Origin of the sequence: Clostridium ljungdahlii, assembly GCF_001636845.1 — a bacterium.
GTDB lineage: Bacteria > Bacillota > Clostridia > Clostridiales > Clostridiaceae > Clostridium_B > Clostridium_B ljungdahlii_A.
In genome coordinates this window covers 57,672-115,342 of the sequence record NZ_LITT01000062.1, presented here as the reverse complement: position 1 = coordinate 115,342, position 57,671 = coordinate 57,672, and the positions used below count along the sequence as shown (strand labels likewise).

At 30.8% G+C, this 57,671-nt stretch carries 55 protein-coding genes and 1 pseudogene (1 of these 56 only partly in view); 4 read left to right on the top strand and 52 right to left on the bottom strand.

From position 1 onward, the window contains the following. The 26 genes and pseudogenes from flhF to WY13_RS17215 all read right to left on the bottom strand — a co-directional run. Nucleotides 1–928 carry the 5' portion of a flagellar biosynthesis protein FlhF gene (gene flhF, locus WY13_RS17335; protein WP_063556832.1) on the bottom strand. The gene continues 266 nt to the left of window position 1, outside the view, so 928 of the gene's 1,194 nt are visible here — the first part of the coding sequence; its start codon is at nucleotides 926–928; its stop codon lies off the left edge, out of view. After that, on the bottom strand, nucleotides 928–2,943 hold the full coding sequence (flhA, locus tag WY13_RS17330; protein ID WP_431602471.1) for a flagellar biosynthesis protein FlhA: 2,016 nt from the start codon (nucleotides 2,941–2,943) through the stop codon (nucleotides 928–930). The genes flhF and flhA overlap by 1 nt, the downstream gene beginning before the upstream one ends. A gap of 55 nt (nucleotides 2,944–2,998) precedes the next feature. Then, a complete protein-coding gene (locus WY13_RS17325) occupies nucleotides 2,999–4,819 on the bottom strand; it encodes a fused FliR family export protein/FlhB family type III secretion system protein (protein ID WP_063556830.1) in 1,821 nt (606 codons plus the stop codon). 34 nt (nucleotides 4,820–4,853) lie between these two features. Next, nucleotides 4,854–5,123, bottom strand: coding sequence for a flagellar biosynthesis protein FliQ (gene fliQ, locus WY13_RS17320; RefSeq protein WP_063556829.1), 270 nt, complete (start codon nucleotides 5,121–5,123; stop codon nucleotides 4,854–4,856). A 10-nt stretch (nucleotides 5,124–5,133) separates the two neighbouring features. Next, on the bottom strand, nucleotides 5,134–5,931 hold the full coding sequence (gene fliP, locus WY13_RS17315) for a flagellar type III secretion system pore protein FliP (protein ID WP_063556828.1): 798 nt from the start codon (nucleotides 5,929–5,931) through the stop codon (nucleotides 5,134–5,136). Next, the gene (locus WY13_RS17310; RefSeq protein WP_063556827.1) at nucleotides 5,931–6,335 is read right to left on the bottom strand and encodes a flagellar biosynthetic protein FliO; all 405 of its coding nucleotides are present in this window, start codon (nucleotides 6,333–6,335) and stop codon (nucleotides 5,931–5,933) included. The genes fliP and WY13_RS17310 overlap by 1 nt, the downstream gene beginning before the upstream one ends. A gap of 159 nt (nucleotides 6,336–6,494) precedes the next feature. Further along, on the bottom strand, nucleotides 6,495–6,761 hold the full coding sequence (locus WY13_RS22150) for a flagellar basal body-associated FliL family protein (RefSeq protein ID WP_278321801.1): 267 nt from the start codon (nucleotides 6,759–6,761) through the stop codon (nucleotides 6,495–6,497). Between the two features lie 83 nt (nucleotides 6,762–6,844). Next, nucleotides 6,845–7,018 (bottom strand): hypothetical protein, encoded by a 174-nt coding sequence (locus WY13_RS22145; RefSeq protein ID WP_278321799.1) that lies wholly within the window; start codon nucleotides 7,016–7,018, stop codon nucleotides 6,845–6,847. A gap of 35 nt (nucleotides 7,019–7,053) precedes the next feature. Next, complete coding sequence (locus WY13_RS17300; protein WP_063556826.1) at nucleotides 7,054–7,248, bottom strand: flagellar FlbD family protein; 195 nt, start codon at nucleotides 7,246–7,248, stop codon at nucleotides 7,054–7,056. Between the two features lie 285 nt (nucleotides 7,249–7,533). Further along, entirely contained in the window at nucleotides 7,534–8,445 is a 912-nt protein-coding gene (locus tag WY13_RS17295; RefSeq protein ID WP_063556825.1) for a flagellar hook-basal body complex protein, read from the bottom strand. 87 nt (nucleotides 8,446–8,532) lie between these two features. Next, nucleotides 8,533–8,937: a TIGR02530 family flagellar biosynthesis protein gene (locus tag WY13_RS17290; RefSeq protein WP_063556824.1), complete on the bottom strand. Its 405-nt coding sequence runs from the start codon at nucleotides 8,935–8,937 to the stop codon at nucleotides 8,533–8,535. 19 nt (nucleotides 8,938–8,956) lie between these two features. After that, nucleotides 8,957–9,757, bottom strand: a complete 801-nt coding sequence (locus WY13_RS17285; RefSeq protein WP_063556823.1) for a flagellar hook capping FlgD N-terminal domain-containing protein — start codon at nucleotides 9,755–9,757, stop codon at nucleotides 8,957–8,959. A gap of 28 nt (nucleotides 9,758–9,785) precedes the next feature. Then, nucleotides 9,786–11,273 (bottom strand): flagellar hook-length control protein FliK, encoded by a 1,488-nt coding sequence (locus tag WY13_RS17280; RefSeq protein ID WP_063556822.1) that lies wholly within the window; start codon nucleotides 11,271–11,273, stop codon nucleotides 9,786–9,788. A gap of 28 nt (nucleotides 11,274–11,301) precedes the next feature. Next, nucleotides 11,302–11,739, bottom strand: coding sequence for a flagellar export protein FliJ (gene fliJ, locus WY13_RS17275; RefSeq protein ID WP_063556821.1), 438 nt, complete (start codon nucleotides 11,737–11,739; stop codon nucleotides 11,302–11,304). A gap of 35 nt (nucleotides 11,740–11,774) precedes the next feature. After that, nucleotides 11,775–13,081: pseudogene (gene fliI, locus WY13_RS17270) on the bottom strand (flagellar protein export ATPase FliI). Nucleotides 13,082–13,107: 26 nt separating this feature from the next. Next, a complete protein-coding gene (locus WY13_RS17265; protein ID WP_063556820.1) occupies nucleotides 13,108–13,881 on the bottom strand; it encodes a hypothetical protein in 774 nt (257 codons plus the stop codon). Beyond that, nucleotides 13,865–14,881 (bottom strand): flagellar motor switch protein FliG, encoded by a 1,017-nt coding sequence (gene fliG, locus WY13_RS17260; protein ID WP_063556819.1) that lies wholly within the window; start codon nucleotides 14,879–14,881, stop codon nucleotides 13,865–13,867. The genes WY13_RS17265 and fliG overlap by 17 nt, the downstream gene beginning before the upstream one ends. 4 nt (nucleotides 14,882–14,885) lie before the next feature. Beyond that, the gene (gene fliF, locus WY13_RS17255; protein ID WP_063556818.1) at nucleotides 14,886–16,484 is read right to left on the bottom strand and encodes a flagellar basal-body MS-ring/collar protein FliF; all 1,599 of its coding nucleotides are present in this window, start codon (nucleotides 16,482–16,484) and stop codon (nucleotides 14,886–14,888) included. A 17-nt stretch (nucleotides 16,485–16,501) separates the two neighbouring features. After that, a complete protein-coding gene (gene fliE, locus WY13_RS17250; RefSeq protein WP_063556817.1) occupies nucleotides 16,502–16,840 on the bottom strand; it encodes a flagellar hook-basal body complex protein FliE in 339 nt (112 codons plus the stop codon). A gap of 11 nt (nucleotides 16,841–16,851) precedes the next feature. Further along, the gene (flgC, locus tag WY13_RS17245) at nucleotides 16,852–17,283 is read right to left on the bottom strand and encodes a flagellar basal body rod protein FlgC (protein ID WP_013237685.1); all 432 of its coding nucleotides are present in this window, start codon (nucleotides 17,281–17,283) and stop codon (nucleotides 16,852–16,854) included. A gap of 12 nt (nucleotides 17,284–17,295) precedes the next feature. Further along, a complete protein-coding gene (gene flgB / locus WY13_RS17240; protein WP_063556973.1) occupies nucleotides 17,296–17,697 on the bottom strand; it encodes a flagellar basal body rod protein FlgB in 402 nt (133 codons plus the stop codon). A gap of 324 nt (nucleotides 17,698–18,021) precedes the next feature. Next, nucleotides 18,022–18,870 (bottom strand): flagellin, encoded by an 849-nt coding sequence (locus tag WY13_RS17235; RefSeq protein ID WP_063556816.1) that lies wholly within the window; start codon nucleotides 18,868–18,870, stop codon nucleotides 18,022–18,024. A 484-nt stretch (nucleotides 18,871–19,354) separates the two neighbouring features. Next, nucleotides 19,355–19,693 (bottom strand): hypothetical protein, encoded by a 339-nt coding sequence (locus tag WY13_RS17230; RefSeq protein ID WP_063556815.1) that lies wholly within the window; start codon nucleotides 19,691–19,693, stop codon nucleotides 19,355–19,357. A 141-nt stretch (nucleotides 19,694–19,834) separates the two neighbouring features. Further along, entirely contained in the window at nucleotides 19,835–21,844 is a 2,010-nt protein-coding gene (locus WY13_RS17225; RefSeq protein WP_063556814.1) for a methyl-accepting chemotaxis protein, read from the bottom strand. 275 nt (nucleotides 21,845–22,119) lie between these two features. Beyond that, the gene (locus tag WY13_RS17220) at nucleotides 22,120–22,452 is read right to left on the bottom strand and encodes a single-stranded DNA-binding protein (protein WP_063556813.1); all 333 of its coding nucleotides are present in this window, start codon (nucleotides 22,450–22,452) and stop codon (nucleotides 22,120–22,122) included. Nucleotides 22,453–22,518: 66 nt separating this feature from the next. After that, nucleotides 22,519–22,884, bottom strand: a complete 366-nt coding sequence (locus tag WY13_RS17215; protein WP_063556812.1) for a VOC family protein — start codon at nucleotides 22,882–22,884, stop codon at nucleotides 22,519–22,521. Between the two features lie 192 nt (nucleotides 22,885–23,076). Between WY13_RS17215 and WY13_RS17210 the strand changes: the two genes are divergently transcribed. After that, complete coding sequence (locus WY13_RS17210) at nucleotides 23,077–23,811, top strand: MBL fold metallo-hydrolase (protein WP_063556811.1); 735 nt, start codon at nucleotides 23,077–23,079, stop codon at nucleotides 23,809–23,811. Between the two features lie 181 nt (nucleotides 23,812–23,992). On the opposite strand, the gene dut is transcribed toward WY13_RS17210, so the two are convergent. The 4 genes from dut to WY13_RS17190 all read right to left on the bottom strand — a co-directional run bounded on the left by dut (nucleotide 23,993) and on the right by WY13_RS17190 (nucleotide 26,252). Further along, nucleotides 23,993–24,424, bottom strand: a complete 432-nt coding sequence (gene dut / locus WY13_RS17205; RefSeq protein ID WP_063556810.1) for a dUTP diphosphatase — start codon at nucleotides 24,422–24,424, stop codon at nucleotides 23,993–23,995. Nucleotides 24,425–24,741: 317 nt separating this feature from the next. Further along, nucleotides 24,742–25,122: a carbonic anhydrase gene (locus WY13_RS17200; protein WP_063556809.1), complete on the bottom strand. Its 381-nt coding sequence runs from the start codon at nucleotides 25,120–25,122 to the stop codon at nucleotides 24,742–24,744. A 129-nt stretch (nucleotides 25,123–25,251) separates the two neighbouring features. Continuing rightward, the gene (locus tag WY13_RS17195; protein WP_063556972.1) at nucleotides 25,252–25,614 is read right to left on the bottom strand and encodes a YopX family protein; all 363 of its coding nucleotides are present in this window, start codon (nucleotides 25,612–25,614) and stop codon (nucleotides 25,252–25,254) included. A gap of 74 nt (nucleotides 25,615–25,688) precedes the next feature. Continuing rightward, complete coding sequence (locus tag WY13_RS17190; RefSeq protein WP_063556808.1) at nucleotides 25,689–26,252, bottom strand: DUF3867 domain-containing protein; 564 nt, start codon at nucleotides 26,250–26,252, stop codon at nucleotides 25,689–25,691. Nucleotides 26,253–26,564: 312 nt separating this feature from the next. Between WY13_RS17190 and WY13_RS17185 the strand changes: the two genes are divergently transcribed. After that, nucleotides 26,565–27,029, top strand: a complete 465-nt coding sequence (locus tag WY13_RS17185) for a DUF441 domain-containing protein (protein ID WP_063556807.1) — start codon at nucleotides 26,565–26,567, stop codon at nucleotides 27,027–27,029. Nucleotides 27,030–27,293: 264 nt separating this feature from the next. Here the strand turns inward: WY13_RS17185 and WY13_RS17180 are convergent, their stop codons facing one another. The 13 genes from WY13_RS17180 to WY13_RS17120 all read right to left on the bottom strand — a co-directional run bounded on the left by WY13_RS17180 (nucleotide 27,294) and on the right by WY13_RS17120 (nucleotide 43,392). Continuing rightward, nucleotides 27,294–28,592 (bottom strand): homoserine dehydrogenase, encoded by a 1,299-nt coding sequence (locus WY13_RS17180; protein ID WP_063556806.1) that lies wholly within the window; start codon nucleotides 28,590–28,592, stop codon nucleotides 27,294–27,296. A gap of 164 nt (nucleotides 28,593–28,756) precedes the next feature. Then, nucleotides 28,757–30,202: a cell wall-binding repeat-containing protein gene (locus tag WY13_RS17175; protein ID WP_082848554.1), complete on the bottom strand. Its 1,446-nt coding sequence runs from the start codon at nucleotides 30,200–30,202 to the stop codon at nucleotides 28,757–28,759. A 23-nt stretch (nucleotides 30,203–30,225) separates the two neighbouring features. Beyond that, nucleotides 30,226–32,946, bottom strand: coding sequence for a cell wall-binding repeat-containing protein (locus WY13_RS17170; RefSeq protein WP_063556805.1), 2,721 nt, complete (start codon nucleotides 32,944–32,946; stop codon nucleotides 30,226–30,228). 198 nt (nucleotides 32,947–33,144) lie between these two features. Then, nucleotides 33,145–33,876, bottom strand: a complete 732-nt coding sequence (locus WY13_RS17160; RefSeq protein ID WP_063556803.1) for a FlxA-like family protein — start codon at nucleotides 33,874–33,876, stop codon at nucleotides 33,145–33,147. Between the two features lie 189 nt (nucleotides 33,877–34,065). Then, nucleotides 34,066–34,314 carry a hypothetical protein gene (locus WY13_RS17155; protein WP_063556971.1) on the bottom strand — a complete coding sequence of 83 codons (249 nt, stop codon included), beginning with the start codon at nucleotides 34,312–34,314 and terminating at the stop codon, nucleotides 34,066–34,068. 23 nt (nucleotides 34,315–34,337) lie between these two features. Beyond that, a complete protein-coding gene (locus tag WY13_RS17150; RefSeq protein ID WP_063556802.1) occupies nucleotides 34,338–34,517 on the bottom strand; it encodes a YjfB family protein in 180 nt (59 codons plus the stop codon). A 165-nt stretch (nucleotides 34,518–34,682) separates the two neighbouring features. Next, nucleotides 34,683–36,152, bottom strand: coding sequence for a zinc ribbon domain-containing protein (locus WY13_RS17145; protein ID WP_063556801.1), 1,470 nt, complete (start codon nucleotides 36,150–36,152; stop codon nucleotides 34,683–34,685). 154 nt (nucleotides 36,153–36,306) lie between these two features. Further along, nucleotides 36,307–37,272: a hypothetical protein gene (locus WY13_RS17140; RefSeq protein WP_063556800.1), complete on the bottom strand. Its 966-nt coding sequence runs from the start codon at nucleotides 37,270–37,272 to the stop codon at nucleotides 36,307–36,309. Then, nucleotides 37,269–37,994 carry a DEAD/DEAH box helicase gene (locus WY13_RS21585; protein WP_204377976.1) on the bottom strand — a complete coding sequence of 242 codons (726 nt, stop codon included), beginning with the start codon at nucleotides 37,992–37,994 and terminating at the stop codon, nucleotides 37,269–37,271. Before WY13_RS21585 ends, WY13_RS17140 begins: the two co-directional genes overlap by 4 nt. 18 nt (nucleotides 37,995–38,012) lie before the next feature. Next, complete coding sequence (locus WY13_RS21580) at nucleotides 38,013–39,326, bottom strand: DEAD/DEAH box helicase (RefSeq protein WP_204377975.1); 1,314 nt, start codon at nucleotides 39,324–39,326, stop codon at nucleotides 38,013–38,015. Nucleotides 39,327–39,498: 172 nt separating this feature from the next. After that, complete coding sequence (locus tag WY13_RS17130) at nucleotides 39,499–41,082, bottom strand: AAA-like domain-containing protein (RefSeq protein WP_063556799.1); 1,584 nt, start codon at nucleotides 41,080–41,082, stop codon at nucleotides 39,499–39,501. A gap of 112 nt (nucleotides 41,083–41,194) precedes the next feature. Beyond that, nucleotides 41,195–42,202: a dTDP-glucose 4,6-dehydratase gene (locus WY13_RS17125; protein ID WP_063556970.1), complete on the bottom strand. Its 1,008-nt coding sequence runs from the start codon at nucleotides 42,200–42,202 to the stop codon at nucleotides 41,195–41,197. A gap of 365 nt (nucleotides 42,203–42,567) precedes the next feature. Next, entirely contained in the window at nucleotides 42,568–43,392 is an 825-nt protein-coding gene (locus WY13_RS17120; RefSeq protein ID WP_063556798.1) for a hypothetical protein, read from the bottom strand. Nucleotides 43,393–43,775: 383 nt separating this feature from the next. On the opposite strand from WY13_RS17120, the gene WY13_RS17115 reads away from it, so the two are divergent. Then, a complete protein-coding gene (locus WY13_RS17115) occupies nucleotides 43,776–44,507 on the top strand; it encodes a hypothetical protein (RefSeq protein WP_063556797.1) in 732 nt (243 codons plus the stop codon). Between the two features lie 98 nt (nucleotides 44,508–44,605). Here the strand turns inward: WY13_RS17115 and WY13_RS17110 are convergent, their stop codons facing one another. Next, the gene (locus WY13_RS17110; protein ID WP_063556796.1) at nucleotides 44,606–46,198 is read right to left on the bottom strand and encodes an AAA-like domain-containing protein; all 1,593 of its coding nucleotides are present in this window, start codon (nucleotides 46,196–46,198) and stop codon (nucleotides 44,606–44,608) included. Nucleotides 46,199–46,357: 159 nt separating this feature from the next. Here WY13_RS17110 and WY13_RS17105 point away from each other — a divergent pair, with 159 nt between their 5' ends. Beyond that, entirely contained in the window at nucleotides 46,358–46,624 is a 267-nt protein-coding gene (locus WY13_RS17105) for a hypothetical protein (RefSeq protein ID WP_063556795.1), read from the top strand. 190 nt (nucleotides 46,625–46,814) lie between these two features. On the opposite strand, the gene WY13_RS17100 is transcribed toward WY13_RS17105, so the two are convergent. From WY13_RS17100 to WY13_RS17065, 8 genes are all read right to left on the bottom strand, one after another. Then, a complete protein-coding gene (locus WY13_RS17100; RefSeq protein ID WP_063556794.1) occupies nucleotides 46,815–48,314 on the bottom strand; it encodes a flagellin in 1,500 nt (499 codons plus the stop codon). Between the two features lie 241 nt (nucleotides 48,315–48,555). Continuing rightward, nucleotides 48,556–49,605, bottom strand: a complete 1,050-nt coding sequence (locus WY13_RS17095; RefSeq protein ID WP_063556793.1) for a glycosyltransferase — start codon at nucleotides 49,603–49,605, stop codon at nucleotides 48,556–48,558. Between the two features lie 68 nt (nucleotides 49,606–49,673). Further along, a complete protein-coding gene (gene fliB, locus WY13_RS17090) occupies nucleotides 49,674–50,921 on the bottom strand; it encodes a flagellin lysine-N-methylase (protein WP_063556792.1) in 1,248 nt (415 codons plus the stop codon). A gap of 11 nt (nucleotides 50,922–50,932) precedes the next feature. Then, on the bottom strand, nucleotides 50,933–51,817 hold the full coding sequence (locus WY13_RS17085) for a radical SAM/SPASM domain-containing protein (protein ID WP_063556791.1): 885 nt from the start codon (nucleotides 51,815–51,817) through the stop codon (nucleotides 50,933–50,935). A gap of 40 nt (nucleotides 51,818–51,857) precedes the next feature. Continuing rightward, a complete protein-coding gene (locus WY13_RS21955; protein ID WP_242866540.1) occupies nucleotides 51,858–53,384 on the bottom strand; it encodes a methyltransferase domain-containing protein in 1,527 nt (508 codons plus the stop codon). A 15-nt stretch (nucleotides 53,385–53,399) separates the two neighbouring features. Further along, the gene (locus WY13_RS17075; RefSeq protein ID WP_063556790.1) at nucleotides 53,400–55,286 is read right to left on the bottom strand and encodes a glycosyltransferase; all 1,887 of its coding nucleotides are present in this window, start codon (nucleotides 55,284–55,286) and stop codon (nucleotides 53,400–53,402) included. Nucleotides 55,287–55,444: 158 nt separating this feature from the next. Next, nucleotides 55,445–57,157, bottom strand: coding sequence for a flagellin (locus tag WY13_RS17070; RefSeq protein ID WP_063556789.1), 1,713 nt, complete (start codon nucleotides 57,155–57,157; stop codon nucleotides 55,445–55,447). Nucleotides 57,158–57,261: 104 nt separating this feature from the next. Then, on the bottom strand, nucleotides 57,262–57,423 hold the full coding sequence (locus tag WY13_RS17065) for a carbon storage regulator (protein ID WP_063556788.1): 162 nt from the start codon (nucleotides 57,421–57,423) through the stop codon (nucleotides 57,262–57,264). Between the last annotated feature and the right edge of the window lie 248 nt (nucleotides 57,424–57,671).

Sequence of the window (57,671 nt, the reverse complement as noted above, 5' to 3'; positions counted from 1 at the left end):
CCGTATTCACCTTATCTATAAATGCCCTAAGTTCTGATATCTGCATCCTATTTTTGCTGCTTCTTCCTGTAGTATCTATTAAAATCACATCACAATCTGACATATTCTCTATAGCTTTTCCCATGTCCTTTATGGTAAATACTACTTGAAATGGTATATTCATTATATCTGCATAAGTTTTAAGTTGTTCTACTGCACCTATTCTATAGGTATCTATAGTTATAAGTCCTACCTTTTTCTTTTCAATAAGAGAAAGCTTACCCGCAAGTTTAGCAATAGTAGTAGTTTTTCCAACACCTGTAGGTCCCACTAATACTACTATGTTTTCAAGTACTTTATCTTCTACTTTTATCATACTTGTAACTACTTCTTTTAACTTTTCCTCTTCATCCCTATCATCTTCTATTATATTTACTCTATTTAAAATTGTGTTCACTACTTTACTGTTGAAATCACTATTTTCAAGCTTTATCTGAAATGCACTTTTTCCTACATTGCCGTAAGAACCCTTCATCATTTCACTTAACATGCCTTTCATCTGCTGCATTTCTTTTATAATAGAGTCATTATTCTTATCCACTATATTATTTTCATAATTACACTCCGACGTATTGTAATTTTCTTTAGCATCATTATCTATAATTTTATCACCTTTTATGTCATTACATAAGGTGTTATTTTTCATTTTATCATTTACAAGTTTTTTTATTGCTGCAATACTATCTTGCATATCTTCTTCACGGCCGTTTTCCTTTTTCTTGTTGTCTACAGCTGCAGTTACCTCTAAAATTTTTCTAGAGAAAAAACCTAATATGCCAGGTTTTCTTATTTTTCTCTGACTTATTATTACGGCTTCCTTCCCAAGTTCGTACCTAATTCTCGTAATAGCTTCATTCATATTATTGACTTTGTATCTTTTAATGATCATTATATTGAAACCACTCCTTCGGTTTTTATCTCTACATCATTTGGTATTTCATTTAATGATAATACATTTACCGATGGAAATACCATTTCAATTAATCTCCTGAAAGGTGCCCTTATATTAGGTGAAACTAAAATTATAGGTTGATTTTCATAAAAATAGACTGATTCTAGTAAACTTTTAATTGAATTTAATATCTTACTCGTAGTATCTGGATCTACTGCTGGGAAAGAACCCTGCATCGACTTTTGAATATTGCTTCCTACCAAATCTTCTAGCTGTTTAGATATAGTAACTACTGTAATAACTCCATTTTCATCTATAAGTGAATTACATATACTTCTTCCTAATGCAAATCTAACATACTCTGTAAGTACTTCTATATCTTTCGTATTTCTTGAATTGTCCGCAAGAGACTCCATAATAGTTACCATATCCTTTATAGAAACTCTTTCTCTTAAAAGATTTTGCAGTACCTTTTGAAGTTCCCCTATAGTAAGAAGGTCAGGTATAAGTTCCTCCACTACAGTAGGATATTTTTCCTTCACAGAATCCACAATAAGCTTAACTTCCTGCCTTCCAAGTAATTCATAGGAATGATTTTTAATTGACTCTGTAAGATGGGTTACCATAACCGTAGTAGGATCCACTACGGTTAGTCCCTTTATTTCTGCTTCTTCTCTTTGATCTTTATTTATCCATATAGCAGGTAGTCCAAAAGATGGCTCTGTAGTGCTTATTCCTTGAATATCACTGTTTGAATTAGTAGGGTCCATACATAGAAGCATATTTGGCATAAGCTCTCCTTTTGCAATTACTGTACCTCTTATTTTTATTACATAACTATTAGTATTTAACTGCAAATTATCCCTAATTCTAATTGGTTGAACTACTATCCCCATTTCAATAGCACACTGCCTTCTCACAGAGGTTATCCTCTGAAGTAAATCTCCTCCTGAACTTTCATCTGCCAGTGGTATTAATCCATAACCTATTTCCACTTCCATAGGTTCCACAGATATTAAGTTCATTACATTTTCTGGTTCTTTATTTTCTATTTGAGTTATTTCCTGTTGTTTTATTTCCTGCTGCTGCATATTATGCTGCATTTCATCTTTGTAAAGCATATACGCGGCTATCATACAAGCTACTGCTAAAATTAAAAATGCTATATGCGGAAGACCAGGCACTATGGCTAGAAATAACAATACTGCACCTGCAATAGCTATTACTTTAGGGAATCCTGTCAACTGCTTAATAGCAAGAGTACCAAAACCTTCGGCACTTCCTGAACGGGTTACAAGTATACCTGAAGCTGTAGATATAAGCAGCGCTGGGACCTGAGATACAAGTCCATCACCTATACTAAGCTTTGTATAAGTTTGGGCAGCTTCAGAAGCCCCAAGTCCTTTAATTACTATACCTATTACAATACCTGCTATTACATTTATTACTACGATTAAAAGCGATGCCACAGCATCTCCTTTTACAAATTTAGATGCACCATCCATAGCTCCATAAAAGCTTGCTTCTTCTTGAAGTTTTTCTCTCTTATCTTTAGCACCTTTTTCATCAATTAAACCAGAGTTTAAATCTGCATCTATACTCATTTGTTTTCCTGGCATTGCATCTAAAGTAAATCTTGCAGAAACTTCAGCAACCCTGCCAGAACCATTTGTTATTACAACAAACTGTATGATAATTATAATCAAAAATATTATTATTCCTACTATATAATTGTCTCCTACTACAAAGCTTCCAAAAGCATTTATAACTTCCCCTGCATATCCATCCCTAAGTATAAGTCTTGTAGAAGATATATTTAAAGCCAATCTAAAAATTGTAGTTATTAAAAGTAAAGTAGGAAATATGGAAAATTGTAATACTTCCGTAGTAAACAAGGTTAAAAGTATAATTATTATAGACAGTGTTATATTAAATGAAATCAATACATCTAAAAGTTCTGCAGGCATTGGGATTATAATCATAAACACTACTGTAATAACTACTAATGCCATTATTATATCTAAGTTATCTTTTAGTCTAAACTTTTTTTTACTTCTTTCCAAAATATCACCTCATCTTGTAAACCAACGCAAGTATTTCCGCCACTGCCTGATACATCTCAGCTGGTATTTCCATGTCAATTTCAACTTCTTTATATATAAGCCTTGCAAGTGGCCTGTTTTCAATTATTGGCACATCATTGTCCTTTGCTATTTCTTTTATCTTAAGGGCTACAGCATCTAATCCCTTTGCTACAAGCACAGGTGCATTTTGCCCATCTTCATATTTTAAAGCTACAGCAACATGAGTAGGATTTGTAACTACTACAGTAGCCTTTGGAACTTCCTGCATCATCCTTCGCATAGCTAATTCTCTCTGTTTTTGTCTTCTCTTGCTCTTTATTTGTGGATCTCCTTCATCCTGTTTAAATTCTTCTTTGATTTCCTGCTTTGACATTCTAAGGTCCTTATTATATTGATATCTTTGAAACATATAATCAAGAATTGCAATTATAAGCATAATTAAAGTTATTCTAAAAAATATACCCACAGCTAAACTTCCTATAGCCCTTGCTACAGCCCTAGAATCCAACTGCCCTAAATTCAATATATACATATAATTATCTTTTATAAATTTGTAACCTACATATCCTACTATAGACACTATAGCAGTATCCTTCAAAAGTTCCATGACAGACCTAGCAGAAAACATTCTTTTAAATCCATTTATAGGATTTAATTTTGAAAAGTCTGGTTTTAAGGTTTCAAAAGTTATAAGCCCTCTTGTTTGAAGCATATTTGCCAGCACACCTATTGCAAGTATTGGAACCGCTATGGGTAAAAAGACTATGGCTATTCTCCATATGGTTATAAATAGTATTTTATTTACACTACTGTAATTAAGCGATGTATTTATATAGTCATTTAAAAAGGCTACCATTGTGGAACCAAGAGATGTTCCAACATATCCTCCTAAAACTGCTATAACTAAAGTTGATGCAAGCAGTGTCATAGTAAGTCCTATTTCTTTACTTCTAGCTATCTGGCCTTTTTTCCTAGAATCACTTTTCTTTTTAGGAGTAGCCTCTTCCGTCTTATCATCCTTTGCAAATATTAAAAGCACTGGTAATGCCTTATAAAAACCATCTATAGAATTAGGTATAGCTGTAAATAAATTTTCTATTAATTTAAGAAGAATTGGAAGTGCAAAACAAAATGATGCAAACCCTATCAGTATTTTAACAGGCAATCCCAATATCATTATATTTAATTGTGGAACTGTTCTTGCAATAAGCGACATTGTTAAATCTGTAAATAATAATATTAAAACTATAGGTATTCCTATTTGAATTGCTATGCTAAAATACTCTATGAAGGCTTTAAAAATTATATTAATTGAAGCTTGATTTAAAAAGAAACTTCCCAGTTTTATTACACTAAAACTTTGAATTAAGGATTTTATAAGCATATGGTGTCCATCTACTATAAAGAAGATAACCAAACTAAACCAATAAAGTAAATGTTCAATTAAAGTAGTATTACTATTTGAAGTAGGATCGAACATACTAACCATAGCAAATCCCATTTGCATATCCATAAGATTTCCCGCTATCCTCACCATAGAAAAACATAAGCTAGTTAGAAATCCAAGAGTAAGACCTGCTGCTACCTCATTCAAGCAATTCATTACAAAAAACATTGTATTATCTATACTGCTTATAGAAGAGTAATCTATACCTGGCATCAATATATATGCCATAACTACTGTTAGTCCCACTTTAACTACATTTGGAATTCCACTTGGAAAAAATATTGGAACCAATATGAAAAAAGAAAAAATTCTTATTGATACTAAAATTAAGGCGGTAAAATATAATGTATTTATCAATTTATTCCTCTCCAATTATACTTTGCAGCAATGTTCATTGTGTTATATGGGCTATATACGTAAAAATTCTCTCAGTAAAAGCTACAATCTGATGTAACATCCAGCTTCCTGTAATAAGTCCTATTACAGCTACTGCAATAAGCTTAGGGACAAAAGTAAGTGTTTGTTCCTGTATCTGAGTAGTGGCCTGAAATATACTTATTATAAGACCTACTACTACTGAAACTATAAGTATGGGAGCTCCTATTATAAGTCCCGTTTGTACTGCATCTTTTATAATACCAATTACCATGTTTTCACTCATTCAATTCACCTCATGAAAAACTTACAATTAAAGATTTTACAAGTAAGTACCATCCATCTACCATTACAAATAAAAGTAGTTTAAATGCCAGAGATATCATAGTTGGTGGAAGCATGAACATTCCCATGGCCATAAGTACACTTGACACCACCATATCTATTACCATAAATGGTATATAAATTAAGAATCCTATTTCAAAGGCAGTTTTAAGCTCACTTATCATATAGGCCGGAACTACTACATAAAGTGGGGCATTTTGTCCATCTGCAGTAACCTTGTAATTTAATTTAGCTTGGTCTATAAATAACTGTAAATCCTTTTTATATGTCTGCTTAAGCATGAAACTCCTAAGTGGTTTAGCCCCTTCATTTATTGCCTGTTCCTGAGTTATTTTGTTTTGCATATAGGGCTGAATAGCATTTGTATTTATCTTTGAATAAACAGGATACATAATAAAAATTGTCATAAATAGTGCAAGTCCAATCAAAATTGAATTTGGAGGTGACTGCTGTGTTCCCATAGCACTTCTCAAGAAACCAAATACCACTATAATTCTTACAAAACTTGTCATCATCATTATAAAAGATGGAAGCAACGTTATAATTGTCAGAATTATAAGCAGTCTTATATTTTGTACATATTGCTGCGGAGTGGAAGTACCTGCATTATCCATAGATACATTTATATTGGGTATGGGCATTGCTTGTGATGCATCTGGAGCTGCATATACATTATGTGCTTTGAAAACAAAAATGGCAAATATTAAAATTGAAATAGCCATAATAAACTTTTTATCTCTACTGTTCATCATTTATCTTCCTTTTTATCTATAAGTTTTCTTAAGGCTAACTTGCTGCTTGCCCTTTTAACTAATTGTTCCATTCCTGATCTCCTATAAAAATCTTTTAAATTCTTATATTCTGGTATGGTATTTCTATTTTTGAATTCTGAAACTTCTTCTTCATTCAATTCGTATACTATTTCAATTTTTCCTGATGTAGAAGATACAACACATACTTTTTCTCCTATTTTTACTACAAGTAGACTATTTTCTTTTGACAGTTGTTCTCTTTCCATTATTCTTATAAATTTACCCCTTTGAACATTTTTAAGCTTTTCTCCACCATATTTTGCAGAAATATATATTAAAAAAATTACAAATAAAAGAGCTATTACTGTTCTAAAAATCATCCACATAAATTGTAAATCCATTTATATTCTCCTTTAGGATAAACTTATCAATGAATCTTACTTAGTGGGATTTTGTTTCTCTCACTAAGTTTAGATGAATTATCTAGGGGCGTAGCTACTGTTATCTCCCACTTTGATAGAAGTGGGAGTGTTACAGTAGGTAGCCATCAGATAAAAGTGCTATTGAATTATAATATCTGTAAAATATACATTGTTTAGCTGTCCCTTTTCCAGCATAGGATTTATTTTCTGAATTATTTCCAACTTTATATTGTTCATATTTTTGGCACTTATATCTGCTGCTTTCTTTGTTCTTAAAATTTGAATAACTGCATCAGTTACAATTGGTTTTTTGGCAGTCAATTCAGACGTAAGTTTTTTATCATTAAATCCCAAATAAACTGCAACCTTTAAATATCTATTTCCACCTTCATCTGCCAAGTTCACTGTAACCTCATCAAGTTGAAAAGTTTGGGAAGATACAACCTGATCTAATGAATTTACAACTGTTCCAGCAGTTTGTCCATTGTTTACAACCTGCTGAGTGTTAACCTGTTGTACAGCATTTTTAGTAGTGTTTTTTTGTCTTTTATGAAATTATTATATCCAAAAAAGGCTCCTCCTGCTACCACTGCCAGTATTAATATTCCTATAGCAATAATTTTAATTTTAGATGAACCTTTTTTTTCTGCTTTTTTTTCCATAGTGTATCCCCCTTACTTAATGCACAATGATGTATTCATTGAAAATTTCCTGTGTATATTTTTCTTTTATATTTTATAACTTTTTCTACTATTTCATCATTAGATTCTTTTACTAAATATTTTTTGCCATTAGTTAAAGTTATTAAACTTTCAGGTATAGCCTCTAATTTTTCTATAGCATCTGCATTTATAATAAATTCTTTATTGTCGAGTCCAGTTAATTTTATCATAAAGATCCTCCTAAATGTACTGTTATATATTATATTATAATTCCAATTTGAGTTGATATGTACAATTTTTTCATTTAGCAGGAGTTAAAAACGTCATGTTTATTCTAAAATATAATTTTTTAGTGATAAGTGACAATATTTCACTAATTTTGTCACCTATCACCTCTCTCAACCAAATAACAAAGAACAAATAACAGATAATGATAATTTTCTTCTTAACGTCAGAAAATATTAAAATAATCATTATTTGAACTTTGATATTTGAACTTTTAAACTTTAACTATTCTATCTCTTTAAATCAATTAAATCTTGGAGTATAGTATCATCTGTAGTTATTATCTTTCCATTAGCTTGGAATGCTCTAGTAGCTACTATCATATCTGTAAATTGTTGTGCCAAATCTACATTTGACATTTCAAGGGCTCCTTGAGTAAGAGAACCATATCCTGAACTACCTGGTGACCCGTAAGTTGGAGCACCGGAGTTTGGCGAGTCTTTATACAAATTTCCTCCTTGTTTTACAAGACCACCTTCATTTTGAAAAGATGATAATGCTACGCAACCTATATCATATGAACCATTAGAAGTCTTTACATTTATAATTCCAGTTGGTCCTACCGACCAGGAAGTAACCTTTTCCTTATCAGCATCAGCAGCAGCAGGGTTTGGATCAGGTGTACCATCAGACTTATAATATTCTGCAACTGAAAGCTTTTCCGCAGGTGCTGTAGTAGCATCAGTTATATCTGCTTTGCCATCTTTAACAGCAGTCATTTTATACCCCATAACATGATATCCATCCTGTGTTAAAAGATTTCCAGCCTTATCTAGCTGAAAAGCTCCATCTCTTGTATAATAATCATTGCTGCCATCGGGACTAACTACAAAATAGTTTCCTCCTGTGGTTATCATGAAATCCAAGCTTCTATTTGTAGTCTGGGTACTTCCTGCAGTAAAATCAGTGCTTATACCTGCCATCTTAACTCCAAGTCCACTCTGTCTTCCATTTATTCCTCCAAGCCCATTGTCTACCGGAGCACTTGGATCTGAAAGAGTCTGACTCATCATATCTTCAAAATTCATACTTTGAGTTTTAAAACCTGTAGTAGATGAATTGGCTATGTTGTTTGCAACTATATTTAATTTTTGTTGGTTTACCTTAAGTCCGCTAATTCCTGAATACAATGATGGTAACATATTTTTTCCTCCAATTTTTTATTAATACATTGTTGTCCTGTTTCTTTCACTCTACAGGACGCGGCTTCCACTAGGGTCCAGCCATTTTTATACTATTACCAAGCTATCTATGTTGGTAAATACATTTTGATTTTCCTCATTTTTATCCATTGCTGTAATAACAGTCCTATTTTTTATAGATGTAATAAGTACTGCATTTTTATAAACTAGTGCAGATTCCCTGCATCCTTTGCCTTCTGCCTTGTTTATAGCAGAATTTATATTTTTCATATCACTTTCATTTAAATTTATATTTCTGCTTTTTAATCTCTCTGCTGCATGATTTGATATAGTAAAACTTGAATTCTTATCAATTTCACTGCTTAAAGTGTCCTTAAAGGATACCTGTCTTGTAGAATCACTTATGTGATTTTTTACATTGTTTTTCTTATTGCATACTGCTCCTAAATCTGGTGCAAAGTGCAACTTGCCATTAATAACTCTATAACCCATAGATACCTCACCTACTTATCTACGAATTTTCAACGTTTGAAACGTCCTTAAAATCAAAATCCTTTGTACTGCCATCTGAAAGTTTTACTTTTACTGATATTCCACCAAATTGTCTTGATACTGATTGAACAATACCACTGTAATTATTTCCACTAGAATCTTTATCATCCAAATTAACCTTTTTTCCTATGAGTGAAGTTGCATTTAACAACATATTATTACTAACAGTGAGATTAGTTGTATCTCCTAAATCAACAATATTTTCTGCATCATCTATGTTGAACTTTTCATATTGATCAACTGCATTTCCATCTTTGTCTTTTGTTTGTCCCGTAAGCACATTAAGATCTATATTATCTCCATCTTTAATAACTCCAACTACCTGTCCATTTATCTTGTTTCCATTAGCATCTGTATCACTAAAAGTCACATATTTATTCATAAGTGAGTTTGCAGTCCCCATCTTACTGGAACTATTTAAATTGGCCATCTGCTCTAAAGATGAAAATTGAGCAAGCTGACTTACATATTGGGTTGAGCTTTGTGAATCACTGCTAGTTGGGTCCTGATTTGCAAGTTCTGCAGCCAGTATTTTCAAAAACATATTTTTATCTATGTCATTATTCTTTTTAACTATTTTAGTTCCATTTGAAGTAGTTTTCGAGGTATCATCAGTATTAACAGCAGGATAATACTTCTGATCAGCAGGGATACTATTATCCGTTTTGGTATCATTTGCAGTACCTGCTGCATTAGCTGCCAACACGTGGGTAGCGTTATTATAAAAATTATAATTTCCGCTATTAACTGATACAGTCATTTTATCTTCCTCCTTACTAAATTGTCGACTAAGCCAACATATTTACATTACTGTCACTATAATAGGCATTTTCCTCTGGAGCATCTTCCTCCTGTATGCTATTTACAGCTAAATTTTTATTCTTCTTTTCATTATCTTGATTCTGATTTCCATTATTTCCATTTTTGAAGAAAGTTGTGTCTTCATGATATAAGTTCAATGAAAAGCTCTGGACTTTTATGTTATTATTATGAAGCCTATTTGACAAATCCTGCATATTTGAATTTAAAAGATTATACGCATCCTTGTTTGAAGCTGTAAGAACTGCTTTCATCTTTCCTTCTTCCATAACAAGATTTATAGTTATATCTCCCAATTCTTTAGGATTAATTTTAACAGTTAACTGCTTCACATTATTTAAATCCATATATTTGAGTGTTTTTATCATATCTGAATTAAAAGTAGCTTTATTTAAATTAAGATTTTCTACATTCTCACCATTTACAAGTATATTGTCTCCCTTGACATTATTAAATTGCGTCATAAAATTGACTGCTTTAGAAATTTTATTGTCCTTAGTATCTTCTCCATCACTTCCTAGTATTTTATTCAATATATCAGTGTTTTTGCTGTTACCACCAGTAGAATTTTCATTACTATTTGAAGAATTTTGAAGAGAACTACCTGTTGCGTCCAAATTCTTTATCATCTGCCTATTTTGACTTATAATTTGAAATAAATTGTTTCCTGCTACATTTTTTTCTAAATTCAAATTATCTGCTAGTTTAGGATTTAACTTCTGTAAAAGTTCAGCATATATCTGAGATTTTAAATCACTCATATCATTCCCATTTGAATCAACCTGTGATAACTTTGAAACAATATTATCTGCTATTTTTTGAGAAAACTCCTGAGCACCTTGTCCACTTTTATCATACTTATTTAAAATATCAACTAAAAAATTAAGTTTATCATTTAGTACATCTTTAGTGCTGCTAGATATGTCCTGATTCAATCCAAACTGCAAAGAATTTTGTTTTTTGGAAATATTTGAAATTTCAGTGTCCAATTCTTTAGTTATTGTATTTAAAAAATCATTGGATTTACTTTGAATATCCTGGTTATTTCCATATAGCAAACTCAAAAGTGAAAGTACACTGTTTTTATCTATACTTCCATCTTTAATCTTCTGTTTAATATCTGATATTTCTTCATCTGTAAATCCGGCTTTCTTTAAATAAGCTTCCATTTTAGAATCGTCATTTTGTTCATTATCTATGACATTTTTATTTTCGCTATTGGAATCTGATGATTGTATCTTTGTTACATTTTTCTCGACACTTACGTTATTACTTTTATCTATAGATTCATTAGATGCTTTATACGTAGTATCTTTAGTATCCACCTTACTGCTATTATCACTACTGCTAGATTTAACAAAAGAAGCAAAGCTATTGTTTTCACTTGAAGAACTTGATTGAACTTTTGGTGCTTGTACATTTATAGAAGACATCACATTTGATACATTTACATTCATTTATTTCACCTCCTTTCAAAATAGAAAACTATGTATTTTGAACATTTCTTATAAATCCATAAAGAGCAAACTCATCATTTGCCTTCTGCTCTATTCTATTTTCCTCTTTTATAAAGGCAGTTTCTTGTTTTTCCTTTAAAATATCCACTGTTTTTCTATCTATTTGCCTATTTTGCAGTTCATTTCTTTTCATTTCAACTACTTTTTCTTTATCCTTTAGTTCAATTTCGGTCTTATCTATACTGTAAACTAAAGAATTTAAATATTTATGAGTTATTTTTTGCTCAATAACACTTTTAAAGTTGGACATATTATTGTATTTATCATAGTTAGCTTTTAACAAATCTAGTTTTTCTTTTACTTTCAAGCTTTCTCTTTTAGCCTGCTGAAATTCTCTTTTGCCTTCTTCTTCTTTGTCTATTCTTATATCGAGCAATTTCTGAAGCCTAAATTTATATTTACCCATATATCCTCCTCTGTTCAATTCATAATTCTAGGTTATTATTGAAATATTCTTTTCAAACCTTCAACATTTTCTTTAAAGGATGAATTTTCATTCACATCCTGTCTGAGATAGGCAATTATTTTATCGTAATAAGCTACAGCCTTATCTATTTTTTCGCTGCTTCCCTTTACATAAGCTCCTATATTTATGAGGTCCTCGGAATTTTTATAAGTTGAGAGCATATCCCTTGCAAGGGAAGCATTTTTTTATGCTCACTTTCAGCTACTTCCGACATAAGCCTGCTTATACTTGCAAGTACATCTATGGCAGGATAATGATTTTTATTGGCCAAGGTACGTGATAAAACTATATGTCCATCAAGTATACCTCTTACTGCATCTGCAATAGGTTCGTTTAAATCATCTCCATCTACTAATACGGTATAAAAAGCTGTAATAGATCCTATATCTGATGTTCCTGCTCTTTCCATAAGTCTCGGAAGTTTGGCAAATACGGAAGGTGTATATCCCTTAGTTGCTGGAGGCTCCCCGATAGCAAGCCCTATTTCTCTTTGAGCCATGGCAAATCTAGTTACGGAGTCCATCATCAAAATTACTTTCTTACCCTTGTCCCTAAAATACTCTGCAATAGCTGTAGCTGTAAAAGCTCCCTTTAATCTAACCAAAGCTGGCTTATCTGAAGTAGCACATACTATGATTGATTTTTTCATTCCTTCTTCTCCAAGGTCTTTTTCTATAAAGTCCTTAACCTCTCTACCTCTTTCACCTATTAAAGCTATTACATTTACATCTGCTTCAGCATATTTTGCAATCATACCAAGAGTAGTACTCTTTCCCACACCGCTTCCTGCAAATATTCCTATTCTCTGTCCTTGACCGCAGGTTAGAAAGCCATCTATTGCCCTTACTCCCGTAGGAATAACTTCAGTAATTCTCCTTCTCTTTAAGGGATCTGGGGGCTCTGTATCAAGTGGATAAGGTACTCCACTTGATACAGCAGTACCATCTAGAGGATCGCCAAGCCCATCAAGTACCTTCCCAAAAAGCTCATCCGAACATCTCACATTTAAAGGCATCCTTTCTGGTACTACTCTACAGCCTGGTGAAATTCCAATAAGTTCCCCAAGAGGCATTAAAATTACATTGCTTTCATTAAATCCAACAACTTCACAGGAAATCTTACTATTTTCCTCATTATAAATATGACATACTTCTCCCACAAAGGCTCTAATACCCTCTACCTCTACAGTTAAGCCAATAACTTTTTTCACAATTCCTTCTTGATAATTATAAGTGGCTTCCTTTACTTTTCTATTAAGCCTATCAAAGTTTATAGCTATCATAAAATATCACCTCTAACTGCAGAAACTTAACTTTCATCCTGAATTATCTTCTTTATTTTATCATAGGCAATATCTATACCCAGAACCATTTTCCCATTATCTCTCTCTATAACTACACTACCTTCTTCTAAAGATTCATCTGGTATTATAAAAATATCACCTTTAAAAGGCAGCTGTTCCTTCCATATGGTTACTTGTTTTTTGAATTCGCTACAGTACTTTTCTTTACCTTTTATTATAAAAGTGCTGGTCTTTTTCATTTGGTTCAAAGCATCAAATACCTGCGCATTTAAACCATCTGCGTCCTTTACCTCACGTTTTAATATGCTTTCTATAGAATTTAATATAAATTCTTTTATTTCCTCTTCCTTTTCCTCAAAGTACCTTTTCTTTTCTTCTACAGCTTTATTTAAGACATCATTTGCATTCTTTTTTATCTGCTCTCCTTCTAATTTTGCCTTATCAAAGTTTTTCTTATAACCTTCCTCATAAGCAGTATTATAACCTTCCTCTTCACCTTTGGCATAACCTTTTTCATAAGCTTCATCATAGACTTTTTGGGAGATTTCAGATGCTTTTTCATAGGCTATAGAAAGAATTTTTTCTTTTTTAATATTCGCATCTTGTAAAATAGTTCTTCCTAAATTTTCATAGCTTTTTAGAACAGAATCATCTTTAATATCTTTTTCATTGAATGCTCCTCTGGATGCTTCTTGCTTTTTAAATTCTGTGTGTATTTCCTGTGTTCCGCAATTGTTTATGCTGTCACCTTTTAATATAGATTTATACGATGATTGCATCTTCTCCTCCTCTTGCTAGAACTATTTCTCCCGATTCATCCAGTCTTCTTATTATGCCCACAATTTTTTGTTGAGCCTTTTCTACATCCATAAGTCTAACAGGTCCTAAGAATTCTATGTCCTCTTTTAACGCAGCAGAAGCTCTCTTTGATTGATTTCTAAATATTGCATCTGCCACTTCCTCAGAGCATCCTTTAAGCGCAAGAGAAAGTTCTTTTGTATCCACCTCTCTGAGTACTCTTTGAATAGATACATCATCAAGAGTAATGATATCTTCAAATACAAACATAGATCCTTTAATTTTTTCAGCCAACTCTGCATCCTCTTTTTCAAGACCTTCAGTAATATTCTTTTCTGTAGTTCTATCTACTTGATTTAATATATCTACAATAGTTTGGACACCGCCAATTACCTTCATATCTGACTTAACTATAGATGATAGCTTGTCATCTAATACTTTCTCTATTTCTTTTACAACCATTTGTGAAGTATTACTCATTGTAGCTATTCTAAATGCTACCTCAGCTTGTACATTTTCAGGAAGTGCTGACAATATTTGTCCAGCTTTATCCGCTTGAAGATAACACAGTACAAGTGCAATAGTCTGCGGATGCTCATCGGATATTATATTCAAAAGCTGAGGGGCGTCTGCTTTTCTTGCTATGGCAAAAGGCCTAAACTGCTGGGTTGCCTCTGTAACTTTATCCAATATTTCAATAGCTCTTTGACTTCCAAGTGCCTTTGACAAAAGATCTTTAGCATAATCTATTCCGCCTTCCAGCAAATAATCCTTAGCCTTATTCATCTCTATAAATTCCTGAAGTATCTCCTTTTTTTGATCAGATTTTACAGAGTTGATATTAGCTATTTCATAAGTTATTTTTTGTATTTCTGCTTCTGGCAATTTTTTGATTATTCCTGCAGCAGCTTCCGGTCCAAGAGTTATGAATAGTATGGCCGCTTTTTGTACTCCTGTTAAATTCTTATTGTCCTTAGCCATTTTATCACCTCTCATCCTCTGCTATCCATGCTTTGATTATGTCTGCCACTTGATCCGGTTTATCCTTAGCATATTTCTTTATTTCATTCTCCACATGAGTATCTTCAGTTTCATTTTCAAAATCTACAGGCTTAAATTTAAGTTTATTCTGCTCTTTAGTTAAATCATCGTCACCTATAACAGCATCAATGCCGCGGGTATTACCAAGCTCTTCATCAAATAATTCTTCTTCATCTTCTGCATGTTTTCTTCTCCATAATATAAATCCAACGATAGCAGCTATTAATAATGCTCCTGCTATAGATGCACCTATAATGATCTTATTACGATTTGCCTGGGCTTCAGCCTTTTGCATTGCATCTAAATCCTTCTTTGCATTGTCTTGAGCCGTAGTATCAAAAGGAATTGCCTCAACATTTATAGTGTCTCCCCTTGTTTGATTATATCCTATAGCAGACACTGCAAGATTTCTAATAGAAGTCTTAGTAGCATCATCTACAGTTCCATCCAGTGCAACTGATGCTGTAAGCCTTTTTACACTGCCCGGAGCCTTTATAGTTTTTTGTTCTACCTTAGATACATCATAATTTCTCGTAACCTCATTTTGAGTTGAATTACCATTACCTGTAGTATTCACAGATGTGTTGCTCATATTATTATCTACAGGACTTGTACTTGCATTATTTGTACCACCTGTATTTGTATCATTTACAGTATGCTCACTTACTACCACATTTTTAGGGTCATACGTAGTAGAATCTTGCTGTACAGCATCGAAATCCAATTCTGCATTTATCTGTACCTTTACCTTATTTTTACCATATATAGGTTCCAGCATAGCAAGAAGTCTCTTTTCCATATCATCCTCATATTTTTGCTGCAATTCCTGCTGTTTGTCCGCAGGAATCGTGGAATCACTACTATCATCACTTTTATTTTGATATAGATCCCTTGAAAGAAGGTTTAATTTATCATCTATAACTTCAACATTTTCTTTAGGTACATTTTTTACACTTCCAGATACTAATGCTACCAGAGCTTTTGTCTGATCTTGGGATAAACTCTGTCCTGGCTTTAACTTTATAGTTACAGAAGCACTCCCTGGTTGTGTGTCTTTTACAAATTCAGTATTATCCGGGAGTACTAAATGAACTCTTGCATTTTCAATTTGTGGAAGTGATTTTATAGTTCTCTCAAGTTCACCTTCGAGGGCTCTTTGATAATTTATACTCAGCTGCTGGTCTGTTTGCCCGAAATTGCTTTTATCTAAAAGTTCAAATCCCTGACTTCCATTAGTAAGCTGTACTTCTGAAAGAGTTTGCATTCTAATTTTATCCACTTGAGCTTGAGGCACTAATATAGAATTCCCCTGTACTTTTGCATCTACTTTATCACTTTGAAGCTGCTTATAAATTGAGGCTGAATCCGCAGCATCTAAGTTAGAAAATAATACCGCATATTTCGTTTTTCCTAAAGTTAATCCCCCAAATATCAAAGCTGCAACAATTCCTACAGCTATAACACTAAAAGCTATCTTTTTATTTCTACTTAAATCTTTCCATTTTCCTGTTAAATTTTTAAAAATCTGCGATATTTTACCCATTTAATCCGGTTCTCCTTCTATAACTGTGTTCTATTTATCTCCTGATATGCTTCAACAAATTTATTTCTAATTTGTACAGCAAGATCTAATGACATCTTAGCCTGTTCAGCATCAAGCATAACATTAGCTACATCATTCCTATCTCCTTCTACAAATTCATTGATACTATTGTTTGCCTGTATCTGCTGATTGTTGACTTCATCTAACTTGTTTTGTAATAAACTCGAAAAAGAAGATACAGCATCTTCATTATTTACTATATTATCCTTAGAAGCATTTGATACATTTTGGCTTTGTGTATTACCACTTATTTTATCAAACACAGCAGTATCTGGAGTAAATTCATTTATTTTCATAATACGCCTCCTTATTTACCTATCTCTAAAGCTTTTGAAAACATACTTTTTTCAGAATTAATAGCACTTAGATTTGCTTCGTAAGCTCTAGTTGCTACCATCATATCAGCCATTTCATTCAGTATGTTCACATTTGGCATAGAAACATATCCTGAGGCATCAGCATCTGGATTAGTAGGATCATACTCTCTCTTGAAAGGTGAAGTATCATCCTTTATTGCTACAACTTTTACCCCTTCAGGAACATCTCCATAATTTCCATTACTATCTAAAGCCTTACTTAAATTTTCTCCAAAAACTGCAACTTTTCTCCTATAAGGTTGTCCATCTGCGCCACGGGTTGTCTCTGCATTTGCCATATTGGAAGCTATTGTATCCATACTAAGTCTTTCTGCCGAAAGTCCACTGGCACTTATTCTCATAGTATTAAATGCTTGAATCATAAATATCCTCCCCTAATTTCCACTTATAACAGCTTTTTGCATACTTAACCTATTATTTTCAAGAGTTATAAGTGCATTATACATAAGTTCATTTGCAGCTTGATTCACAGTTTCTACTTCAATGTCCACATTGTTTCCATCTGATCTCATACTGGTTGAACTGTCGGTATTTGTAGTTATTGCTCCATAATCATTACCCATCTTTATGTGTTTTGCATCATCCGTTTTTAATTCTAAATTATCTATACTATTTTTAAGATTTTCTTCAAATGTAACATATTTTCTCTTATATCCCGCAGTATTAATATTTGATATATTACTAGATATTGCCTGACTTCTAGCCTCAGCTGAATCTAGCCCTTTTGCAAGTAAATAATTTACTGATTGATCATTTGACATATTATTTATATTCAACCCAAATTTTCCCCCTTTTTTTAAAACATTAAACATATTATAATTTTCCTCAAACAATTTAATTTTAAATTGTACTTTACTTTTGATTAAAACTATTTTCTATATAGATAGATTAACACAATTATAAATTATATTCTATATTTTTGTAACATTTTTATAAGTTTATTGTCTTTTAATAGAAATATATTGCATATTGTAAATAAAGCCGTATTTATAAGGTATTTTATCATTCCTTATCCATTAGTGGATAATTTTAGGTCCAAAACTATAAGAAAGATACCTAAACCATAAAGGTAAGGTACCTTAACTTAATTTTCAAATGTATTACTTTCTAAAATTTTGTATTATCTGTAAAACATCCTGAGGTAATTTGTTAGCCTGAGCAATCATCGCATTAGAGGCCTGTATTACTATACTTTCTTTTGAATAATTCATCATTTCCTCTGCCATATCTGAATCCGTTATATTGCTATATGCATCAGTCATTTTTTCATTTAACTCCTGCATATTATCATAACTACTGGTAAATCTATTTTCCAAAGCTCCATATTTGCTTCTCAAAGACACTATTGTGTTTAAAGAACTATCTATAATACTTAAAGCACTATCAGTATCTCCACTCAATATATCTTTTCCCCCACCAGTCTTAATTTTATATAAGCCTGAAATTTCACCTTTTCCATCATTGGCTAAATCTATCTGGGGTATATCTACATCGTCTCCAGCATTAGTCCCTACGGTCATACTGATAGTTTTAGTTTCACCTAATAATTTAAATCCATTAAATTCCGTGTTCTGTGCCGTTTCATTTATTCCGTCCAGCATCTGATCTATTTCACCTTGTATTATTTGTCTATCCCGATCATTAAAAGAACCATCTCCAGCTTGCAGCGTAAGCTGTCTAACCCTCTGAACCATACTTGTGATTTCATTTAGCCCACCTTCCGCACTTTGAAGCATACTTACACCATCCTGGACATTTCTAGTTACGGTCTCAAGGCTTTTAACTTGAATGTTTACGTTCTCGCTTTGTACAAGCCCTGTTGGATTATCTGCAGCACTATTTATTTTACATCCACTGGATATTCTGTTTAAATCTCCACTTTGTCTATCTAAAGCTTGATTTTGGACCATATGCATTATCAAAGCTGGTATATTGTAATTCAGTCTCATAAAATTTACTCCTTTCTACATACGGTAAGTGCTTATTCTGTAGTTATGAATAAAACTTAACCCTTATGAATTATTATCGAAATCTCCTATAGAATGCTTTAGATCAAAATATTTATTCAATGAATTAAAATCATTTTCCATGTACCTTACATATGAATTAAAAATTAATAACTCAACTTTCGCACATATAAAATTTTGACTTAATATAAAAAAATTGCAAAGCAAAATTTTCGATTTAAAAGTTAACAGCGGACAATTGACAGAAGACAGTGAAGGAAGATTTTTAATGACTCATTTCGCTAAAGCGAAATATTGCTGACTTATATAGATTTGAAGCTTTTTTGCATTAGCAAAACAAGCCTAAAAAAATAAATTAGTTTTCTGACATAAGGAAGAAAACTTACCTTAACTGTCCTATGTCCTCTGTCAATTGTCCTCTAAAAAGTGCTTCGCAATTTTTTTAAACTGCGAAAGTTGAGCTAAATTATAGTACAGTTTTATCATAAGGCTCTATCCTAACATACATTTGAAATAATTCAAGTGCCTGTTCTTCAGTAATCTGGCCGCTGTCTAAATTACGATATAATATATACAAATTAGCATTTAAGTTAGGATCTACTCCCTTGCTTTCCTTCATCTTCTCCAATATTTGTTCTTTAAGAGGAATATTTTTTTGATTTAAATCTTCCTGTAGTAAATCTAGGAGTTTACCTACTTCTTTCCGCGTAGCTTTTTCTCTAGTAGTAATTCTTATACTTTTTAATCCTGAAACCAATTTATCTATAGACTCTTTAGGTATAAATACCTTTTCGTGTTCACTCAAGTTAAATCCCCCTCTTTTATTCCATTTACTTTTTATATTTATTAATTTACTTTTCAATTTAATTAAGTTATATATTATATATTATCAATGCAATAAGCATACTGTCAAATACTAATTCCCTTAAGTTATAATTTACGACTTCTATTCTACTTTAAATTTATTTACAACATTTATTAAATTCTTTGATGTAGAATTCAAGCTTTCAGCAGATGATGCAACTTCTTGTATAGATGCACTTACTTCCTCTGTAGATGCTGCTATTTCCTCTGTAGATGTAGTGGTGTTTTTTATTAAATTTCCAAACTGATTCATACTGTCCATAAATTCTTTTCTAGATTGTACTGTACTATTTACTGAAGTAAAAGTTTTATCAACTAAAGGTTCAATCTCTTCAATTGAATCCACTATCATCTCAAAAGATTTCACCATATTTTCTGCCACTATATTCTGTTCATTTATAGATTCTTCAGCCTTCTTAGAATTTACAATAACCTCATTTGAATCACTGTTTATATAATTAATTAAATCACTTATTTTTTTAGCTGAATCCTGAGACTCTTCAGCTAAATTTCTTATTTCCTCTGCTACTACTGAAAATCCCTTTCCAGCTTCGCCTGCCCTTGCAGATTCAATAGCTGCATTTAAAGCCAAAAGATCTGTTTGCTCTGCTATTTGTGCTATAACATCAGTTATTTCTCTTACTTTTTTTATAGATTCATTAAGCTTATAAACTTTATCAGAAACTACTGTAAAAGAAGAATCTACGGTACCTATTGCTTTTTTCAATGAATTCACTTCATTTTTTCCTAAGTCTACTTTATTCACTGCATTACCCGTACTTACCTTTACAGAATTTAATTTATCATTTATGTTTTCCATGTGTTTGCTTATACTTTCTAACAAATTAAACATATTATCTATATACTTTTGCTGTCCTTCAGCACCTTTAGCTAAATCCTGAACTACTGCAGATACTTCCTGCGAAGAAGCTGATATTTCCTCAGAAATTGCATTTAAACCTTCGGCCTGTTGTTCAACATCTGAAGAATTCTTCTTAACATCCTCAACTAATTTCTTTATATTCATATTCATACTTTGTACGTAATTGCTTATTCTTCCAAACTCATCATTTCTATTTAAAAACTTTTCAGGGATACTATAAGTAAAATCCCCTTCACCTACTTTACCAACTATTACTTTTAACTTTTTTAATATCTTATATGCTGAGTTACCAATTAAAATAGATACTACTATAGATATTATTATTCCTATAATAACTAAACAGAAAATAAATTTTCTTATACCACTTGTATCACTTATAAATTCAGCATTTTTAGCTGTGGCTACAATTTTCCAAGAATTTTTCTCATTTGTAGTATAAGCATACAGCTTCTCTATTCCATTATATGTATTCTTAAAATAACTAGTTTTATTTGAGCTAATATAGTTCCAATTACTTTTTTTAAGTTCACTGTCTTTCCCTACCTGATTAAAATCTGGATGTACTATTATTTTACCTTCTTTATTAGTAATATAAACATATCCTGTGTTTCCTACCTTTATAGAAGCTATATCTTTAGATAAATTTTTCAGAGAAACATCAATAGCAGCTACTCCTACTACATTACCATCTTTCTCTACAGTTTTTGCTACTGTAATCATCATCTGTGATGTATTTACATCTTTGTATGGATCTGTCCATACAACTTGTCCTTTTTTATTCATAGCACCTTTATACCATGTTCTTTGTCTAGCATCATATTCTTTAGATGGCTGACGTATGTTTCCAGTCATATTTATTCTCATACCACTGAGATCAGCAAAATATACACTAACCATATTTTCATTGCTATCTTTAGTATTTTTAAGCAATTCTACTGCACTGTTTCTACTCCCATCATTACTAATATCCAAATTTTTCAAAGTAGAACTATTAGCAATAACCTCAGTCTGACTTTCCATACCATTTAAAAATTTATTTATAGAACCATTTACATTTATGACAATTTGCTCTGAACTGTTTTGAAACTTTTCATACAATATCCCATAAGATTTTTCATAAATTGATATTCCAAGTACACATAATAATATTGCTGTTGTTACAGAAATTATCAGTATTAACTTAGTTTTAATACTTTTAAAATTAAACATAAAATATTTTTCCCCCTTAAGTTAACGCAAAATTGCAAATATTAATTTTAATCTTCATACTTTCCCATTTTTTAAACAAACATGAGCAAATTTATACATTTAAAGCTAGGATATGATTAAAAATTCTAATAATACACTTTTTCACTATATTTTTCTATTATATCATACTCTAGAATAACATAAAAAACAATAAATAATATACCTTCAATGCAATTAGAAATTGGGGTAACCTTTTAATTTTACCCCAATCTATCCTATAACTAATCTTCTTTAAATTATGCTAAAGCTTCTTTTTCCCGGTCTAAAAACTGAACCTTGTCTGCTTCTACATTAGTGAAATATTTTCTTATATCATCTTTAGTATAACTTTTAGTAATTATTTTACCATTTACGCCTATAAGTCTTCCTTTTTTTAAATAGGGAAGCAATTTATTTCCATAATTAGTCCAATAGGAAACAGGAATAAAATCCGCTTCTCTTTCTCCAGTTTTGCTTACAAAATCTCTGCCTACTGCAAGAGTAAATTTAACTACACTTCTATTATAATTTTCAAGCTGAACCAATTCTGCATCCTTAGTTAACCTTCCAATAAGAGTGACACTGTTCAATAGCTTTTACCTCCTAGTTATTTTTTCTATAATTATGTCCAGCAGGAAAGTTTTTATTCATCTATATTAAAGTGGTAATATTTCTGTCCAATATCCATCTGGATCTGTTATAAAATAAAGTCTCATTTTCTTATTTTCATAACAGATACATCCCATTTTTTTATGATGTTCATAAGCTGCCTTAAAATCATCTGTCCTAACAGCCATGTGAATTTCATTATCCCCAAGATTATAAGCGTCTTTTCTATCCCTAAGCCAGGTAAGTTCTATTTTATAATCCTTTACACCATCTCCCATAAACACCAGTGTAAAACTATTGTCATCTGCCTCTTTTCTCTTTATTTCTTTAAATCCAAGAGCTTCCTCATAAAAATTTATGCTTTTCTCTAGATTAAGTACATTTATGTTATTGTGGTCAAATGTAAATTTCATTAGTATTTCTCCCTTCAAATTTGTGCTATATTGCCTTTCTTATACAATTATATCCCATATTTGTTAAAGTGTTAATAAACAGAGTACGTGGAAGTATTAGAACTGGTAGTCATCAGATAAAACATAGAATTTGTTTTATTAATACGTATGCTATAATATACATAATTTTAAATGTAAAGGTAGGTTAAATTTATGGTAAAGTACAATATTAAAATTCATTATTTATATCACAGTGGATTTGCAATAGAAACCTTAAATCACTTATTAATATTTGACTACTACAAAGATTCATTTGATTCAAATCCTAAAGTTATAGAAAATGGATTAATTTCAGATGAATTTATAAAAAGCAAAAAAAGCGTAATTGTTTTTTCTTCCCACAGACATCCAGATCACTTTAATCCAGTAATATTAAAATGGCAGAATATAAACCCAGATATAAATTACGTATTAAGTACTGATATAAAAATAAAAAATATTAAAGGTAACTATCATGGCATATGTCCCTATAAGAGTTTGAATTTAAATGACGTTTACATAAAAGCTTATGGTTCTACAGATATAGGTGTTTCATTTTTTGTATCAGTAGATGGAATAAATATATTTCATTCAGGAGATTTGAATCTATGGAAATGGAAAGAAGATCCTAAATATAAGCAAGAACGTGCTGAGAGAAATTTTAAAAGAGAAATCAACATGATAAATGAAGCTAAAATAGACTTTGCATTTTTCCCTGTAGATCCAAGACTTGGAGAAAATTATTCTTTAGGTGGAAAATACTTTATAGAGATCCTTAAGCCTAAATTTTTTGTACCTATGCATTTTTGGGATGATAATGATATTACTAAAAATTTTGCAAAACTTACTAAAGACTCTCCTTCGGAATCATTGATTATGAACCATATAGGTGAAACCTTTGAATTTTAAAAATAATTAAAAATTAATAGTTAAGAATTAATAGTTATGGATGATTTTCTTTCGTTAACACTACAGAAAATCTAAAATATAGCACTATTGAAGCAAAACTTCAATAAGCTTCAAATTTAAAATTTTTCGCAGCACAGTTAAGAAAAATCCTCCTTAACCCTTCACTATTAATTCTTAACTCTTACCTACTTCCAGTAGAACCAAATCCTCCTTCCCCTCTTTCAGTGTCACTCAGTTCTTCTACTTCCTCTACGCATACTCTTTCCACAGGCTTTACTACCATTTGAGCAATTTTCATACTTTTTTCAACTAAAAAAGGTTCTTGTCCTAAGTTGATCATGAGCACTTTTATCTCACCCCTGTATCCTTCATCCACAGTACCAGGTGTATTCAAAAGAGTTATGCCATGTTTTAATGCAAGACCACTTCTTGGTCTAACCTGCGCTTCTGTATTTGGTGGAAGCTGAATTTTTATCCCGGTTGATACTAATTTTCTTTCCATTGGTTTTATTAAAACTTCTTCTACTGAAAATAGATCAAGACCTGCATCTCCCTTATGTGCATAAAATGGAGTTACAGCATCTTCATTAATTTTTTTTATTAATAGCTTCATAATTTACAAACATCCTTTCAAAATTAATCTACATGTTTTTTAACAGTTGATAGTTCTTAACTTTTAAGCATATTTATCTATAAACAGAGCTCTTGGCATCAGATGGAGTTTTGACTCCACATGATGCTTATTAACAGGCTTCTTAGTGCTTCAGCACTTAGAAGGAGTTATCCTTTAGGGAAAATCGTTATCCAGGGACGTAACTGCTCTTTACTCCAACTTAGAGAAGTTGGAGTATTAGAGCAGGTAGTCATGGGATAAGGGGAACTGTTCATACCAATCTAAGAAATTGCTATTGCAATAGTCCCTTATTAAAATCACAATATAACTTTTTTCACCTCGAAATTCTCATTTATCCAAAGGCCTATAACCTCAATATTCTTATATAATTTTTTTATTACGGAAACAGACCTTTTTATCTGCTCTAGGTGAGTTGTCTTATCTACTTTATTTGCTGCACAGTCATAATGTCCTACTACAAATGCGGTAGAAGCTCCATGAGAATTTATTGATATATCCATCTTATACTTTAATGAATTTATAAAATTTTCATCTTCCCCGCAAATTACCTTGTCAATTCCCGGCTCTGATATTATATCTACATATTTCACATGAAAATTATCTCTTATCCAATTTATTGCAGGAAGTTGAGTCCTTCCATCCATACAATTTAACAATACCGCAAAATCACTGCTCAAAGCAATCCACCCCTTATAGTAAAATTAAAATTTTACTATAAGTCTATAGCAGCTTGAAGTAAAAATCAATATAATTAGCTCAACTTTCTCAAATACAAATACGATTAGATTATTTAATACATTATTTCATTATATACCAAATATATTGCCTGTAACTATTACATTTTCCTTCAACATTTGGATGTATAGATATTCATTTTCTACATAAAAACCATAGAGCTCAGTTGCATCAGTAATCTCTCCACATTCACCTATAAATTTTTCAAAAGAATACCTTCCAAATTTCACAGGCAGCTTAATAGAACTTTTTTCATTATTTATGGATATTATATCTCCCTCAAAAATCTCTCTACCATTTTTATCTTTTAAGCCTGTAAACTCAAGGGATATAAATCTATCTTCTAATTTGCAACTTTCTTCTGGATAGGGATTTTCACTTATATAAAAACACTTTTTTTTCCTATCCCATATTTTAAACTTAAATTTTCTCATAACTGAATCACCCCAAATCATACTAAAATATTCCCTATATTCATCAATATAGGGAATCGTTTTATATAATTATATTAGTATTCAAATTTTTTGACATTTGAGCATAATGATATTTTAAGCTTTTTATCTTTTACTACCTTTTTATATGAACACAAAAATTCGTTTAACTCGGGATCCTGCAAATCTATATCTTTTTCACTTTTTAAAGTAATCTTTTCTTCACTTATAAGTATACTAAGACTGTTCATAGAATTATTTATACTATAAGTGGTTACTAAGGTACTGCCCATACCTTGCTTATATTTTTCCTGAAATGATACTGTTTTTCTTAAGGATTCATAGTCAACATTTCTATTTACAGAAGGCATCTCAATTCCCATGTCTTTCATCTGCTTTTCTACATCTTCCATATTAAAGCCATATCTTTCCATAAGTTTTTTTTGAATGTTAAATAGCTTTTCTTGTGATATATTATTTTTTTCCATATATTCTTGAATGTCTTTATAAAAATCTCCCATTGATAATTTTCCCTGAGACATATCATAGGAAAGTCCATATACATAATCTTCAAATTTCTCTACATCTTTTTCCCTAGCTTTATTTTTAATTTCATCGAAGTTTACAATTCTATCATCCATAACAAGTTCTCCCCTTAAAAATACATTTTTAATATCTGTTAAATAAACCTAATATAACTATTCTATCAAAACCTACACTATTATACTATACAATTAAGTAATTTTTTTCAATACAAATTATGTTAAGATTATTTTTATCAGATACCCTTAATTCATATTCTTGAAAGCACTATTATAATTTTTCATGAATTATTTCCCTAAATTGCATTTTATTAAGTTGTAAATAGTATATATTATTACTCTGATATTTTGTTGTTTTTACTATATGTTATACAATAATCACTGTTTATTATATTTTAGGAGATGATTTAAATGGAATCGACTATAATTTTAGTCATAATTTTAGCAGCTGCAGTTCTTGGGAAAGCAAATTCCGTAGCTTTAGCTGCCTGTATACTTCTATTTCTAAAGCTTCTTAATATAGACAAGTATGTATTCCCAACTTTACAGGAAAATGGAGTATTCTGGGGGGTAGTAATACTAGTAGCTTCAATTTTAATTCCAATTGCAAACGGAAGTGTACAATATATAAGTATTAGAAATGTATTTACCTCATGGCTTGGAATATTCGCCCTACTCATATCCCTTTTTACAACTTATTTAAGTGGCCTTGGCATGCAGTATTTAACTGTACAAGGTCATACTGAAGTAATGCCAGCATTAATTTTGGGAGCAGTAATTGCCGCTGCTTTTTTAGGTGGTGTTCCCGTAGGTCCTATGATAACATCTGGAATGATTGCTTTGGGATTAAAATTTTTTCACAAAATAGGACTTTAAAAAATTTATCCGATCGCTACCATTGCTAACACCACAGCTTCTATCATAGTAGTGAATAAGCACTGCTACGCGACTGGATAAATTGTTCCCCTAAAGGATAACGTATTCTAAGTGCTAAAGACACTAAGAATACTGTTAATAAGGTTCAGTTGGAGAAAGTCATCCTTATAAGCAAACTCCATCTGAACCTAAGAATCACTTGATTAAGGCAGCTGCTGCATGAAAAACTTTTTCAAGTAACAACTGCCTTAAGTAAACCCAAAATTATTTAAAATCTTCAATTCTTATAATATTGTCTATTTGCATTACAGATTTCAAATCAACAATTTCTTTAATAGCAGAATTAATCTCTGCTTCTTCTATCTTATGAGTAATCAATACTATAGTTACTTTATCTTTTGATTCTTCCCTGCCTTTTTGCATTACTGAGCGGAGACTTACATTATGCTTTCCTAAAATTGTGGTTATTTCGCCAAGTACACCTGACTGATCCATTACAGAAAGTCTAATATAAAATTTACTTGCACAATCTCTTACATTTTTTATTTTCCTATGCCATAGATTATTTTTCACTACAGAATTGAAATTTTCTATGTCCACATTACTTCTCAATATAGCAATAATATCACTTACTACAGCACTACCTGTTGGTAAGCTTCCTGCACCTCTTCCATAAAACATCAGGTCCCCCACTGCATTACCTTTTATAAATATTGCATTAAAGGAATCATATACGTTAGCAAGTGGGTGTGATTCTGGAATCATGGTTGGATGTACTTTAAGTTCAAGTTTACCTTCATTTTCTTTTGCAATAGCAAGGAGCTTTATTACCATGTTAAATTTTTTAGCATATCTTATGTCTATAGATTTAATTTTTGTAATACCCTCTCTATACACATTATCTACATTAATTTTTGTTCCAAAGGCTAGTGATGAAAGTATTGCTAATTTATATTGGGCATCAAATCCCTCAATATCAGACGTAGGATCTGCTTCAGCATATCCCATATCCTGTGCCTGTTTTAAAGCCACATCAAAATCCAATTTTTCCAGCTGCATTTTAGTCAAAATATAGTTTGTAGTTCCGTTTACTATACCATATAGTTCTTCAATTTTATTGGCAGTTAAACTTTCATCTATTCCATTTATTATTGGAATTCCTCCAGCCACACTTGCCTCATAGTTGAACATTACTCCTTTGCTGTCCGCTTTTTCAAAAAGTTCGTCTCCACCAGTTGCAAGCAGCATTTTGTTCGCAGTTACTATCTGCTTTTTTCTATCCATACATTTGAGCATATATTCCCTTGCAGGATTTATACCGCCCATAACTTCAACTACAATTTTAATAGAATCGTCTTCCAATATGTCATTAAAATTCGTAGTTACAATTTCATCTGGAACTTCCACATCTCTCTGTTTGTTTCTATCTCTTACAAGAATTTTTGCTACCTCTACTTCATATCCTGATCTTTTCATTATTTCTTTTTTATTAGAATTCAATATTGTCCAAACTCCTGCGCCAACATTTCCAAGACCCATTAATGCTATTCTAACCTTTTTCATTTCGATTCTCCTTTCTAATGTATATTTTTTTCTTTTCAGCATACCATTCATTTCAAGTCTTATAAAGTATAATGAGAATATTTTAGCACATATAGTTCTTTTTTAAAATAGTGCCTGTCACCTTAGCAGGACATTTCTGTTCCACGTCGGTGACAGGCACCATTTTAAGGCGTTATTGTCAATGTAAGTTTAACCTTTTTATTGTATTTATTCACCGTTCCATAAAAAGTGTATACTCCTGGTGTAGTTACCTTCTGTGTTCCATAATCCCAGGTAACAGGTACATTAGTTGTCGTTCCATCTGTCATCTGTGCAGGAATTGTAGTTGGTAAAGGATGATCTTCACCTATACTTGCAGGTTCAGTCAAATCATCAATTTTATAAGGAATGGGTTTTACTGTAAGAGTTGTATATACCGTTTGGTCTGTTCCCCTCAACTTTCCTACAAAAGTATAAATGCCAGGCTTTGTAACATCTATTTTGGTTAAATTCCAATCTATAGCTACTTCCTTTTTAGTACCATCTGTTGCTGTTACTACCATAGTTGGCCTTGGAGTATATTTGTCACCCTGCCATATAGTATCTGTTATGTTACTGGCAGTACCTACCTGTAAAGGAAGCCTTCTAGCAATAGTTTCCAAATCATAACTTACAGAGCCAGTACCTCCTAATACTTTTAAGTTATTTACTATATGAGTTTTCAAAAAACTTGATGTAGCCTCATCCATAGGACTATCTACAAATAATACTGGTGACGATGTATTAGGTGCTAAAGCTGAAGCACTTAAAGAATCTGCAAAATCTTTAGCAGAAGCTATATACAAAGTGCTTGTATCTATTTCATTTTGAAAAGCTTCTATTATACTCACATTTTTGCCATAGGCATTACCTGTTCCTACTCTTTTTACATTAGATAAGCCACTTATGACACTGTTACCTATAGTATTTTCATCACCTATTACATATATTTGATTAAATTTGGATCCGTTGCCCAAATACTTTTTCACAGAAGCAGGCAAATATCCACCATCTGTCAATATTATAGGCATACCCTTTAAAGCCGCTATTGATGCTATAGTCATGCCATCTTTAAAATCATTTGCATTTACTAAAGCTACTTCATTAGACTTACTACTAAGCTTCCCTGCAACTTGAATAGATGTGTCATATCTATCTTTACCTTCAATTCTCGTAACCTTTATTCCTCTAGCTTTTAGTGAATCCTCTATACTTTGTGATACTACATATCTTCCCCCTACTATAAATATATTTTTTACATTTAGTCTAGTAATTTCTGAAGATGTATAAGGATTTAGTACTTGTCCATCTGTTAAAAGTATAGGAGCATTATTCTTTTTTGCAAGAGGGGCAGCTGAAAGAGCATCAGGATAGTTTTCTCCATTTACTAGTACTGCATAATCTGAACTGCTGGTCCAGCCAGCATCACACACCTTAGCAGCAGTTTCATATCTGTTTATCCCACCATATCTATCCACTGTTGGTTGTGCATATACTTTTGTAGTACTTAAAATACCAAAAGCTGCTGCAGACACAACCAATAAAACTAACTTCTTACTTTTAAGCACACCTTTTAATCTAAAACTATTCATTAGTATATAAGCATCTCCTTTCTTTAATATTCTTCAAGCACTGAATTAACTGCATTAAAGAAATTTCTATAATTATCATACATAGTTATTTTGTCTGAAGCCAAATCCTTGTCTTTTTTCTTTTGATCTAACATATTTCTAAGTCTGTCAATAGTATTACTCCCACCGTAACCTGGACCTTGCAGTCCAATTACCTGGATCTGTGCTTCTATACTTTGTATATCATTTGTACACCTATCCACCAGGGTTCTATAATAATCATATCTATAATCTGCATAAGTATAGTTGATTTTATTTACTATCTTCTCCATATCCTTGGCATTATAGGATGAAGCAAGTTGATTGTCAAGGTCCGCAGCCTGTGTATTCATAACATCTTTTTTACTTATATCTGCTATTTTATTTTCAACACTAGAAAGATCATCATTTACATTCCTAAGTTCTGAAGCAGATAAGCCTCCCAATATTATTTTTTGATTTAGCCAGTCCTTTTCCTCTTTAAGTCTTGCAAGGGTATCATTATAAGAACCTGAAGCATAAGGATGGTAAAGTACTCTAAACCTAAGCTTATTATAGTCACTATAATTGTATGTACCATTATTTTTTAAATAATGACTTCCTAAATTAGCTATCTCATTCTTTACTTGATCACTTATTGCAGTATCTTGAGAGTATGCTGCATCACTACTCATAGAACTTATATCAAAATCCCTATAATAAAGAGAATTTGTATAAGGCATTATTGGAGTGTAATCTGATATTGGATTATCTTCAAGATAAAGCGTTGTCAAATTTGTAAGTCCAGTTAAATAAGTTAGCTTATCAACATCATCATTAGCTAGATTCAAATACTTTAGTCCGGTCAAATTTTGAAGTGGCTTTAAGTCATCTCCATCTATACTGTCATCATTGCTTAAATCCAAATAAGTCAAATTGTTAAGATTTTTCAAAGAATCCAAACTGCTTACTTCAGTATTGCTTAAATTTAAAGTTGCTAAATTAGTCAGCTTTTCTAGATTAGTAAGGCTTCCTACATTTGTCCCCTTTAAATTTAAGGAAGTAAGTTTTGTCAAATACTGCAAATTATCTAACGTAGAACTACTTATTGAATTTCTATAACTTCCATTGGAATTACTAAGATCTAAAGAAGTCAAATTTGTCATATATTTAAAAACACTTTGACTTATTGTACTGTAATTTGTATCACCACTATCTTTCGTATCTTTTCTCGATTCACCAAGATTACTTATATTATTATCACTTAGATTTAATTCACCCAAATTTGTAAGATTAGATAAATAAGAAACGTCAGATATTTCATTGTGACTTAAATTAAGATCTTTAAGATCATATAATTTTAAAAGAGGCGTTATATCTTTTATTTGATTATAGCTTAAGTCCAAACTTTGCAAGCCTGTACAATTTTCAAGTCCAGAAATATCTGTTATACCCTGATTGCTCAAATCTAAAGATGTGATATTTTTTAAATCCGAGTAATTAAGAGTTCCTGTAGGCATTCCAATCTTTTCCCTTATGAGTTTTTCTAGCTTACTATCTCCAAAAGCAGTAGGATAAGAATTACCACCACTTACATTTTTATCATTAAATACATCACCAAAAATATCACTTATTCTGGAGTTTGGCAGTACTATCTGCCCTCCTAAAGCTGTAAGGTATTCTGGTATAGAACTATCTCCTTTATAGTTAGGTATTTTAGTCAAAATAAAATCATTTATAATCCTTGAATTAGATGAACCTGAAAGTATAACTGGAGCTTTATTTTTAGCTGCCTCAGCTGCACCAGACAGTGCATCTGCAAAACCGTCTCCTGAAGCAATATACAAATTATTCATACTAAATAAATCATCTTTAGTAGAGTATTTAGTTTTTGTATTATCATTGCTATTACTAGTATTACTATATTTTTCAAGGAATCTAGCTATTACATTTATATTTCGCTCATACTTGTCTGAGCCAGTTATTCTCTCTACGTCTCCAAACTGCTGGTCAGTAACATCATCTGTAAATGTATTTTCAAATTCTCTAGCTACATTATCACTCACTACACTATTATCGCCTACTACAAAAACCTTTACGTTTCTAGATAGTTGTTTTTGTTTATAATCTTCATTTATTATATTTTTTAGGTTTTGTATGTAACTTTTTGTGCCATCTGGCATAATATTTTTAGGTACTAAAAGCACTGGAACTCCCATAGCTGCAGCTGCTGGTCCTATGGATATAGCATCAGCATAGTCCTGTCCTGTAGCTACAGTAAGAGTATCTACTTTTCCAAACTTTTCAGCAATTTTTACTGAAGTATCGTACCTATCTGCTCCACCTATTCTCTCTATCTGCATTCCCAAAGCTGTTAATTGATTTACAACATTATCACTAACAGAGCCTGTCCCCCCTATTATAAATACTTTGCCCACATTAAGGCTTTTGAGCTCATCAAGTATGTAACTATCTACATAAGTTTTGTGGGTTAAAAGTATAGGTGCATCGTACTTTTTTGCCAAGGGAACTGAGCTCAATGCATCTGGATAATCTTCTCCAGATGCTAAAATAGCATAATATGAAGACGACCAACCATCCTGTGCTACCTTCAAAGATGTTTGATATCTGTCAGTTCCTGCCAATCTCTTGGTGTTTAGGATAGAGGCACTAGCCTTGTATGATAGAGTAAAAACTATAACAATTGTCATTATAAATACAAGTATATTTTTTCTTTTTATAATCACACTCTTTCCTCCTATGTTATTCTTTGGTGTTTGTTACCTTGATGGGGTAACAAATATCCCGCTCGGTGCCAGGCACCTAATAAGAAATATTACCATTATTAACATTATACCTAATTTAATAGCAAATTTCACCATAAAATTAGCATATACCCTCCCACAAATTCTGGAAAGGAGTTTGTCTATTAAAAAAATTTAAATTTATACAAATACATTTATGGACTTATCTTTATTCTCTTTACTGTCCTCAGCAACATTTTTATCATATTCCTTTAAATTTTTGTCTCTAAGCACACTTTGCTTATCATCAGTTTTTGTGTTTTCCTGAACATGAACACCTAAGTCTTTTATCTTTTCTACTTCATTTTTTATATCTTTATTCATCTCTCCATTTAGCTTTCCAATTTTAGATTCTAAACCAACTGCACGTCCTTTATTTTCGCTAGCTTTAGATCTGTTAATTTCAGCACTTTTATAATTTTCTAGTGCCTCATCCATATCTGCATCTGAATTTAATTCATTAGCTTTACCAATTAAACCACTTCTCACGGAATTAACAGTTTTAATTTGTTTATATATTTTTGATGCATCAAGCAACAAATCCTCTCCAAAATATTTACTATTACTTTGGCCATTTATACCATTAGATTTAGTATTTGTGCTGCTTTTACCGTCAGAATTATCATTTTTGCTGTCAACACTATCTACTTGCTTTTGTTGAATTTCAGCCTCAATTTCTTGTATCTGCTCTTGAATAGGTTTTATTAACTGCTGTTTAGTGTTAGCATCTCCATTTCCATTTTTTATATTGTCTATTTGCTTTTGAAGTGCATCTTTTTGATTCTCAAGTGATTTTATTTCCTGCTCTGATGTATCATTTTTATTTTTAGTCATTGTCTGTATACTTCTATTAGATGAAATTCCATTTATCATATATATACTTCCCCTCTATATATTATTTCATAATTATCTATCATATAATTGGTCTCATACAGCATTTTTGAGATAGTTATCCTATATCCCCACTATTTATTTTTCGTGTAATTTATAGATTACTTTAATGCAAAGGTGCCTGGCACTGCATGGGAACAGTAATATCCCACTCATTGCCAGGCACCTTGCCTATAATATTTTTTCATCTTCTGCTTTTCTACTTTCTTCATCTAATGCCCTAACCTGTGCTGCCAAATCATTTATTTTATCATTTAAAACTTTTAAATATGTTTCGTCAAGGTTATCCTGCTTAGCTTGTTCTGCCATTTCCATCATTTTCAGCAACTTTTTGTCCATAATATCAAGCATTTGCTGCCTATACTTTACCCACTGAAGCTCTTCCTCCAGTTCTTGCCTTACCTCTTCTTTTTGATTCATTGCCAATTTTTACACCCCTAGGGTTATGCCATTGCATCCAGATGACTGCCTAAATTAGGATCTACTGCAGAATTGCTCAGCATTTCTGTCATATTAACTGCACTTTCCTTCCCTGAATCCATAGCAATTTTGGTAAGTGCTATACCAGCCGATTGCTGTGCACTTGATTGGCTCATTGCCACTGATAGTGCTGCTATATCCATATTTATCCCTCCAATAATTTTTTATACCTATATTATCGTAAATTAGGGAAAAACATTTAGCAATATCTTCTTTTTGGTGCCTCATACTTAAGTGGGGCAAAAATGATCCTTTATGGTGACAGGCACCTTAGTGGGATCATTTAAGCCCCACTAAGGTGCCTGTCACTAATTAGATTTGATATCTGAAAGCTGATATCCAGAAAACTCCTCGTTATATTTAAATGTATAAGTATAGTGAAAAGTCTTAGTACTAGGAGCAGTATCACCATCTTGATATATATCATAAACCTCTTCTGTACTCACAGTTCCAGATCTTTTATCATCACTTAAGTTGTATGAGATTACATTAAAAGATTTGATATCTTCCTTTATGCCCTTTTCGTAAGTAGCTGCCACATAGCTTTTCTGTGCATTATAAAGTGGACTTCCAGGATACAGATAATTCTCAACATCTTCAAAATCACCAGTATTTACAGATTGTGCAAAATAATAGGTGTACCAATATATCAAATTACGCATTCTGTACTGATCAATTTGCATACTAGTTTGAGATTGAGTAAAATCAAGTTTTATATAATCATCATCCTTTTTTAGAATATAGTCGCTGCTTCTCAGCTTTTGCCCATTTACAGATGCAATACCATATATAGCAGAATTAGCAGCCAACGGTCCAAAATTTCTGGCATCCTTTGCTTTAACTCCAGTATCCTTATTGTTTAAAAATATTTCTGCATCTGGATAATCACTATTTATATTGACATAAGAAACATCCTTAAACACCTCTACATTTGCAGTATCTTCGCTTGAATTCATAAAATCTATATCACGGGATTCATTTAAAGATTCATAGTTATTTTTGTAATCTGCATTAAGTTTATATTTCCCGGGAATAAAAGGACCGAGTTGCTTAAAAAAATCCTTTGAATCACTTTTTGCTATTTGAGTACCGTTTAAAGAAAATTGTACATCCTTTATTCCCGTTTTTACTGATATAAATGATGGCTTTATTCCTATCTTATAATCCTTGAAAAACAAATACTTCTTTCCTGCATAAACTATATCAAATTTACCTTTGGAATTAGAATTTAAATTTCCGTCAGATCTCATTACTTCACTATTTAATTGATTTACAACTTCATTTAAATAAGAAGGATTGTCCTTAAAATAATTAATTAAAGGCGCTACACTCTTTTCATCTATCTTCAGTCTATTATCACTGCAATAAAGCATATCTACTAATTGTCCTTTATTACTGGATGCAATTGCTTTTTGAAATTTTGAAACCACATTAGAAGGCTTGCTGGCTGCATTACCTATTAGAAAAGATACAAGTATTGTAATACATAAAATAACTATTCCTATAACTACTGCCGCTTTTTTATTCAATCGTAACTTTCTTCTAAATGTATCAAATATACTTTCATCTACTTCTTCATCATCATTAAAATCTTCTTTATTAAGGTCTTCTTTAGATTGAGATTCACTATTTTGCTTATTTATAAGGTCGGTATTAAAAATTTGAGTATTTCCTACATCATCCTCTTTTACCTTTTCCACTCCAGATTTATGTCCACATTTTGGGCAAAACATATCATTATCTTCTAGTTTATTTCCACACTTAACACAAAATTTCACTTTAACGCCTCCTCATATCCAAGTTTGAAAATGTTACAATTTTTGATTAATATTTTATTAAATTTATATTAACATATGTTAATAGTTTATTCTATATAAAAATGTTCCCATTAGGTGCCTGGCACCTAATGGGAACATTTTTATCCCGCTAATATTACAGATACTTGTTATCTTGCCAGGTTTTAGTTATCTTGTTAAAATAGCAACTGCCAAGTTGACCATCTGGTTCATTTCTGGAAGTTAGCTTATACCTAAAATATATTATGGGAACTGCATAAACTACAGTATTTTGAAAAATTATTTCAGATTTTACGTTATATCTTTCTATAATTTCATTTAATTGTCTATTTTTTTCAATATCGTACAGCTTTATTTTGTGTTTATATTCATTTATCTTTTCCTGACTCAAATTTTTCCTTTTCATTCTTTTTTCAGCTTCAATCTTCAATGATTGATAGTATTCATTGATTCGTTCTATTTCCTTATCTTTAGCTGATATGTTGGCAAAATTATTGGCGTTAGATTTGCTGATACATTTTATTTGTTTTACTGATTTTTTAAATCCTTCTAAAAAATCTACGCTGCAATTTAATGGGTAATCATATTGAGGCTTCGTTTCATAAAATATGCTGCTTAAATTTTCGGAAAAACTCTTTGATACACATACATTATTCATATCAATTACTACATTTTCAAATTCTTCTACTATATTATCAGAAATATAATTTATCTTAAAACTATACTTTGCAAAATAATTTATACCTTTATCCTGTTCTATAATTTCTATATTACACCTGTCTTTATTCAAAAAATCTTTTATCTTTTTCTCAGGTTCTGTTACATTTAAATTATCAACCAAAACATATCTTATACTGACCCTGGAATACTCAAAACTCAAATTTATAATCTTATCCAAAATAAAACTCCCAAAAGTGACAAATTCATAATCTGGATTTTCAAGATAAACTTCATAATCAAAACATAACTTCAATTCAGTTTTTCCAAACACATCTTCGTACTCCTCAGGTATGACAACATATATAAGTGCATATTCAACTTCTTCAACAGCAGCTCCTAAAGTATCAAAAAATTTTGTTACAAATACTTGTAAATCCGTCATTTATCTTCACCTGCTTTAAATAAATTCCCAAATATTTCTTCGTCTACATTTTTTACTTTTATATATTGATTTTTCATATCTAACAATTTATCTCCAAGTTCATCCATCCTATTTTTCAATTCACTTTTATCCTTGGAATTAGCCCATATGTCCATAATCAAATCATCAAAACTATCATCTTCGTCATTTAAATCTCCAAGTATCATGTCAACTTCTCCAACTACAAGTTCGAACATATTTATTTTTTTATCTAAAATATTAAGTATGTAAGATTCTATAGTATCTTTAGCCTCAAGGTTAAATATATAAACATCTCTTTTCTGCCCTACCCTATGTATTCTTCCTATTCTCTGCTCTATAGCCATTGGGTTCCATGGAAGATCATAATTCACTATAGCATTACAAAATTGAAGGTTTCTACCTTCCCCTCCTGCTTCAGTACTTATAAGAACCTGTGCCCCCTCTCTAAAATATTCAATTTGATTTTCCTTTTCTCTTCTCGTCATTCCTCCATGAAATACAGCAACTTCATAGCCATTTTGCTTTAATAAATTTTTCAAAAATTCAACTGTAGTCTTATATTTTGTAAATACTATAACTTTGTCACCAAAATCACTTATTATTTTTATGAGTTCTTTTCCTTTTGTATTCTCTTCATACTTTCTAGCTGAAATCTCTTTTGCAATGTCTATAAAACCTTCTATGCTCTTTTTACTTTTCATAGAAATACTCTCATTATTTTACAATTTTTCAAGGGTTGGCATGACAGAATACGCACTACTACCCAATTCTTCTTGAATGATTTTAAGAGTAAATTGGGACATGCCTTTTTCACCTTGATTATAGTTGTCCCGTACAAAATCACTTATTAAATCATAAAATTTCTTTTCTATAGGTGATAGTCTGACTTCTATAGTCTTAGCATATCTTTTAGTGAATTTTATATCTACATCACTTCTTTTATTTCTCACCATAACATCTGCCACCAAAAATCTTAATTTTTCAACATTTTTAGGTTCCATTAATTCCTTAGATTTGACAAAATTTCTTTTAAAATCTGAATACGTACTCAATTGACCTGGCTTTAGGAGAGTTATTAGATTATATAATTCCTCAAGATTATTTTGAATAGGAGTTGCTGTTAAAAGCAGTATTGAATTTTTATCCAGCTTATTTACAAAATTCCATGCAACAGTTTTTCTATTTTTTAAATGGTGGGCTTCATCCACAATTATCATGTCATAATGTATCTTCAAGATATGCTGGCTGTTCTGCTTTCTCTTTGCTAAGTTTATAGAGGAAATGACCTTTGGATAATGTGCCCATGCTTCATCTCCCATTTTCTTGAATTTAGGATCGTCACTTGTTATAAAGTCCTGATTAAATTTTCTTTTAAGTTCATTGCTCCACTGTTCAACTAGTGATGGAGGAACAAGTATTAATATTTTTCTTGCAAACCCTCTAATAATATATTCCATCATAACAGTACATGCTTCTATAGTTTTTCCAAGTCCAACTTCGTCACAAAGAAGTGCCCTTCCCCTAAATTTTTTTAGTACTTCCTTAACCGTTCTTATTTGATAATCAAACAAGCTCATTTCCCTCATATGATTCTGAGATAAAAGTTCATCAAAATTAGGTACAACTGCAAAATCTTTAACAAGTTCATATATTTGAGTCCATTTTTCATTTCCAAAATCAAAAGTTACTAGATTTCTTATCTTTTTATATGCTTCAGAAGGGTTTTTAACAGAGCTAAATATATCATCCTTCTTGCTAATTTCTTTAAAATTTTTCAGCATCAGTTCATTTTTTTCCACATTGTATGATACTATTGCCTTTTCACTTTTCACATTTTTAAAAAACCCTTTAATTCCTCTACCTGTTATTACATTTTCACTTCTATCTATTTTAAAAAGTTTTGAATCATTATCATCAATTTTCACATTAATTTCATTTAGATTTTCAGGTATCAATTTCTTCAATATTTCATCCATTTCCACGGCACCCAAGTCAATAAATTCTTTATTTACCTGACATATAAATTGTCTCATTATATAATTTCCTTTCTTTTTGGTGACAGGCACCTTATAAATTATATTATTTTCAAATAATACTTGAAATGCATCTCTACTGTTTTGTGGAATGCCAAGTTTTTTTCAGAAACTATATGCATGGCTAAATCTATGGATGCTTCACAATATCACTTCCAATAATTTAAAATATTTAACAGTAAGCTTCAACTATTTTCTTTACCTTATTTTCCACGTTAACATTAACTTCATCCACTTTTCTCATTTCACTTTTAGATTTTCTAAAATCAAATACTAAAAGATATCCTTCATTTAATCCATACTGTTCTAAATATTCTCCAAGCTGCAGCAGTCCTTTTTTATGATACTCTTCTCCACGCCATATTTTAAGCTCCAGTATATACATTCTTTTATTATAAGTTATAACTATATCAAAACGCTTTTCTTCCCCGCCCCGTACTTCCTTAAATGCAAAGCCTGTGCCATTTATTATTGGACTTATAAAAGCTAAAAATAAGAGTCTACCATCTGCTTCTAAAAAAGATTTCCTCTTTTCCGAATACTCGTGCTTTATAAACTGCTGGAACTTTAAAAGTATTTCTTTTACATCAAGATTTCCATCTGCTTTTATGAAATTTGACTTTTCATTGTAAAATCCAACATCAGTTGAGGTTTCTATTAATGAGCTCATATAATCATATATCAGCTGCTCATATATTCTATTATTTATTTCGAGGTTATTATCTTCATTTTTAAATATTCCATAAAGCATTCCCATATTTATAATTGGGTTACTTATATTATAATTAATTTTATTTCCATCTATTATTAAATTCTTCACCATTTCTTTCAATTTACTGTTATTTTCAATGTTTTTAATCAAACTGTCGAAGTTAGTATTACTTTCTCCCAAAATCTTTTTTACAGCCATATCCATATATTCTTTTTCCCATTTAAGGCTACCTTCTGGCATTATTTTCTCGTCTATTATCTTGCAAAGTTTACTTACAAGGAAAGGATAACCCGAAGTATAAAAATAAAACTTATCTGAAAAATATCCTTTATCAAGTTTTACGCCTTTATATTTTGCATATTCATCCAGCATGGTTCCTATTTCTTCCCTAGAAAAGCTCATATCCACATCAAAATCAGAAGCTATATTCCAGGGACTGTTGTATTTATGCTCTTCATCCGGTCTTATTTTAAGTTTCAAACTCTTGACATCATGTACTCCTGCAAGTATTACACTGTGAAAAGTTTTATCCTTTCCTGCATTTCTAAGTAAATATTTATTTCGAAGCATTCCCAAAAAACTTAAAAACAATTGATTGTTGCTGCTTTTATCTACCTCATCTATCATAAGTATTACTTTTTTATTTACCTTTATAATAAATTTTGTTATTGCCATTGATAAATCTTTAAAATTCTCTACATTCTTTTTTTCTTCTCCTAAAAAAGATGCTAAATTTTCATGCCGTAAATATAAACTATCAGCTATTATTTCCAAAAATGCTTTTACGAAGCTTTGCTCTTTTTCAAATATTAAATCTCCAACTCCTTCAAAACTTATAGAAATAACAAGATACTCCGCATTTTTACTAAGAACTCTCTCAAGCATATATAAAGTCGTAGTTTTTCCATACTGCCTGGGTCTATTTATTACAAAATACTCTTCATTTTCTATGAGATCCATTATCTTCTTTATCTTATCAGAAATATCTACCATATAATGTTTTTCCGGTATGCAAGTTCCCGTTACATTAAACCTTTTTTTCATAACTCTCACGCCCCTTATTAATATATATTTTACCATATTGATTTAAAATTAAACATAAAAATAAACACCAATAGCTTATATGACAGCTATTGATGCTTACACTCCTATGATATTATTTTATCAGTTTAGTTCCCTCTACCCAACGTTCAGTTTCTTCAATTCCCTTCTCCAATGTATATTCCGGCTCCCAATTTATAAGTTCTCTTGCCTTCTTATAATTGCACTTTAATTTCATAATTTCACTTTGAGGATAAATATGCTTTACATGTCTTATTTTAACTCTGTTTTTCGTAATAATTTGGGCTAATTCATTTATAGTAACATCTCTTCCAGTACCAGCATTAACTATCTGTCCATTGACTTTATCACAATACCCTGTCATTGCCAAAAATTGCGCACAATCCTTAACATATAAAAGATCTCTAGTCTGCTCTCCTGAACCATATATATTTATATCTCTACTATGCAGTGAATTATTTATAAATGCGGCAACTACGCCACCTTCTCCTCCAGTTTTCTGAAATGGCCCATAAGTATTAAAAGGCCTTACAACTACCGTTGGAAGTTTATATGCATTGTAATAGGAAAGTACCATATTTTCTGCTGCTATTTTACTTCCCCCATAAGGTGACACAGGCTTTACTGGATGCTTTTCATCTATTCCCTCCTGACCTGACACATCATAAACCATGCATGTACTAGTAAACACAACTTTACATGGATAAGTATCTTCATTAGCATCAAGAATCCAACCGTCCCCATCCATCTTGCCATTTCTACCGAACATTTGAATTCTACCTCTCTCAAGTATATTAAAAGTACCTACTACATCGTTATAGAAAGTAGTTCTTGGATCCTCAATGCTGTCTTGAACATTTATAGATGCGGCCAAATGATATACTATATCGAACTTCTCTTTAAATATTTCATCTAGCTTATTTTCATCTCTTACGTCTCCACCTACAAATTTGAAATTAGAATTATTTTTAAATTCCTGTATATTCTCAATTCTTCCATTAAATAAATTATCAAAGGCTGTAACTCTATGACCATCTTCTAGCAGTTTTTTTACTATCCAGTGTCCAATAAAGCCAGCTCCTCCTGTAACTAATATGTTCATCATATTCTACCTCTTTTCCGCATATAAAAATAATTAATAATTCTAGATGATTTGTGAACTGATTACTTCATATTATTTAATTTATTCTATAAAAGTATTTAATATCCTCTTTTATCTTATAAATATGGCCCCGTCATATCTGAGCACTGCTACTTCTTCTCTTCTTACTACCATATTAAAGTAATATATATTATTTTTTCACTGCTGAGTAAAAGAGTCGTACCTATAAAATCAAATTTTTTTGTTATAGCATAAGGCATAAAATTCCACTTCATAAAGTGGAATTAAAAAATATATGCTTTCCTTTTTACATATGTCCAAAGTAAATTTATATACTTAGCATCATAAACTCCTTTTTAATAAAATTAACTCAGAAGTTGTGAAACAGTACTATTTTCCAACCTAGATGATTGACAATCCAATGCATTAGTCGCATTTTTTAAAATCATTTTGGAATTATTTAATGCAATAGTTGCAGTATACTTATCCATAGCCTTTAATTGGCATAAGTCTTTAACTGACATATCTACTACCATATTCTGATACATAGCATCATCTGCAAGCCCTCCTATTTGACTTTTTATATTATCAGAATATTTATCCAAAGGTTTTATCAAATTACTCTCTATTCTATTAGTGTCTTTCAATATATCTCTTATGCCTAGCTTCCCTTCAATATGAAATTTCCCATCGCCATTTTTTTTATTGTCTTTATCCTCATCAGAATCCATACTTATATCAAAAGGTTTTAAATCTATAACAATATCAGATCCATGATTAGTTTCTACATTAATCTGATTATCCTTAAAAGTATTATCTCCAAAAGTAGAGTTTACTACACTATTCATGTAACTTATTATTTCATTGGCCTTTTTTTCCACAGCTTTCTTATCTTCATCTGTCAATTTACCACTATTATATTCGGAAGATATTTGTTTCAATTTCTGGGACATATCTTTTAATGAATTTACAGCCTTATTTTCCTCTTGAAGAAAAGAAACCCCTTCTTGTATATGTTTCTCTGAAGTTTGCGCTTTACTTAATTCAACTTTTAATTCATTTATTTCTAAAGTATCAGCCATTGATTTTTGAGAATCTAACCTTGTTTTTATCGCATTTGATAATTTCTTATTTTGATTATTGTAGATACTTAAAAAACTACTTTTAAATTTAATTTTTGAAATATTCATAATTACACGCCTTTCTACTTAAAAGTTGAAAATTAACAACGGATAGTTAAATATTTCGTTTCTCTTTTATCTGATGGCTACCTACTGTAACACTCCCACTTCTATCAAAGTGGGAGATAACAGTAGCTACGCCCCTAGATAATTCATCTAAACTTAGTGGGAGAAACAAAACTCTAAAGAGAAAGCGATTCACTTTAAATCAAAGATTTAAGTTCTCTGCTTTTCCCACTAAGTAAGATTCATTGATTAACTATTTATGTTATCGTAGATAAATGGAAATCTTTATACCAAAGTAAATAACAAATAGTTAAGTTTTCCATATTTGTAACGATAAACGTTTTGGAAAGATCTTATTATATAAAATCTGTTTTGGAGATGATTACATGACTATAAATTCAATTCAATCAAAAACTGTAGATATAAATGGTTTATCTCGTGATAATAAACTAGACAAAAAAAATAAAAAAAATTCAATAAGTAATATTAAATCTAATAATAATGTAATTCAAGCTTTGGAAAAAGAAAAAGAATCAATTCAGGATCAAATCCAAGGAATTAAAGATAGCAATATGGACGAAAAAACGAAACAATCCAATATTAAGGATTTAAGCAAGCAAATTGAGCAAATAGATTCAAAAATTGCTGAAATCAAATCAGAACAAATAACTCATAAAAAGGAGAATGAAGAGAAACAAAAAAAGAAAGAAAATTCTAATGAAAAAATAGAATCTGATAAAAACTCACAGAAATCAATACAATTAAACAATTTAATAAAAGTTGCTTCAAATGTCTCTAAATTATCTAAAATGTATACTATTAAAGCTGGTATGAAAAGGCAAATGAATGTTATCCTAAGTGAAACCAATCCAATAAAAGGAACCTATTCTAATTTTCAGATGGCTGAAATGGATAAACTATCCTGCAATATAGGAAAGATAGATGACCAGATTTCGTCTAAAACAAAAGAAATCAAAAATGCTACAAAGAAAAATGTAGGAAATCAAGAAAAACAGTCTTCCAAAAAAAGTAAAACCGATGATACAATAGCCGATGATAATAAGAATATTCCTTCTTCCAAAAAATCCAGGAAGGATAAAATAAGTACTTATGTATAACTAACTTAACTTTCAACTAATATTATTGCACGAGAACGTACCTAGATTTGATTTACACAAATCTAGGTACGTTCTCGATTTCTACACCAACTGAATATCTAACAATAGACTTCTACTATATTCTTTTTCCTGCTGCCTACATTAATATTAACCTCATCCACTTTCCCTGATTCGCCCTTAAATTTTCTGAAGTCAAATATTAAAAGATATCCCTGAGTCAAACTGTACTGCTCCAAGTATTCTCTGAGCTGGACGAGCCCTTTTTCGTGGTACTCCTCACCATGCCATACCTTTAGCTCCACTATATACATCTTTTTACTATAAGTAATAACTATATCAAACCGCTTTTCTTCTCCGCCCTGCACTTCTTTAAAAGCAAAGCCTGTTCCATTTATTATTGGACTTATAAAAGCTAAGAATAGAAGTCTGCTATCTGCTTCTAAGAATGACTTTCTTTTTTCCGAGTACTCATGTTTCATAAACTGCTGGAATTTTGAGAGTATTTTTTTTACATCTAAACTACCATCTTGATTTATAAAATTTGATTTATAGTTATATTTAGATATTTCAGCATATTCTTTATTTCTTATTACTTTCATCATCATGTGGTTATATATAAGCTGCTCATAAATTTTATTATTTACCTTGCAATTTCCACCTTCTTCTTTTAAAATACCATATAATGCCCCTAAATTTACTATCTCATCACTTTTTACATATACTATATCTTCTCCATCTAGAACTATTTTCCTTACAAAATCATATAGTTCCCTTTTATTTTCAATATTTTTAATCAGACTTTGAAAATTCGTATTATCATCATTTAAAAGTTTCTTAACAGCTTTATCCATATATTCTTTTTTCCACTCAAGCTCATTTTCAGGCATTATTTTCTCATCTATTATCTTACATAGTTTACTTACAAGAAAAGGATATCCTGAAGTATAAAAATGCAACCTTTTTGAAAAGTACTCTTTATCAAGCTTTACTCCTTTATCTTTTATATATTCATCTAGCATTGTTTCTATTTCTTCCTTTGAAAAGCTCATATCCACATCAAAATCCGAGGCTATATTCCATGGACTGTTGTATTTGTGTTCTTCATCAGGCCTTATTTTAAGTTTTAAACTCTTGACGTCATGTACTCCTGCAAGTATTACACTGTGAAAAGTTTTGTCTTTTCCTGCATTTCTGAGTAAATATTTATTTCGAAGCATCCCTAAAAAACTTAAAAACAATTGATTATTACCGCTCTTATCCACTTCATCTATCATAAGGATTACTTTCTTATTAGTAGCTATAATAAACTTAGTTATAGCTCTTGATAAATCTTTAAAATTCACTACATTCTTTTTTTCTTCTTCTAAAAAGGCTGCTAACTCTTCATGCTGCAAATGTAGACTGTCAGCCATTATTTCTAAAAATGCTTTTACAAAGCTTTGTTCTTTCTCAAATATTAAATCTCCAACACCTTTAAAGCTTATAGAAATAACAAGATATTCTTCATTCTCAGCCAATACCCTTTCAATCATATACAAAGTTGTAGTCTTTCCATACTGTCTGGGTCTATTTATCACAAAATACTTTCCCTTTTCAACAAGTTTAAATACTTTATCCAATTTATTTGATATATCTACCATATAATGCATTTCAGGTATGCAGGTCCCCGTTACATTAAATTCCTTTCCCATATTTTTAAACCACCTTTTTATAGATAGTGTAAATCTTAATAAAACTTATCGCCTTACTTCTTTATTATAATATATATCAATCATATTTTTCCATTATAAACAATATATTTTTATTATGATCATAAGAAATTAATTTTTCTAACTGCCATAAAATTACCCATGTCATTAAATAATTTCACTGAAACTAGTGGTAAACCTACATATGGCACATTAGAAGAATTATTTAGATCTTTATTAGCATTAAATATCATCCAGAGCAAAATAGGAGTACTTTATGATACTGATATAAGCGAAAAAGATGCAGAAAGCATAGATGCTGTTGAAAAGATATTTATAGATCTCAATAGGAAAGTATTAAAAAAAGGTATATCAGATCATCTTGAGAATATATTAAAAAAATCCAGAAATACCAGGAACAAAAGGTAGAATAATTAAGAAAAAATGGTCTAAAGATAAGGAAATATTCAAATACTAATAGTACAAGGACTACCCCCTGTTAATATTTCTGTGATTCTTTGTTTTTTGTCTGTAGGGGTAGCTTCATATGTAATAAGTTTTATAGGTTAGTTCTTTAAAAAATTTAATGCACAGATCGAAATGTTTTATGGTATCTATTTTATGTGGTACTCTTCCCGCCTTGCCATTTATCCATTAAATTTATTATACTTTTGGGCATCTTTTCAGCCTGTTTTAAAATAGACTGGGCAGATTGTTCGATAATACTACTTTTTGTCACTTCCATAATCTCTTTTGCCATATCTGCATCCGTAATTCTTGATTCTGCACTAGATATGCTGCCTCCATAATTATCAACATTTTTTTCTATATGCTCTAAAGCATTTTGGTATGTACCAAACTTTGCACGCTGACTTGATACTAAATCTATAGCCTTATCTACTTTTTTTAAAGATTTCTCTGCTTCTTCAATTGGATCAATTTTAACATCATCTATACCTAAATGTTTAGTTCTAGCATCAAAAAGCTCTACTTGAAATTCTTGCCCTGAATTTGCTCCTACTTGAAGATTTAGTGTAGGCATTTTTTCTTCATTTATTTCTTGCTTACATCCAGCATCAACTAATATCTTACTGGCAAAAGTACTTAATTTATCTTCAAAATCAAAATTCATATTTATATAATCACCATCTGTTGTATCTGATAATATTTTTAGCTGTGCACTATCTTCACTACTTACTACAGTTAACTTAATTCCTTTACTCTTAACATCTGAAGCTACATTATGGATATCAAATGCAGACTTTCCATCACCATCACCATTAGCAGTACTATCATGGACATCTGCATCTGTTACTAAAATGAATTGTTTAGCCGAATCAGATCTCAAGCTATATGACAGTGCTCCATTAGTTGGATCAGCAATTCCCTCAAGTCCAGATTCATTAGTATCTCCTCCACCTGTAGGTGTTATACTACTTATATAGGATTTAAATGTACTCAAATCATTTGTAATTGCTGTCTTTACAATAGGATCCCCACCATCAGAAGGATTAACATCGCCATAAGTTACCAATCCCATATTTACATCAATTCCATTTCTAGTTATTTTATTAATAAATCCATCTATATTACTTTTTACATCATATATTTTAGATCCCATGCTTGAAGTTTTGTCTATTATAAATACAATATCAGCTGTACCTGGTGTCCATTTGGGCGGAACGTTATTTTGTACACTTGGTGGTGCTAACACCTTTATCGTATTAAACTCAGTATTGTTGGCAATATCATTTATGCTTCCTTTTATATTTTCAAGCTCATTTTGAATTATCATTCTATCTGATTGCTTTAACGTGCCATTTAATACTTGAAGTATAAGCTCTCTCATTCTCTGAAGATTTGGATTTTGAATTGAACCAAGCCCTGCTTCTGCTGTTTGAACTAGTGATACTCCATTCTGAATATTTTCTCCTGCCTGTTCTAGTCCCCTAATTTGAGCCTTCATTTTCTCTGATATACTAGAACCCGCTGCATCATCTGCAGCTTCATTTATCCTCATGCCTGAAAATACTTTTTCCATGGCATTAGATTTCGACTTTGCTGCAGAATTAAGTTTATTGCATGTATTTAACGCACTTAAATTATGATTTATAATCATTACCTATCACCTTACATTATAATAATATTTAAAATCGTTTTTAGTTTTATACTCTATTTATAACAATTATCGTTAAATTAATGCAAATATTTACACAATTAAAAATATTATTAAATTAAAAATTCCATTTAACTGTCCTTTTTAATAAATGTATTATTTGAAATTTTTAAATTTTTTAAGATAAAAAAAGGACAACAATTTACAGCTGTTCTTAGCTCCCAAAATTTACATTCCTAGGGTTCTAAAGCATTTTGAGCCTGTTTCTTGCCTGCTCATAGTCACCACACATATTATAATATTCTATAGCTTTTTCTCTAAAACCAAGCACTTCATAAATAACCCCTATATTATAATAAGAAGTGTATGTAGTTATTCCTTCTACCTTACTATACGAAAATTTAGTACACTCTAAAAAACTCTCTATTGCCTGTGTAAACTTAGCGTTATTCATATATATTAGTCCCATAAGAAAATGAAAATCAGCAGACTTTGAATAAACATCAAGGCAGTTGTCTAAAACAAGGGCATCTTGATATCTGCCGCTATTAATTAAGGAATAACCATAGGTTTCCACTAAATCCTCCACATATTCAAGTCTGAAATCCAACTGAAAGGATAAGGCTTTCTCAAAACAAAAAGCAGAAGCTTTATAGTCCTTCATCATATAATAGGACTTACCTAGTTGAAAATAAAAATATGGATCTTGTGAGTTATTTTTAACTGCTACCTCTAATAAATCTATATTTCTTTTAAGTTTATCTGTTTTATTTAATACTTCCTGTGTATAACCCACATGTTCTACAGTTATATCTATCATATCTGTTTTATACGCTTTACCGTCCAAAGCTGTAAGCTGCTCATGAATTATTCCTTCATAATGGAAATAATTTTTGTTAAAAAATCTACTTACTCTTTCCATACATTTTTTATTGTCACTTAAGCTATCTATTATATTAATTATTCGAATTCTGCCTACTTTATTTCTATTTGAAGAATAATTTGCAAATTTATCCACATGTTCTGTGTTAAAATCTGTAATAAACTCATCTGCATCAAGCACAAGTATCCAATCATTTGAAGCTCTAGATATAGAAAAATTTCTAGCTTTCGAAAAATCATTGCACCATTTGAAGTTATAAACTTTATCTGTAAACTCTAAGGCAATGCTCTGTGTATTGTCCTTTGATCCTGTATCTACTACAATTATTTCATCTACAAAAGAAGCTGCCTTAGCAAGACAGTTTCTTAAACTTTCTTCTTCATTTTTAACTATCATACATAAACTTAACATGTACATTTCTCCTAAAAATACATTTTACCAGCATAAAACTATCATACTTAAGAAAGTATGCTCACAAATCATTTTAACAAATATATTAAGCCCTCTAAATTAAGTAAACCTTTATTTCTTAATTTTTTTAATGCTTCTACCATATAAACTTTAGAATGATCAACACTGATTGTGAATACAGATATTAAGTCTATAACATGTTCAGGAGTAATTCCCTTTCTGTATGCTCCAATACCTGTTAAAAGCATTTTAATAATAGAATACTTAAGTACAAAGTTATAAAATTCTTCAAACACGTTACTTGAAATTGTTTCCCCAAATGGTATTACATTCTTAAAAGCATCATTTACCATGTAATTTTCTAATATATATCCATATTCATTTAAAAACGGTTTTAAATATTCATCATACGAATTTACATAATTCTTTTCAATCACTTCAAAAAGAACATCCTTTGAATATGAAATTCCTGTTAAAAACTCACTAACATACATCATATATTGTTTTTGATGTACAAAAGTAAAATTATATTGAATAATTTCATTTAAATCAGCTAACTGTACCTGAGATGGTACAACTATTGAATTAATTATATTATCTATTTCTCCATTATTAATTTTAGATACAGTATTTTGTAAAAGTTCCGGTATAGTATCAATATTTAAATTTTTTATTAGTTTTTCAAGTTCACGCACAAATACAGCTAAAATTGCTAACCTCTTATCTAAGGAATAATTTTTTAACTGTAGTACATCTATAATAAAGTTTCTTATTTCATAAAAGTATTTTAGTGCACCATTGAATTTCAGATTTTTATTAGTATGAACAATGCAATTAAAATCCCAATCATACTCATAAGTATCAATAAAGTCAAACTGCATAGCATCTTTATTTAATAACATTTTTCTTGCAGCTTCAGGGCAGGCTGTTGTAAGTGCACATTGAAGTACACCATCTACATTTATAAACTCTCTTGGATACATACTACAAGTTCTACACAAATACTCACAACCGATTTCTGATTGAATAGTACACAGCATGTTCTCAGACAAAAATGAGCATTTGCCTTTTTCATCCAAATGAATTTTAGCATAAAATAGATTCTCAAATTGCTTCTCTACATTTTGTCTATTTCTTTTAACATATTTTTGAAACTTATCTTTCCATTCTCGATTTACTATTTTTTTATATTTTAAAAAATGGTCTTTATCAACGTCCGTTTTCCACCCTTGAGCACAACAATTTCTTTCACATTGTGGACCAATACATTTAAATTCCATGACATAATGTGGAATTAGCGCCTTATAAATAGTCATATTATTCACCTCTAATCATAAGTACAAAATTTACAAGGTTCAACTAAACTTCTATTTATACTTTCCTTTCTTAAATCTTTAAATTTAGGATTATTATAGATTTCAAGGATAGACTGATTATTTACATTTCCTATACTATATTCACATTTCCCATCCATACAACAAAAAGAAACCTCACCAGTACAACAAATAGAAATCTCAAACCATCGCAGACATTCTCTTTTCTCATAGGTTGTTACCTTATTAAAAGAATTATGATCAATCCACTCTCCTCTTGGAATTAATGATATTTGTATTTGATCCATATTTTCTTTGAATCTAGCTTTTAACTTATCCACAAATGTATTATCATTTGAAGTATTATCATTAACCCTTGAAATAACTATTTTCTTATTAATTCCATTATTCTTTTTATATCTTAATAATTTATCTATATTTTCAAGAGTTTTATCAAGATTTAAGCCCATTAATTGTTTATATTCTAAGTTATCCATTGAATTTAACGAAATCCATATTTGGCTTAAATTTTCTATTCTGAATAACCTTTTAATATGTTCATCTGTTGCCATATTAAAATTAGAAAAGAATCTTATATAAGCATTAGGTAATTCTCTATTGATTATTTCCATTTTATCGAAAAAAGTTTTATCCATTAAGGGTTCATTTACTTTAAATGGTGATATATTATACAATAATTCCTTTGGTATTTCTTTCAAATCACTGATGATTTTAAAAAATAGAGCATCTTCCATTTGTGTGTTTTTTCTTTCAATTGAATCATGTGGACAAAATACACATTTTGCATTGCATCTTCCTGTGGTTTCAATGTTAACTTCCTTTGGATAATCCATATATTTTTTTACTGCATCATTAAAAATTTCCTTAATACTTCTCATAACGTTTCCCCCTAAAGATTAATCTTGAAATTATCTCTATCTACATATCCACAAGCACAAATTCTATATTATCTGGAGTTTGAAGTTCCTTTTTCTGTTCCCTAATAGGCTTAAGAGCTATAAGTTCTACCATCATTTCAAGGACAACATTTCTATAGCTGTTTATTTCAAAAAATATTTCTTCTTTTGACTTATATTGATAACGTTTCTTACTTAAGAATAAAGTTACCTTATTAACCTTCCAATCTCCCTTATATCCATAATCTTCTCTCCAATAATATGGCTGAGAAAAATATCCATAAGAATGTAAAAAATACTGCCTCACATGTGTAGGATTTTCAAAAGCATCATCGCTTGACCCATAAGGACATCTAAACACAGCTATTGCTCCTGGTTTTGCAATTCTATGAAGTTCCTCCATCATAGGTAATGGCTTTGAGATATGCTCTATTACATGACTGCCAAAAAATTCATCTATAGTATTATCTTCAAAAGGAAGAGGCACTTTATCACATGTATCAAGATTTGCTACCACATCCACTCCCGATAAATTCATATAATCCAAATGAATCCAACCAGGCATAGGATTTTTGCCACATCCAAGTTCTAATTTATTTATACTATTTTTATTAAGCTTATAAATTTTATTATTTGAAATATTTCTAATACTTCTAATACTTTTAGTTTTTTCTTTTACCTTAATGACTTTTAATTTTTCTTCTATAACTTTAGTATTTTTTTCATAGGACAGATTTATTAATTTTTCTATTTGTTGACATTCAAACATTGATTTTGAACTAAAAATTTTATTTGTTATTTTACCAACATTTATTTCATCTATATTATAGATAACGTCATTTAATCCAAATTTTTTGCAAAAGTTCGTATAACTTCTATCTAAATTAATAGTAATAAATGGTTTCCCCAGTGCTGCACATAATATATTAGCATCCATAGATAAATTAATCGACATTTCAGCATCTCTTATTACATCAATATACTTTACTACCGATTGTACATCTCTATAATACTGGATATTTTTATTTTGAAATTTATATACAAAATCTTCACAAAGCTTTTTGTTTTCAATTGATTCTTCTTCTTTACTTATTGAAAATATTTTTATTTTATATCCTTTATTAAGAAGGATCTGCAATGAAATTTCAAGCTGCTCATATACCCAATCAAATTTTTCCTTTGTTATATCATAATTTATCTTTTGAATATTAGCAACAACTATTTTTTTCCCTTTCATTTGATTCTCTAACCTATAAAGTTTTCCTACGTTTAAAAGAATATTTTCTTTACTATCTTCTAATACAATTAATCTATTTTCCTCAATTTCCAAAGCATCTATGAGATAACTGTATTTAATACTATCCTCTTTTTTTATTATGTAAGCATCATAATCATAATTTGAATCTAGATTATATACTTTTACATCTTCTACAACTGCATTTAACTTACAATCTAATATACATTTTTTTAATATTTGTCTACTTATATCATTAATCAGCATACTCTCACTATTACTGATTATATTTGCTATTTTTAGATAGTTCATCATATCTTTTACTTCCCCCTAAAAATTATTAAGCAATTCTTTTGCTTTCATTTTTAATATTTGATCAGTTACTTTTTTCTCCAGCCAGATCAAATATTGTTTTACTTCTTTAGGTTTATATTCTTTTTCTACAGCCTTTTGCATATATTCAAGGCTCTTTTCATAATTCTTCATTTTAAAATAACATACTCCGATACATTTACATGCCATTCCGTAATATATACCTGCATCCTTCAGCGAGTCATTATAGTTATTCACAGCTTCAATATACTGTTTGCATTCAAACAATATATTTCCTATACTGGAAGATATATTTTCCTCAAAATTATTTTTTAATTCAATAAACTTCTTTAATTCGATTGAATTTCCTTTAACTAATACTATTTCTTTCAGCAATTTTAAATAATCAGCCTTATCTTCTTTAATAAATTTTACATTTCTATTTTCAAAGTACCCTTCGATGATTCTTTTAAAAGATGGCTTTACATAATTTTTTATTTCTTCTACTAATTTAACATCTTTACTCAACAGTGCAGACAGCACTGAAAACTGTACCCAGGTATAACTCCACTCATCAAAATAGCACTTAGAAAAATATTTATACGCTTCTTCATAATTTTCGTTTGAGTATAAGGTAAACATTATTTTATTATCTTCTTTTTTAAATTTATTTAACCTTATGTTTTCATAATAATAAAGCACTTTTCCTAATTTAACTTTTGCTGTTTGGTTAACCAAAAATTCAATATCTTTTTCATTATCAATATCATAAATACTGTTAATAAATAAAATTATATCAGAATAATTCTCGTTTTTTATTAATCCTAACAAACATTGAAATGCCCCATCAAAATATTTATTTTGCTGTAACGACTTAACCTGATGCTCAAGTGCGTTGATGTTATCATTTTCAAGCTCATAAAGCCTTCCCATATTATAATAGGCATTATATACATTGGCCTCAAAATTATTGTGTTCTATATCATTGTAATTTTCATTAAGTTCAAATGCTTTTTTATAAAGTTCTAATGATTTATCATAACTTCCATAAACATGTTCTAAAGATGCCCAAAGTCTATAGAACTCAGGATAACTAGGTTTTTTTGCTATGGCTTCATCAATTACCTTTCTTACAGACTCATAAGGTGAATTCAACATCATCATTGAAGCTATGGTTATATAATACGGTTTTGTATTATATCCCCCATTTTCTTCACCACTATCAATATACATTTTCATATATTTTATCGCCAGTTCATAATTTTCAAGTGAAAAATAGCAGTCACCAAAATAAAAATAAGTTTGGGCTGTTTCTTTTCCTTCGTCTACATCTTTTTGTAATAAGAATAAATTTCTTTCATATTTACTTTTAAGAATTTCAGAAGAATAACCTGTATGATAAATGGTTATATCTTTTTTATCTACAGTAAAGCAATCTATCTTTTTTCCATTATCATATACATTTTCATGAATCCTGCCCAGGTATCTCATAGATTCCTTATTTCTAAATATTCTCACCATATAATCCGTAACCTTAATATTTTTTACAGTGTCAATATTTATTCGGGGACAATATATTCCAATTATGTTTTTGCTGTTATCGATACCTTTAATAATCTTAAGTATATTTTTACTAGTGTCTCCATAAAAGTACTCATCCGCATCCAAAAATATTATCCAGTCGCCTTTTGCTCTAGAAAGAGCTAAATTCCTGGGTTGAGAAAAATCATCCTTCCAAACATAATTGTATATTTCAGCACCATACTCTTTTGCTATGCCAATTGTATTATCGGTGGAGCCAGTATCTACGACAATTATTTGGTCTACAACTTCTTTAAAACTATCAATACATCTTTTAATATTTTTTTCTTCATTTTTTGTTATTAAACATGCTGTAATTTTCATAATTTCAACCCCTCTTGCAGTTTTGATATTAATTTTTTACAGAATTAAATACTTTAACTTTCTAAAAAATTAATATTCTGTATTAAATAAGGGTGGAATACAAACTCCACCCTTATTAATAGTAATTAATTTACTTGTAACTAAATTAGGTTAACTGTTTATCTCAATAACTGAAGAACCTGTTGTGGCTGTTGGTTAGCTTGAGCAAGCATAGCCTGAGCAGCTTGAGATAAAATATTGTTCTTTGAATATGCTGACATTTCTTTTGCCATATCAACATCTCTAATTCTTGACTCTGCTGATGTCAAGTTTTCTGAAGATGTTCCAAGGTTTGCTATAGTATGTTCAAGTCTATTTTGATAAGCACCAAGCTCTGATCTCTGAGCTGAAACTGCAGCTGTAGCATTATCTAATACTTTAAGGGCAGCTGTAGCAGTATCAGTTGTTGATACATCAAGAGCTGCTTCCCTTAATGTAGCACTTGTTCCATCTGTAACAACATTTGTTGCTGTATATTTTGCACCTGCAACTCCTGCAACAGATGCACCAGCTATACCAGCAATTCCAAGAGCATTTGACCTCATATCTGCTATAGATATCTGGAATGTCTGTCCCATATTTGCTCCTACCTGCATTGTAGTCACAAAGTTTTGCTGAACACTTCCATCCTGTACTTTCATTTGATCTCCTGCAACACCTGGATTTGCAGCTGAAATAGTAACCTTTCCAGCAGCACCACCTGTAGCAAGTGTAACACCTGTAAGCTTTGGTCCAGCCTGTGAAATTATTGCTTTAGCAATATCATCAGCTGTTGCACTTGAAGCAATATCAACACCAATTGCAGAACCTGTATAAGCTCCCTTAGTTCCATCATAGAATTCAATTTGTTGATTGTCAATTGTCATACCAGTTCCAATATAGGATGAATAAGTACCACCTATAGTAATAGTAGCAGTTGCTGCTGTTCCAACATTAGTTGTTCCAGTTGCTGCTCCAGCTGTTCCAGCAAGACTTGTACCACTTACTGCTGATGCTCCTATACTACCAGCTGCACCATCAAATGTACCACCAGTAACCGCCGTGATTGTAATATTAGCACCATTACCTGTTACTGTATAGTTTCCTTTTAAAGCTGAATTATTATCAATCATATCTTGAACTGCTCTTCTTATTCCATCTGCTGCACCATTTAATGATGGAGTTCCTTCAATATTAACTGTAGCTCCACTACCTGTTACATTATATATAGCCTGAGCTGCCTGTCCACCAGCATTTGATGCTGCGAAAGTAACTGTAAGTGCCTGTCCGTTAAGTGTAACAGTATATTTATCTCCTGCTGCTGCTACTGCTGTTATAGTAGCGGATTGAGTTGCTGCAGTCTTTGAAGGATCTACACCACCAGCTAAATTACCAACTCCAGTAGTTAAACCTGAACCAGCAACCTTAACAGAACCATCACCTTTCAAAAGTGACTGAGTATTGAATTCTGTAGTATTACCAATTCTATTAACTTCTGATGTCAATTGATTCATTTCTGTCTGTATAGACTGTCTATCAACAGTAACGTTAGTTCCGTTTGCTGATTGGTTAGCAAGTTGTCTCATTCTTTGAAGAATTGAAGTTGTCTCATTCAAAGCACCTTCAGCTGTTTGAACCATTGATATAGCATCTTGTGAGTTAGAAGCTGCTTGATCAAGACCATTTATCTGACCTCTCATTTTTTCAGATATAGCTAGTCCTGCTGCATCATCTGCTGCACTGTTAATTCTAAGACCTGAAGAAAGTTTTTGCATTGATTTACTTGCATTGTTTGAGTTAATGTTCATGTTTCTTATAGCGTTATTTGCCATTAAATTGTGGTTAATTATCATAATAATTTCCCTCCCTGATTTTGCTTAATAGTACACTTCCTTGCGTACTTTTTTATTTATAGTTAAACCCGAAGGCTTTACTAACAAGATTAATTAATAGTTCTTCACTTGTTCTTCTGCTCCCAAACTTCACCTCTTGTGATTTCTATATCTTTAGGAGCGTCTATTGCAAGTCTTAAATCTCCATTACCACTTTTTACAACTTTAACCTTTATGTTATTGCCAATTATCACATATTCTCCTGGCTTCCTGCCTAATACTAACATTTGTCTTCCCTCCATGGATTTTTATAATCAAAAAAATACAACTAATACGCCTACTCACTTCTGCCTCCTGCAGAGTATAATAGGTTTACTAGTCGTCCTGACTCTTTTATATATAATTTATTCGGTATCTTTATAGAAAACTTTATATCCATTTCATATATTTTTTTCTTATATTTCCTATGTTTTCTACCTATTTAATTATTCGTTTTAAATTTAAAAAACTTTATATAAAAAATAAAAATAGATCT

Excerpts from the sequence above, each read along its gene's own strand:
- WY13_RS17295 (WP_063556825.1), bottom strand. The coding sequence starts at position 8,445 with ATGTTACCATCATTGTATTCAGGAATTAGCGGACTTAAGGTAAACCAA.
- WY13_RS17110 (WP_063556796.1), bottom strand. The coding sequence starts at position 46,198 with ATGGGAAAGGAATTTAATGTAACGGGGACCTGCATACCTGAAATGCAT.
- WY13_RS17185 (WP_063556807.1), top strand. The coding sequence starts at position 26,565 with ATGGAATCGACTATAATTTTAGTCATAATTTTAGCAGCTGCAGTTCTT.
- flhA (WP_431602471.1), bottom strand. The coding sequence starts at position 2,943 with ATGGCATTAGTAGTTATTACAGTAGTGTTTATGATTATAATCCCAATG.
- WY13_RS17130 (WP_063556799.1), bottom strand. The coding sequence starts at position 41,082 with ATGAAAAAAAGGTTTAATGTAACGGGAACTTGCATACCGGAAAAACAT.
- WY13_RS17180 (WP_063556806.1), bottom strand. The coding sequence starts at position 28,592 with ATGAAAAAGGTTAGAATAGCATTAATGGGTCTTGGAAATGTTGGCGCA.
- fliE (WP_063556817.1), bottom strand. The coding sequence starts at position 16,840 with ATGAAAATAAATGAATTTACTCCAGATACTGCTGTGTTTGATAAAATA.
- dut (WP_063556810.1), bottom strand. The coding sequence starts at position 24,424 with ATGAAGCTATTAATAAAAAAAATTAATGAAGATGCTGTAACTCCATTT.
- WY13_RS17150 (WP_063556802.1), bottom strand. The coding sequence starts at position 34,517 with ATGGATATAGCAGCACTATCAGTGGCAATGAGCCAATCAAGTGCACAG.
- WY13_RS17105 (WP_063556795.1), top strand. The coding sequence starts at position 46,358 with ATGTCATTAAATAATTTCACTGAAACTAGTGGTAAACCTACATATGGC.
- WY13_RS17310 (WP_063556827.1), bottom strand. The coding sequence starts at position 6,335 with ATGGATTTACAATTTATGTGGATGATTTTTAGAACAGTAATAGCTCTT.
- WY13_RS21585 (WP_204377976.1), bottom strand. The coding sequence starts at position 37,994 with ATGAAAAGTAAAAAGAGCATAGAAGGTTTTATAGACATTGCAAAAGAG.
- WY13_RS17225 (WP_063556814.1), bottom strand. The coding sequence starts at position 21,844 with ATGTTTAATTTTAAAAGTATTAAAACTAAGTTAATACTGATAATTTCT.
- WY13_RS17265 (WP_063556820.1), bottom strand. The coding sequence starts at position 13,881 with ATGCAATCATCGTATAAATCTATATTAAAAGGTGACAGCATAAACAAT.
- WY13_RS17300 (WP_063556826.1), bottom strand. The coding sequence starts at position 7,248 with ATGATAAAATTAACTGGACTCGACAATAAAGAATTTATTATAAATGCA.
- WY13_RS17155 (WP_063556971.1), bottom strand. The coding sequence starts at position 34,314 with ATGAATCAAAAAGAAGAGGTAAGGCAAGAACTGGAGGAAGAGCTTCAG.
- WY13_RS17070 (WP_063556789.1), bottom strand. The coding sequence starts at position 57,157 with ATGATAATTAACCACAATTTAATGGCAAATAACGCTATAAGAAACATG.
- WY13_RS17140 (WP_063556800.1), bottom strand. The coding sequence starts at position 37,272 with ATGACGGATTTACAAGTATTTGTAACAAAATTTTTTGATACTTTAGGA.
- WY13_RS22145 (WP_278321799.1), bottom strand. The coding sequence starts at position 7,018 with ATGGAAAAAAAAGCAGAAAAAAAAGGTTCATCTAAAATTAAAATTATT.
- fliG (WP_063556819.1), bottom strand. The coding sequence starts at position 14,881 with ATGGCTAAGGACAATAAGAATTTAACAGGAGTACAAAAAGCGGCCATA.
- fliP (WP_063556828.1), bottom strand. The coding sequence starts at position 5,931 with ATGAACAGTAGAGATAAAAAGTTTATTATGGCTATTTCAATTTTAATA.
- WY13_RS17120 (WP_063556798.1), bottom strand. The coding sequence starts at position 43,392 with ATGAATATTTCAAAAATTAAATTTAAAAGTAGTTTTTTAAGTATCTAC.
- WY13_RS17215 (WP_063556812.1), bottom strand. The coding sequence starts at position 22,884 with ATGAAATTTACATTTGACCACAATAACATAAATGTACTTAATCTAGAG.
- WY13_RS17285 (WP_063556823.1), bottom strand. The coding sequence starts at position 9,757 with ATGACTGTATCAGTTAATAGCGGAAATTATAATTTTTATAATAACGCT.
- WY13_RS17195 (WP_063556972.1), bottom strand. The coding sequence starts at position 25,614 with ATGAGAAAATTTAAGTTTAAAATATGGGATAGGAAAAAAAAGTGTTTT.
- WY13_RS21955 (WP_242866540.1), bottom strand. The coding sequence starts at position 53,384 with ATGATGAACTATCTAAAAATAGCAAATATAATCAGTAATAGTGAGAGT.
- fliJ (WP_063556821.1), bottom strand. The coding sequence starts at position 11,739 with ATGGGTAAATATAAATTTAGGCTTCAGAAATTGCTCGATATAAGAATA.
- WY13_RS17280 (WP_063556822.1), bottom strand. The coding sequence starts at position 11,273 with ATGAATGTAAATGTATCAAATGTGATGTCTTCTATAAATGTACAAGCA.
- fliB (WP_063556792.1), bottom strand. The coding sequence starts at position 50,921 with ATGACTATTTATAAGGCGCTAATTCCACATTATGTCATGGAATTTAAA.
- WY13_RS17085 (WP_063556791.1), bottom strand. The coding sequence starts at position 51,817 with ATGAGAAGTATTAAGGAAATTTTTAATGATGCAGTAAAAAAATATATG.
- WY13_RS17125 (WP_063556970.1), bottom strand. The coding sequence starts at position 42,202 with ATGAACATATTAGTTACAGGAGGAGCTGGCTTTATTGGACACTGGATA.
- WY13_RS17175 (WP_082848554.1), bottom strand. The coding sequence starts at position 30,202 with ATGAATAGTTTTAGATTAAAAGGTGTGCTTAAAAGTAAGAAGTTAGTT.
- WY13_RS17160 (WP_063556803.1), bottom strand. The coding sequence starts at position 33,876 with ATGATAAATGGAATTTCATCTAATAGAAGTATACAGACAATGACTAAA.
- WY13_RS17190 (WP_063556808.1), bottom strand. The coding sequence starts at position 26,252 with ATGGATGATAGAATTGTAAACTTCGATGAAATTAAAAATAAAGCTAGG.
- WY13_RS17290 (WP_063556824.1), bottom strand. The coding sequence starts at position 8,937 with ATGGGTTATAGAGTTATTAATGGCAAGTTGCACTTTGCACCAGATTTA.
- flgC (WP_013237685.1), bottom strand. The coding sequence starts at position 17,283 with ATGATTCAAGCATTTAATACTATGAGAATAAGTGCCAGTGGACTTTCG.
- WY13_RS17075 (WP_063556790.1), bottom strand. The coding sequence starts at position 55,286 with ATGAAAATTACAGCATGTTTAATAACAAAAAATGAAGAAAAAAATATT.
- WY13_RS17115 (WP_063556797.1), top strand. The coding sequence starts at position 43,776 with ATGACTATAAATTCAATTCAATCAAAAACTGTAGATATAAATGGTTTA.
- WY13_RS17100 (WP_063556794.1), bottom strand. The coding sequence starts at position 48,314 with ATGATTATAAATCATAATTTAAGTGCGTTAAATACATGCAATAAACTT.
- WY13_RS17065 (WP_063556788.1), bottom strand. The coding sequence starts at position 57,423 with ATGTTAGTATTAGGCAGGAAGCCAGGAGAATATGTGATAATTGGCAAT.
- fliQ (WP_063556829.1), bottom strand. The coding sequence starts at position 5,123 with ATGAGTGAAAACATGGTAATTGGTATTATAAAAGATGCAGTACAAACG.
- WY13_RS17235 (WP_063556816.1), bottom strand. The coding sequence starts at position 18,870 with ATGAGACTGAATTACAATATACCAGCTTTGATAATGCATATGGTCCAA.
- WY13_RS21580 (WP_204377975.1), bottom strand. The coding sequence starts at position 39,326 with ATGAGACAATTTATATGTCAGGTAAATAAAGAATTTATTGACTTGGGT.
- fliF (WP_063556818.1), bottom strand. The coding sequence starts at position 16,484 with ATGGGTAAAATATCGCAGATTTTTAAAAATTTAACAGGAAAATGGAAA.
- WY13_RS17095 (WP_063556793.1), bottom strand. The coding sequence starts at position 49,605 with ATGTTAAGTTTATGTATGATAGTTAAAAATGAAGAAGAAAGTTTAAGA.
- WY13_RS17210 (WP_063556811.1), top strand. The coding sequence starts at position 23,077 with ATGGTAAAGTACAATATTAAAATTCATTATTTATATCACAGTGGATTT.